This window comes from Aeromicrobium panaciterrae (assembly GCF_039537165.1).
Taxonomy (GTDB): domain Bacteria; phylum Actinomycetota; class Actinomycetes; order Propionibacteriales; family Nocardioidaceae; genus Aeromicrobium; species Aeromicrobium panaciterrae.
Window position 1 is genome coordinate 2,150,164 of the sequence record NZ_BAAAZZ010000002.1, and the last position, 56,239, is coordinate 2,206,402.

Annotated in this window: 59 protein-coding genes (1 of these 59 cut by a window edge); 32 read left to right on the plus strand and 27 right to left on the minus strand. The window is 61.6% G+C overall.

Translation table 11 applies throughout. The annotated features are described in order from the left end of the window. Both ABD683_RS11320 and ABD683_RS11325 read right to left on the minus strand, forming a co-directional pair. Positions 1–1,139 (minus strand): ABC transporter substrate-binding protein (locus ABD683_RS11320; protein ID WP_344770023.1); only part of this gene is annotated, 1,139 nt, incomplete at its 3' end. Between the two features lie 382 nt (positions 1,140–1,521). Next, positions 1,522–3,096 carry an MFS transporter gene (locus ABD683_RS11325; RefSeq protein WP_344770025.1) on the minus strand — a complete coding sequence of 525 codons (1,575 nt, stop codon included), beginning with the start codon at positions 3,094–3,096 and terminating at the stop codon, positions 1,522–1,524. Between the two features lie 132 nt (positions 3,097–3,228). On the opposite strand from ABD683_RS11325, the gene ABD683_RS11330 reads away from it, so the two are divergent. Genes ABD683_RS11330 through ABD683_RS11340 form a run of 3 tightly spaced genes read left to right on the plus strand, consistent with a single transcriptional unit; the run spans position 3,229 to position 6,050 of the window. Next, positions 3,229–3,795, plus strand: coding sequence for a hypothetical protein (locus ABD683_RS11330; protein WP_344770027.1), 567 nt, complete (start codon positions 3,229–3,231; stop codon positions 3,793–3,795). A gap of 1 nt (position 3,796) precedes the next feature. Then, positions 3,797–5,344, plus strand: coding sequence for a linalool dehydratase/isomerase domain-containing protein (locus tag ABD683_RS11335; RefSeq protein ID WP_344770028.1), 1,548 nt, complete (start codon positions 3,797–3,799; stop codon positions 5,342–5,344). Positions 5,345–5,372: 28 nt separating this feature from the next. Further along, positions 5,373–6,050, plus strand: a complete 678-nt coding sequence (locus ABD683_RS11340) for a DUF169 domain-containing protein (protein WP_344770030.1) — start codon at positions 5,373–5,375, stop codon at positions 6,048–6,050. Between the two features lie 19 nt (positions 6,051–6,069). Here the strand turns inward: ABD683_RS11340 and ABD683_RS11345 are convergent, their stop codons facing one another. Beyond that, a complete protein-coding gene (locus tag ABD683_RS11345) occupies positions 6,070–6,918 on the minus strand; it encodes an alpha/beta fold hydrolase (RefSeq protein WP_344770032.1) in 849 nt (282 codons plus the stop codon). Further along, a complete protein-coding gene (locus tag ABD683_RS11350; protein WP_344770034.1) occupies positions 6,915–7,907 on the minus strand; it encodes an NADP-dependent oxidoreductase in 993 nt (330 codons plus the stop codon). Before ABD683_RS11350 ends, ABD683_RS11345 begins: the two co-directional genes overlap by 4 nt. A gap of 60 nt (positions 7,908–7,967) precedes the next feature. Here ABD683_RS11350 and ABD683_RS11355 point away from each other — a divergent pair, with 60 nt between their 5' ends. Then, positions 7,968–8,849, plus strand: coding sequence for an SDR family oxidoreductase (locus ABD683_RS11355; protein ID WP_344770036.1), 882 nt, complete (start codon positions 7,968–7,970; stop codon positions 8,847–8,849). Here ABD683_RS11355 and ABD683_RS11360 read toward each other — a convergent pair. Continuing rightward, positions 8,833–9,543, minus strand: coding sequence for a TetR/AcrR family transcriptional regulator (locus ABD683_RS11360; protein ID WP_344771597.1), 711 nt, complete (start codon positions 9,541–9,543; stop codon positions 8,833–8,835). The genes ABD683_RS11355 and ABD683_RS11360 overlap by 17 nt on opposite strands. A gap of 83 nt (positions 9,544–9,626) precedes the next feature. Here ABD683_RS11360 and ABD683_RS11365 point away from each other — a divergent pair, with 83 nt between their 5' ends. The 6 genes from ABD683_RS11365 (at position 9,627) to ABD683_RS11390 (ending at position 14,532) form a co-directional block, all read left to right on the plus strand. Then, positions 9,627–10,610 carry an enoyl-CoA hydratase/isomerase family protein gene (locus ABD683_RS11365; protein ID WP_344770038.1) on the plus strand — a complete coding sequence of 328 codons (984 nt, stop codon included), beginning with the start codon at positions 9,627–9,629 and terminating at the stop codon, positions 10,608–10,610. Between the two features lie 3 nt (positions 10,611–10,613). Next, entirely contained in the window at positions 10,614–11,516 is a 903-nt protein-coding gene (locus ABD683_RS11370) for an alpha/beta hydrolase (protein ID WP_344770040.1), read from the plus strand. 3 nt (positions 11,517–11,519) lie between these two features. After that, positions 11,520–12,047: an AMP-binding protein gene (locus tag ABD683_RS11375; RefSeq protein WP_344770042.1), complete on the plus strand. Its 528-nt coding sequence runs from the start codon at positions 11,520–11,522 to the stop codon at positions 12,045–12,047. Further along, entirely contained in the window at positions 12,044–12,976 is a 933-nt protein-coding gene (locus ABD683_RS11380; RefSeq protein WP_344770044.1) for a class I adenylate-forming enzyme family protein, read from the plus strand. The genes ABD683_RS11375 and ABD683_RS11380 overlap by 4 nt, the downstream gene beginning before the upstream one ends. A gap of 15 nt (positions 12,977–12,991) precedes the next feature. Then, positions 12,992–13,510 carry a TetR/AcrR family transcriptional regulator gene (locus ABD683_RS11385; RefSeq protein WP_344770046.1) on the plus strand — a complete coding sequence of 173 codons (519 nt, stop codon included), beginning with the start codon at positions 12,992–12,994 and terminating at the stop codon, positions 13,508–13,510. Positions 13,511–13,806: 296 nt separating this feature from the next. Next, positions 13,807–14,532: a hypothetical protein gene (locus ABD683_RS11390; protein ID WP_344770048.1), complete on the plus strand. Its 726-nt coding sequence runs from the start codon at positions 13,807–13,809 to the stop codon at positions 14,530–14,532. A 68-nt stretch (positions 14,533–14,600) separates the two neighbouring features. On the opposite strand, the gene ABD683_RS11395 is transcribed toward ABD683_RS11390, so the two are convergent. After that, on the minus strand, positions 14,601–15,458 hold the full coding sequence (locus ABD683_RS11395; protein ID WP_344770050.1) for a hypothetical protein: 858 nt from the start codon (positions 15,456–15,458) through the stop codon (positions 14,601–14,603). A gap of 235 nt (positions 15,459–15,693) precedes the next feature. Between ABD683_RS11395 and ABD683_RS11400 the strand changes: the two genes are divergently transcribed. From ABD683_RS11400 to ABD683_RS11415, 4 genes are all read left to right on the plus strand, one after another. Further along, positions 15,694–16,062 carry a hypothetical protein gene (locus ABD683_RS11400; RefSeq protein WP_344770052.1) on the plus strand — a complete coding sequence of 123 codons (369 nt, stop codon included), beginning with the start codon at positions 15,694–15,696 and terminating at the stop codon, positions 16,060–16,062. Beyond that, a complete protein-coding gene (locus ABD683_RS11405) occupies positions 16,055–17,368 on the plus strand; it encodes a hypothetical protein (RefSeq protein ID WP_344770054.1) in 1,314 nt (437 codons plus the stop codon). Before ABD683_RS11400 ends, ABD683_RS11405 begins: the two co-directional genes overlap by 8 nt. Before the next feature lie 656 nt (positions 17,369–18,024). Continuing rightward, entirely contained in the window at positions 18,025–19,287 is a 1,263-nt protein-coding gene (locus tag ABD683_RS11410; protein WP_344770056.1) for an Eco57I restriction-modification methylase domain-containing protein, read from the plus strand. Next, positions 19,284–20,396, plus strand: coding sequence for a BsuBI/PstI family type II restriction endonuclease (locus ABD683_RS11415; protein ID WP_344770058.1), 1,113 nt, complete (start codon positions 19,284–19,286; stop codon positions 20,394–20,396). The genes ABD683_RS11410 and ABD683_RS11415 overlap by 4 nt, the downstream gene beginning before the upstream one ends. Here the strand turns inward: ABD683_RS11415 and ABD683_RS11420 are convergent. Together ABD683_RS11420 and ABD683_RS11425 are read right to left on the minus strand one after the other, a co-directional pair. After that, positions 20,393–21,532, minus strand: a complete 1,140-nt coding sequence (locus ABD683_RS11420) for a DUF262 domain-containing protein (protein WP_344770060.1) — start codon at positions 21,530–21,532, stop codon at positions 20,393–20,395. The genes ABD683_RS11415 and ABD683_RS11420 overlap by 4 nt on opposite strands. Then, positions 21,529–22,056 (minus strand): hypothetical protein, encoded by a 528-nt coding sequence (locus tag ABD683_RS11425; RefSeq protein ID WP_344770062.1) that lies wholly within the window; start codon positions 22,054–22,056, stop codon positions 21,529–21,531. The genes ABD683_RS11420 and ABD683_RS11425 overlap by 4 nt, the downstream gene beginning before the upstream one ends. Before the next feature lie 416 nt (positions 22,057–22,472). On the opposite strand from ABD683_RS11425, the gene ABD683_RS11430 reads away from it, so the two are divergent. The 4 genes from ABD683_RS11430 to ABD683_RS11445 are packed head-to-tail and all read left to right on the plus strand — an operon-like array spanning position 22,473 to position 24,293. After that, complete coding sequence (locus tag ABD683_RS11430) at positions 22,473–22,631, plus strand: hypothetical protein (RefSeq protein WP_344770064.1); 159 nt, start codon at positions 22,473–22,475, stop codon at positions 22,629–22,631. Then, the gene (locus ABD683_RS11435; protein ID WP_344770066.1) at positions 22,628–22,789 is read left to right on the plus strand and encodes a hypothetical protein; all 162 of its coding nucleotides are present in this window, start codon (positions 22,628–22,630) and stop codon (positions 22,787–22,789) included. The genes ABD683_RS11430 and ABD683_RS11435 overlap by 4 nt, the downstream gene beginning before the upstream one ends. Before the next feature lie 59 nt (positions 22,790–22,848). Then, entirely contained in the window at positions 22,849–23,682 is an 834-nt protein-coding gene (locus ABD683_RS11440; protein WP_344770068.1) for an MvdC/MvdD family ATP grasp protein, read from the plus strand. Then, entirely contained in the window at positions 23,682–24,293 is a 612-nt protein-coding gene (locus tag ABD683_RS11445) for a hypothetical protein (RefSeq protein ID WP_344770070.1), read from the plus strand. Before ABD683_RS11440 ends, ABD683_RS11445 begins: the two co-directional genes overlap by 1 nt. A gap of 70 nt (positions 24,294–24,363) precedes the next feature. On the opposite strand, the gene ABD683_RS11450 is transcribed toward ABD683_RS11445, so the two are convergent. Together ABD683_RS11450 and ABD683_RS11455 are read right to left on the minus strand one after the other, a co-directional pair. After that, positions 24,364–25,122 (minus strand): hypothetical protein, encoded by a 759-nt coding sequence (locus ABD683_RS11450; protein WP_344770072.1) that lies wholly within the window; start codon positions 25,120–25,122, stop codon positions 24,364–24,366. Then, positions 25,119–25,517, minus strand: coding sequence for a hypothetical protein (locus ABD683_RS11455; protein ID WP_344770074.1), 399 nt, complete (start codon positions 25,515–25,517; stop codon positions 25,119–25,121). Before ABD683_RS11455 ends, ABD683_RS11450 begins: the two co-directional genes overlap by 4 nt. Positions 25,518–25,616: 99 nt before the next feature. Between ABD683_RS11455 and ABD683_RS11460 the strand changes: the two genes are divergently transcribed. The 3 genes from ABD683_RS11460 (at position 25,617) to ABD683_RS11470 (ending at position 27,189) form a co-directional block, all read left to right on the plus strand. After that, the gene (locus ABD683_RS11460; RefSeq protein WP_344770076.1) at positions 25,617–25,859 is read left to right on the plus strand and encodes a DUF2188 domain-containing protein; all 243 of its coding nucleotides are present in this window, start codon (positions 25,617–25,619) and stop codon (positions 25,857–25,859) included. Positions 25,860–26,170: 311 nt separating this feature from the next. After that, positions 26,171–26,851 (plus strand): hypothetical protein, encoded by a 681-nt coding sequence (locus ABD683_RS11465; RefSeq protein ID WP_344770078.1) that lies wholly within the window; start codon positions 26,171–26,173, stop codon positions 26,849–26,851. Further along, positions 26,830–27,189 (plus strand): hypothetical protein, encoded by a 360-nt coding sequence (locus tag ABD683_RS11470; RefSeq protein ID WP_344770079.1) that lies wholly within the window; start codon positions 26,830–26,832, stop codon positions 27,187–27,189. The genes ABD683_RS11465 and ABD683_RS11470 overlap by 22 nt, the downstream gene beginning before the upstream one ends. Positions 27,190–27,769: 580 nt before the next feature. On the opposite strand, the gene ABD683_RS11475 is transcribed toward ABD683_RS11470, so the two are convergent. The 6 genes from ABD683_RS11475 to ABD683_RS11495 all read right to left on the minus strand — a co-directional run bounded on the left by ABD683_RS11475 (position 27,770) and on the right by ABD683_RS11495 (position 31,844). Next, positions 27,770–28,585: a hypothetical protein gene (locus ABD683_RS11475; RefSeq protein WP_344770081.1), complete on the minus strand. Its 816-nt coding sequence runs from the start codon at positions 28,583–28,585 to the stop codon at positions 27,770–27,772. Between the two features lie 459 nt (positions 28,586–29,044). Next, the gene (locus ABD683_RS11480) at positions 29,045–29,338 is read right to left on the minus strand and encodes a hypothetical protein (RefSeq protein WP_344770083.1); all 294 of its coding nucleotides are present in this window, start codon (positions 29,336–29,338) and stop codon (positions 29,045–29,047) included. A 61-nt stretch (positions 29,339–29,399) separates the two neighbouring features. Beyond that, entirely contained in the window at positions 29,400–29,678 is a 279-nt protein-coding gene (locus ABD683_RS18560) for a DUF3892 domain-containing protein (protein ID WP_425548500.1), read from the minus strand. A 111-nt stretch (positions 29,679–29,789) separates the two neighbouring features. Then, complete coding sequence (locus tag ABD683_RS11485) at positions 29,790–30,884, minus strand: CU044_5270 family protein (RefSeq protein ID WP_344770085.1); 1,095 nt, start codon at positions 30,882–30,884, stop codon at positions 29,790–29,792. Beyond that, positions 30,881–31,423 (minus strand): RNA polymerase sigma factor, encoded by a 543-nt coding sequence (locus ABD683_RS11490; protein ID WP_344770087.1) that lies wholly within the window; start codon positions 31,421–31,423, stop codon positions 30,881–30,883. The genes ABD683_RS11485 and ABD683_RS11490 overlap by 4 nt, the downstream gene beginning before the upstream one ends. Before the next feature lie 31 nt (positions 31,424–31,454). Continuing rightward, positions 31,455–31,844, minus strand: a complete 390-nt coding sequence (locus ABD683_RS11495; RefSeq protein WP_344770089.1) for a peptidase inhibitor family I36 protein — start codon at positions 31,842–31,844, stop codon at positions 31,455–31,457. Positions 31,845–32,024: 180 nt separating this feature from the next. Here ABD683_RS11495 and ABD683_RS11500 point away from each other — a divergent pair, with 180 nt between their 5' ends. The 4 genes from ABD683_RS11500 to ABD683_RS11515 all read left to right on the plus strand — a co-directional run bounded on the left by ABD683_RS11500 (position 32,025) and on the right by ABD683_RS11515 (position 36,220). Further along, complete coding sequence (locus tag ABD683_RS11500; RefSeq protein WP_344770091.1) at positions 32,025–32,567, plus strand: hypothetical protein; 543 nt, start codon at positions 32,025–32,027, stop codon at positions 32,565–32,567. Positions 32,568–32,864: 297 nt separating this feature from the next. Continuing rightward, the gene (locus ABD683_RS11505; protein ID WP_344770092.1) at positions 32,865–33,230 is read left to right on the plus strand and encodes a hypothetical protein; all 366 of its coding nucleotides are present in this window, start codon (positions 32,865–32,867) and stop codon (positions 33,228–33,230) included. A gap of 59 nt (positions 33,231–33,289) precedes the next feature. Next, on the plus strand, positions 33,290–33,973 hold the full coding sequence (locus ABD683_RS11510; protein WP_344770093.1) for an ABC transporter ATP-binding protein: 684 nt from the start codon (positions 33,290–33,292) through the stop codon (positions 33,971–33,973). Next, entirely contained in the window at positions 33,974–36,220 is a 2,247-nt protein-coding gene (locus ABD683_RS11515; protein WP_344770095.1) for a hypothetical protein, read from the plus strand. It abuts the gene before it with no gap. An 829-nt stretch (positions 36,221–37,049) separates the two neighbouring features. On the opposite strand, the gene ABD683_RS11520 is transcribed toward ABD683_RS11515, so the two are convergent. The 11 genes from ABD683_RS11520 to ABD683_RS11570 form a co-directional block, all read right to left on the minus strand. Beyond that, entirely contained in the window at positions 37,050–38,189 is a 1,140-nt protein-coding gene (locus ABD683_RS11520; protein ID WP_344770097.1) for a CaiB/BaiF CoA transferase family protein, read from the minus strand. Positions 38,190–38,242: 53 nt separating this feature from the next. Then, positions 38,243–38,986 (minus strand): beta-ketoacyl-ACP reductase, encoded by a 744-nt coding sequence (locus tag ABD683_RS11525; protein WP_344770099.1) that lies wholly within the window; start codon positions 38,984–38,986, stop codon positions 38,243–38,245. A gap of 66 nt (positions 38,987–39,052) precedes the next feature. After that, positions 39,053–40,198: an acyl-CoA dehydrogenase family protein gene (locus tag ABD683_RS11530; protein ID WP_344770101.1), complete on the minus strand. Its 1,146-nt coding sequence runs from the start codon at positions 40,196–40,198 to the stop codon at positions 39,053–39,055. A gap of 89 nt (positions 40,199–40,287) precedes the next feature. Further along, positions 40,288–41,130, minus strand: a complete 843-nt coding sequence (locus ABD683_RS11535) for an SDR family oxidoreductase (protein ID WP_344770103.1) — start codon at positions 41,128–41,130, stop codon at positions 40,288–40,290. Positions 41,131–41,171: 41 nt separating this feature from the next. Next, positions 41,172–41,843: a carboxymuconolactone decarboxylase family protein gene (locus ABD683_RS11540; protein ID WP_344770105.1), complete on the minus strand. Its 672-nt coding sequence runs from the start codon at positions 41,841–41,843 to the stop codon at positions 41,172–41,174. A gap of 97 nt (positions 41,844–41,940) precedes the next feature. After that, entirely contained in the window at positions 41,941–42,906 is a 966-nt protein-coding gene (locus ABD683_RS11545) for a D-2-hydroxyacid dehydrogenase (RefSeq protein ID WP_344770107.1), read from the minus strand. Beyond that, entirely contained in the window at positions 42,903–43,775 is an 873-nt protein-coding gene (locus ABD683_RS11550; RefSeq protein WP_344770108.1) for an ABC transporter ATP-binding protein, read from the minus strand. The genes ABD683_RS11545 and ABD683_RS11550 overlap by 4 nt, the downstream gene beginning before the upstream one ends. Positions 43,776–43,891: 116 nt before the next feature. Beyond that, the gene (locus ABD683_RS11555) at positions 43,892–44,971 is read right to left on the minus strand and encodes an ABC transporter ATP-binding protein (protein WP_344770109.1); all 1,080 of its coding nucleotides are present in this window, start codon (positions 44,969–44,971) and stop codon (positions 43,892–43,894) included. Beyond that, a complete protein-coding gene (locus ABD683_RS11560) occupies positions 44,971–45,525 on the minus strand; it encodes an ABC transporter permease (RefSeq protein ID WP_344770110.1) in 555 nt (184 codons plus the stop codon). The genes ABD683_RS11555 and ABD683_RS11560 overlap by 1 nt, the downstream gene beginning before the upstream one ends. Positions 45,526–45,845: 320 nt before the next feature. Then, positions 45,846–46,829 carry an ABC transporter permease gene (locus ABD683_RS11565; RefSeq protein WP_344770111.1) on the minus strand — a complete coding sequence of 328 codons (984 nt, stop codon included), beginning with the start codon at positions 46,827–46,829 and terminating at the stop codon, positions 45,846–45,848. An 8-nt stretch (positions 46,830–46,837) separates the two neighbouring features. Next, on the minus strand, positions 46,838–47,674 hold the full coding sequence (locus ABD683_RS11570; protein ID WP_344770112.1) for a FadR/GntR family transcriptional regulator: 837 nt from the start codon (positions 47,672–47,674) through the stop codon (positions 46,838–46,840). 263 nt (positions 47,675–47,937) lie between these two features. Here ABD683_RS11570 and ABD683_RS11575 point away from each other — a divergent pair, with 263 nt between their 5' ends. The 7 genes in view from ABD683_RS11575 to ABD683_RS11605 are tightly spaced (at most 44 nt apart) and all read left to right on the plus strand, a layout consistent with a single transcriptional unit that may run on beyond the window. Next, positions 47,938–49,278 carry an FAS1-like dehydratase domain-containing protein gene (locus ABD683_RS11575; RefSeq protein ID WP_344770113.1) on the plus strand — a complete coding sequence of 447 codons (1,341 nt, stop codon included), beginning with the start codon at positions 47,938–47,940 and terminating at the stop codon, positions 49,276–49,278. Then, positions 49,271–50,818 carry a class I adenylate-forming enzyme family protein gene (locus tag ABD683_RS11580; RefSeq protein ID WP_344770114.1) on the plus strand — a complete coding sequence of 516 codons (1,548 nt, stop codon included), beginning with the start codon at positions 49,271–49,273 and terminating at the stop codon, positions 50,816–50,818. The genes ABD683_RS11575 and ABD683_RS11580 overlap by 8 nt, the downstream gene beginning before the upstream one ends. Positions 50,819–50,862: 44 nt before the next feature. Further along, complete coding sequence (locus ABD683_RS11585; RefSeq protein ID WP_344770115.1) at positions 50,863–51,693, plus strand: enoyl-CoA hydratase/isomerase family protein; 831 nt, start codon at positions 50,863–50,865, stop codon at positions 51,691–51,693. Then, positions 51,686–52,546: an enoyl-CoA hydratase/isomerase family protein gene (locus ABD683_RS11590; RefSeq protein WP_344770116.1), complete on the plus strand. Its 861-nt coding sequence runs from the start codon at positions 51,686–51,688 to the stop codon at positions 52,544–52,546. The genes ABD683_RS11585 and ABD683_RS11590 overlap by 8 nt, the downstream gene beginning before the upstream one ends. Continuing rightward, positions 52,543–54,105, plus strand: a complete 1,563-nt coding sequence (locus ABD683_RS11595; protein WP_344770117.1) for an ABC transporter substrate-binding protein — start codon at positions 52,543–52,545, stop codon at positions 54,103–54,105. Before ABD683_RS11590 ends, ABD683_RS11595 begins: the two co-directional genes overlap by 4 nt. Before the next feature lie 43 nt (positions 54,106–54,148). Continuing rightward, positions 54,149–55,732 (plus strand): AMP-binding protein, encoded by a 1,584-nt coding sequence (locus tag ABD683_RS11600; RefSeq protein WP_344770118.1) that lies wholly within the window; start codon positions 54,149–54,151, stop codon positions 55,730–55,732. Beyond that, a protein-coding gene (locus ABD683_RS11605; protein ID WP_344770119.1) for an acyl-CoA dehydrogenase family protein crosses the window boundary here: on the plus strand, positions 55,725–56,239 show its 5' end (the start). The gene runs 679 nt beyond the window's last position; only the first 515 of its 1,194 coding nucleotides appear in the window; the start codon lies at positions 55,725–55,727; the stop codon falls past the right edge of the window. The genes ABD683_RS11600 and ABD683_RS11605 overlap by 8 nt, the downstream gene beginning before the upstream one ends.

The window sequence follows — 56,239 nt, forward strand, 5'->3', positions numbered from 1 at the left end:
TTGAAGTTGAAGATCTCCGTGGTGCAGTTGGGGCTAGTCGCGCCACCGCAGTCCAGAACCGGTCCCAAGAACGACTGGTAGCCCTTCACCGCTTTGAGCGCCGTGAGCACGGTCGGGCCAGTGAGTTCGGCCGGCTTAGCGGCCGACACAGTCCGGGTGAAGTCGACGATCGTGGAGAAGGCGGCATACGCGTTCCAGTCGCTCGGTCCCTTCTGGGCATCGACGTACTTCTGTGCGATGTCCAGGTTCTTCTTGACGTCAGCCGGCGCCGAGTCCTTCGCCTGCGGGAGCCAGATCGAGGAGTAGGTCTGAGCCCCGACGGCCTTGGCGCCGACACGCTCGAGGAACTCGCTGCACGACGCCATGAACGGCACACCCTTGAAGCCCACTTTGAGCAGGGACTCGAACAAGTTGGTGCACATGGCCTCGTTGAGTGTGACCAGGAGACCGGCGACGTCGGCGTCGGTCGACTTGATGGTCGACGCCAGGACGTTGAAGTTGGGGTTCGTGGCCTGGAAGTAGACACCCTTGACGGTCAGGCCGATCTGCTTACCGAGCGGTACCAGCATCTTATCGATCGTCTCGTGCCCAGAGGGATCATCGAGGTTGGCAAGGGTGATGGAGGAGTAGCCCTGAGCCTTCATCGACTCCATCGCACCCAGCAGGAAGGCCGCCGCTGGCGGTCCGAAGTAAACCCTGCCGTCTGGCTCTGCGCCGAGGGCCGGGTTGAAGGCCAGCGGTCCGATGATCGGGATCTTGGCGGACTGCAGGATCGGCAAAGTCGCCCCGGCTGCCGGGTTGTACGCGTCGATCACGGCCACGACGCCAGACTTCGCCAGCTGATTGGCGCAATTGATGTTGGTCTCGGGGGACAGGGCGTCGACATCGCAGCTGATGATCTCGATCGGGTGCCCGTCGACGCCGCCGAGGTCGGCGTTCACGAACTCCACTCCGGCGTTCACGCCCTGCGTGGCGCCCGGAGCGCTCGCGCCACCGTTAACGGGGTTCAGCAGCCCGATCTTGATCGGTGCGCCCGTCGCACGGTTCTTCCCGCCGCTGGATGCGTTGTTGTCGTCGGAGCCACCGCCGCACGCGGCGGCCATGAGCAGCGACGCGAGGGCGAAGGCTACGGTGAGCACACGGCGCCGTGATCGGCGCTGACGAACAGCCGCCGTAGAGGCAATGCTGCCCCGGGTGTCAGGGGCTGCCGTGTGGTGGTCGGGGTTACCGGGTGGACGATTCATTGACGAACCTCATCTGGTCGGTGCTCGGTGGCGAGCAGACGGTGCGGGTCGGCAGCAGCACGCCGCTCGACCTCGATGAGTGTGGCACCGGTCACACCGGCCGCTCCATATGCCGGGCTCCAGTGATTTCGTCCTAGATGTGTGGCCGCACACTAGTCAACACATCAGTTACGTTGCGGTGCTGTCTCGTCGGCATCGGAACAGCAACATCGCAGCGTTGCTTGAGGCTCGATGACACAACCCCGCTGCTGTCGCAACAAGTCGCGTCGTCGTCCTATCAGGCCGCGGAAACGGCCGAATCAGCGGGCGATCGCGTCTGGACGCCCTTGAGCCACACAGTCGCGGCCGCACCAGCGATCACCAGGATGGCACCGCTCAGAGCGAAATCCGCCCGGATTCCCGGGCCATCGACGATCAGACCGCCGACTGCCGAGCCCGCGGCGAGTGAAAGCTGAAGCACCGAGACAAACATGGCTTGCCCTCCATCGCGAGCCCGCGGCGCAGTCGCCAGAATCCAGACCTGCAGACTCAGCGGGAGCACACCCCAAGCGATACCCCACGCAGCCATCAACAGGACCGTGACGGCGTCAGGTCGACTCGGTAGCGCGAGAGCCATCAGGGCACCGCCAACGAGCAACATTACGACAGATACGACCAGCCGAAGCCGACGGTCGAGGATCCAACCTCCGACGAAGTTGCTGGCGACGCCGACCAGCCCGAATCCGAGCAACACAGTCGGGACAGCCTGGTCGGAGATACCGCTCTGATTTAGGTATGGCGTGATGTACGAGTATGTGGCGAAGTGCGCAGTGAAGACCGCACACGTGATGGCGACACAACGACGTGATTGTGGGTTGGAGAAGACCTGACCCAGATCAGCGATCGTCACGGGTGACAGTGTCGGCATCGAAGGGAGCGTGACGAACTCGGCCAGAAGAGCGATCAGTGCGAAGGCAGCGGTCAGCACGAAAGCCCAGCGCCAGTTCGCGAACGAGACGATCCAGTTGCCGACCGGCAGACTCGCCACCGTCGCCATGGCGATCCCGCCGACGACTAATGACGTGGCTCGGGTTGAGAACTCGGGCAGCACCATGCGGCCCGCCGTCGGGGGACCCATGGTCCAGAAACCGCCCACGGCAGCTCCCAGCACCGCGCGACCGATGAGGGCAACCTCGAACGACGGAGACAGCGCAACCCATACATTCGAGAGCAGGACCGCCGTGCACAGCAACAGCAGCAGTCGCCGCCGATCCATCCGACCCGCCAGCACCGTCACAACCGGCGCGCCGACGCAGGCGGCGAGTCCGGGGAGCGCGATCAATAGGCCGGCGGTCCCCTCGGACACGTCGAGGTCCTCGCTCAGCACGTCCAGCATCCCCAAAGGTACGAATTCGGACAGTACAAGAGCGAAGCTTGCTGCAGTGACCGCTATAACGGCTGCCCAGTGCGACCGATCGGCGCCCGCACTGGCGTCGATGGCACGCCGCTGTCGACTCCCGGCGCCGGTCGGCTTGCCGGTGAGGTCGCTCACAGAGCGTGATCGGGAGGATTGAACCCGATGCGTCGATCGCTGTTGAGGTCGCTCGTGACCGCGTCGTCGTCCTGCACCAGGCAGGTATGTACTTCGATCTGGTTCACTGAGATCTCTCTGTGGACGTCGGTGCTGGCCGACGCCGGTTTCGGAGATGGGTGATCGTGCGCGCGTGGAGCGCCCAGGATTTACCCATGTCGATGGCTCATTCTCGTTCAACTGCCATACAGAAGCGGTGGCACGCGTAACGCTATTCACCCGCGCCCCCCAGCCGTAGATCTCAGGCCACCGAGATTCACGGTTGCAACTGTGCCGCGGCACAAACGGCAGTCAAGCTCTCCGCCAGAGGGGCGTGTCCCTTGACAGCGACAATAACAAGGTTATGCTGATGCGAGTTGGTGAATGGTAGAAGCGGCTGGACGTCTGCTTCGCCACCTGTCGGAGGTGTGTTCAATGGCGGACCTCGGATTGCGCCTTCTGCTGTGGCTGCTTGGCACGTGCATCGCGGTGGGATCGAGGTTCATGCCGTCGCTTCGTTCGCAGATCACCAAGACTATGACCCTCGAGGTCAGCGCTGGCGAAAATGTGGCCCGGCACTGGAAATTCGACGCTCCTCGTCGACGAGCGGTCACCAAGAGTGGGCGAGCTGTGGACGCCGATTGTTCGCTGCATTTCGAATCGAGCCAGTTCGCACTGCGCGCCTTGGTATCGCGACACACTGTGGACCGAGTCGTCGAGGGTATGCAGCGAGGAACCGTCAAGATTCAAGGCAGCACCTTCGTCGTGTTGTGGTTCCACGGGCTGACTCGCAAATTCGTCAAACTCGGCAGGCCGAGCGGTCCGCGGCACCGTTTGCCGGATGCGTACCTTGCCCACGATCCTGCCGCATCGGGTCGCGAGACCATCATTCGCGAGCCAGCTGTTTCGCGCCTTGACCCGGCTTGGACCGCAGGGTGGCGTGCTCGATCGACGCTGTATCAAGTTCGCGCCGCCACTGACGAACCGATGCCGGAGCCGTGAGATGACGACGCCATTGTCCATGGAGACCACCACTGCAGCGCGTGGGCTCAACGATCGATCTCTCGGCTGGCTCCGATTCATGTGGGACAAGGCGACCACCCCGGACGACTGGTCCGATCAGGGCGAGCCGCATCGCTGGTGGGACCGCTACAGCGAGCCGCCGATGTGCGCGTTCCCGCGGTTCGATCTGGCTGAGATGGGATATGTCCTCCCGATGATGCTCGAGGCCACGCCCGCATGGCGTGAGGGTTATGAGCGCATTCTCGATGAGCTCATCAATAGGTACGTGGCCTTCTGGGGAGGCATTGACTGGAACACGTTGATCGGCCCAGACCCCAATGTCGACCGCTATCCGCCTGAGTGGCTCGGGGTTGTTCCCGAGCAACTGCGCGGCAGGTACGCGCTCCCAGGTTGGACCGGCAATGGCATCGAGCCCTGGGGTCTACAACCAGACCCCGTCGGATGCGATGGCAACCTCTTCTATCGCGGGTGGCTCAACCTCCTTCTCAGCATGCGTCGCTACATATCAGGCGAGTCGTCGGAGTCGTCTTCGTTTGAAGTGTCGGGTTACCAGAACCGCCAGTTCACCTGGACGCACGAGCGCATCGCTCATTTCATATCCGACCAACTGACGGCCCGACCGCAGGGTGCGCACTGCGAGAACACCAAGATCTGGCCGTTCTGCATGAGCGCCGCGGGCCTTGGGCTTCAGCTGTATGACTCGGTGCTTGGGTCTGACGTGAACAACTCGTTCGTTGACTGGATTGGGTTCGCCAAGAAGCACTACATGGGCCGCGATAAAGGAGGGCGCATCGATTGGGTGGCGTTCTACTACGACCCGATCGAGGACGTGACGATGACGTTTCCCGGCGCCGTCAACGGGTATAGCGCGCTGGTCTTGCTTCACTACCTATACCCACAGGACCCCGAACTCGGTACGGAGCTGTACGAGTCCGCGATGCGTCAGCTGGGATGGAGCAACCCCGACGTTCCCGTCGTGCAGTTGGCCGACGATCCGCAACTTCTCTCGACCGCAATGTGGATGGCGCGAGAAGTGGGGGACATGTCGACCTGGAGCCGCCTCCGCGAGATATCTGAATCTCAGTTCGAGCCCCGGTTCTTTGGGGCAGACCAATCCCGCTTCGCCTATTGGCTCGGACTTGACGAGGAATTCCCCAGAGGTCAGATCAACGCAACGATGATGATGATCGAGTGCGCCGAGCCGGGAGCCTGGTCACGGGTCTTCACCCAGCCAAGGCTCTCGGTTCACAACGAGCCGACGATCCGCGACTTGGACTATCCCAATGTCGGTGTGAGACGCACCCACCACGACGTTGCGCGGCGTGTGCTCGAAATTGACACTTTTGCGGCGACGCCTTCACTACGCGGGACACCCACAGCCTTCAAAGTCGATCGACTCCCTGCAGGCGCCATCGTTGCGGTCGTGGTTGATGGCCGCGATCACGACTCCTGGCAACGCGTCGATGACAGCTCGATTGTGGTCGACGTCCTGATCGACGATCTCCACATCGAAGTGACCTACAAGTGAATCCATCATCGAGTTAAGGACAACGAACATGAACCTCTCCGAAATCTCCGCCCGCCTGACAGACCTTCTCGACCTGACCGAAGCACCTGTCGCCATCACATTCGACGCAACGGAACGCGCGGTCGACTCACGTCCGTCGCCGCAACCTGCCGGCTGCTGCTTCTGGGAGCCTGCGCAACAGACTCGAATCACCACGCAAGCTGTTGACCATGCACATTGCAGCGTCGGGAGCTACACCCATGGGTTCATTCCGCTGGCGACCGCTGCTAGCGGCGAGGACACGGCAGCTCTTGTCTCGAGTGGCTGGGTAGGCGAGGCCGACTTGCTGGCGGCTCCGGCCGTCCCGTTCGTGCCGACGTCGATCACATACGAGCCATTGACCGAGTCGATCAGCCCCGACGTCGTTTTGGTCAGACTCTCGTCGACATCCTTGATGACGCTCATGGGCGCTGTCCCAGGGCTCGCCCTTACTGGCAAGCCACAGTGCGCAATTGTTCCTCTAGCGCAGGCTGGCACGATTTCGGTTAGCCCGGGTTGCGCTGTCAGTCGGACGCGGACCAACCTGCCCGCCGATGCGATGACCTGTGCTATCCCCGCCAGCGATCTGCAGGAGGTGCTTGATCGGCTCAAGGCGTCGACCACTGCCGATCGGGTCGTGAGCGAATTTGCGGCCGACGACTTGGCCCGGAATTTCGCGCACGCGTAGGCGAAGCGCGGGGTGGTGATCAGTCCAGAAAGTCCAGCACGGCCGGAATGAAGCGATCGCGATGCTGGAAAACTCCGCCGTGGCCAGCATCGGGGTAAATCACCAGGCTCGCGTTGGGCAGTCGATGGGCCAGCTCGAACGAAGCACGAGTCGCGAGCATCCGGTCGTCCTCACCGTTGGCGACCAAGGCTTGATGGGCGATCTGCTCGAGTCTCATCGGCTCCTGCGATCCCCAGCGCCTGATGGCGAGAAGCTGGCGCACCGCGCTGCGTACGGACGTCGGCTTGACCCGGTCGGCCGTTCGAAGTTGAAGCCGCCGCATGTAGTCCGCCGCTGCCACTTTCCCGGCGTTGGTTCGGGTGAAGAAGAGCAGCGGTTTGGGGTTTTTGAGCGTGAGCAGTCCGCGTATGGAATCACCCGCCATACGGCGGTTGGACTGCCCGACGCCGTCGCCGCCCGCTGGTCCGGTACCGGCCAAAATGACCTTTCGGACGAGGTTGGGCTCGCGCTCAACGATGACCTGCGCGACAAAGCCGCCGAGTGAGAATCCAAGAATGTCGGCTTGTTGGATGTGCAGACCACGGATGAACGAGATTGCGTCCGAAGCCATGGCCTCAACTGTGGTGGGTACCCGACCAGGAGCGCCTCCGACACCGCGATTGTCGAACAGGATGACGCGGCGCTCCGCAGCAATCCCGTCTATGAAGTCGGGGTCCCAGTCGTCGATTGTCGCGGTGAAATGGTGAAGGAGTACTAGTGGAATCCCGGCTCGCGGACCGAGGTCGCGGTAGGTGAACTGGGTCCCACTGGCTCGCATCTTCAGAGTCGGTGCAGTCCTGGCGGTGACTGTATCCGTGACGTCGGTCATTGCGTGACCACGACTTTGCCCTTGGCCCTGCCCTGCTCGACGTAGGTCAATGCTTCGGCGGTCTCGTCGAAATCGAAGGTTCGGTCGACTACTGGCCGAAGAGCGCCGACTTCATACAGTGCGGCGAGTTCGGTCAACTGCTTGCCGCTGGCTCTCATGAAGAAGAACGAGTAGCGCACTCCAAGGCCTTTGGCCTTGCGACGGATCTTGCGACTCAGCAGTCCCATGACCGGCGCCAAGAACGGCTGGCCGAGCTGTTTTGCGAACGACGGGTCTGGCGGGCCTACGACGCTGATCGCCAGACCCCCACGCTTGAGCACGGTTAGGGACTTCCTGAGGTTGGCCCCGCCGAGCGAGTCGAGCACGACGTCATATCCAGCGATGACGTCCGAGAAGTCCTTGCTGGTGAAGTCAATGACCTCGTCTGCACCCAGATCGTGGGCTCGATCCATTTCGGTCGTGTGCGCCGTCGTCGCGACGTAGGCGCCGAGGTGCTTTGCAAGCTGGACCACGGTCGAGCCGAGGCCGCCTGCACCAGCGTGGACCAGGATCTTTTGTCCCGGTTGCAGCTGGGCAAGTTCGACCAAGGTCTGCCAAGCGGCCAGAGCTACTAGCGGTACGGCCGCGGCCTCTTCAAATGACAGGGTGTTTGGCTTGAGTGCGACGTCGTCTTCGTGGATCGCGATGAATTCAGCGAAGGTTCCGATGCGAAGGTCGCGGGGGCGAGAGTAGATCTCGTCGCCGATCTTGAAGTTTTGGACTCCTGCGCCCACCTCGGTGATGACGCCAGAAACGTCATGGCCGAGTACGAAGGGCCGCTTGTATTTGAGGAGCTGCTTGAATTCTCCGTTGCGCACCATCTTGTCCAAAGGGTTAATGCTTGCCGCCCGGATTGCCACCAGTACGTCGCGAGGACCGATAGTGGGAGTCGGAACTTCGGCTGCCTGCAGCGTGTCTTCGCCGTACTTGCTCACGATGAACGCTTTCATGTCTTCCTACTTTCATTGATTGTGTTGCAAACTCTACTATAACCAAGTTATTGTCGCCGAATGGTGAATCAGAACTTGGCCGGAAAGCGACTTGTCATCACGGGCGCGGCACGCGGCATTGGCGAGCAAGTAGCTCGTCAGGCGGCCGCACGCGGGGCGTCAGTCGGTCTCATTGGACTGGAGCCCGAACGCCTTGCGGCGCTGGCCAGAGACCTGGGCCCGATGGCGACCTGGCAGGAAGCCGACGTACGCGACGGCGCCTCACTCCGAGCGGCGATCGACGGTTGTGCGGCGACCCTTGGGGGTATCGATGTGATCGTCGCCAACGCAGGAATCGTGTCGTATGGAACCGTGCGCCACGCGGATGAAGCGGTCTTCGAGCGCGTCATCGACATCAATCTGAATGGCACCTTTCGTACTCTCAAGTACGCGACGCCACATCTTGAACGAAGCAAGGGGCATGCGGTCGTTATCGCGTCGGCACTGTCATTCCTTGCACTGCCGGCGATGTCCTCATATTCCTCAAGCAAGGCTGGCGTCGAGATGCTCGCACTTGCCTATCGCCAAGAAGTCGCGCATCTGGGCATCACCGTTGGCTTGGTACACCCATCCTGGATAGAGACAGACCTGGTCAAGGGTGCCGAGTTGGATCTGCCGTCGTTTCCAGACATGCGCAAAGATCTCCCTTACCCGGGCAACGTCACGACTCGAGTCGGCGAGGCGGCCGATGCGATCGTGAGTGGGCTCATCCGTCGACGCTCCAGGGTCTACGTGCCGAAAGCCGTGGGCGCTGCAGGTTGGGGCAAGGCTCTTCTGAGCTCTCCTGCGGCATGGCCTTGGTCACGGCGCTTCGCCGCGAAGTGGGTGCCCACGCTCGAGCGTGAAATTGCCGAACTGGGCCGCAACGATCAAGTGACGCCCAGTATCAACGCGCAAGACTAAGGTTTAGCGCCTTCTCGTGGGATGCCAAAGAGGATGCGCGGTCGTCTCCGAGCCCGACGCAGAATGTCACACCCATTTGGAGGAAGACTTCTTTCACGGGGTCGTCGAACTCAGTGAAGTGGTTGGCCAGCTCCAACGTGATGTATCCATGGACGAAGCTCCACAATGCTGCGGCCACCGCCACCGGATCGATGTCAGCAACTCGGCCCGAGGCTGCGAGCCGTTCGCATGCGCCGGTGAGGTGCGCGTACGCCGACTGAAACGCTGGGGAGTGGCCGCTCAGGACTTCAGGCTTGCCGCGAGTTGGCCTGTAGGTAGCTCGGTTGGACAGTCCGAACATGGCGTCGTAAAGGTGGGGGTTGGCTCGCGCCATGGCACGAGCCGCGAGAGCCATGCCAAAGAGGTCGGCGATCGGATCGTTGGTGTTCTCTGCTTCTTCGAAGCCCCGCCGCATCTCGTCGAAGCCGTAGTCGACCGTGGCGCGGAGGAGCTCGGGAATGCCTCCGAAATGGCTGTAGACAACCATCGTCGACATGCCTGCCTCCGCGGCGACCGTCCGGGCCTTGATGGCAGAGGGGCCCTCGGACGCCAGCAAGCTGATGGTCGCTTCTATCAAGCGCTCTGGAATGCCGCTCGGCATCGGTTCCTCCGCCATGGATCTCATATTTGCATCGGTCGTGGCCGGGTCATGCATCGCCACCTGAAAATGCTTGCTCTTTGAGGATAACCTCGTTATTCTGGCGACGTTAGCACATTCCACCCACCAAGGATTCAGTCATGGCAACAGAAGTCAGAGGCAATCTCGACGTCGAGAACCACGGGTCCGTGCTGGTCGCGCGTATCGACGGAGGCCCGCTCGGCTTGTTCGGCAACCAGATCGCTGAGCAGCTGGATGCGTTGGTTGATCGGGCCGACGCTGACCCAGATATCCATGCCGTCGTATTCACCGGCACTCATCCGGACCGGTTTGTCAGCCACGCGGAAGTTCGTTGGCTACAAGAAGGTGGCGCCAAGGTGCCATCGGTTGGTCGCAAAGGCGCGTCGGCACTCTCGCGTACCGCCAAGGGCGTCAACCGCACGGGAGGAATGAAGCCGCTGCTCGGAAAAACGCCACTGTGGCCAGCTGTGCAACTGGAACGACTTCACCGGACATTCCTGAAAATGAATCGCAGCGGAGTCATCTTCATCGCGGCGCTCAACGGATCCGCGCTGGGTCTGGGTGCCGAGTTCAGTTGGGCCAATGACATGCGAGTCATGGCTGACCGTGATGACATATTTATCGGCCAACCCGAAGTCTTGCTGGGAATCATGCCTGGTGGCGGTGGAACCCAGCGATTGACCCGACTCGTCGGCACACATCGTTCGCTCGTTGCCATTCTCGAAGGCAAGCCGTTTACGCCAGCCGAGGCGTTGGCAAACGGCGCAGTCGACGACGTAGTTGCCCCTGATCAGGTGCTGTCGCGCGCGATTGAACTCGGCGAACATTTTGGCTCGCGAGCGAAGGAGTCACGGGCATCGATTAAGCGCGCGGTCTACTTCGGTGGCTCGATGTCGCTGACCGACGGGCTCCATGTCGAAAGTACAGAGTTCCTCACCACCGCGCTGTCCAAGATTGGCCAAGAATTGATGCTCGACTACATGGCCAACACCGAGGAAGCTGGCGAATTGCCGTTCTACCTCCCGGGTGGCTACGAGGAAATCTTGGAGTCCGGCACGACTCGCGGGGTGGGCAGCGCCAACTCTGTTGGAGCGGGGGGGTAGGAAATGAGCAACCTTCACACGTTCACCCGCCACGACGTCTCGTTCTCGTCGGGGGAGGACACATGCGCTGCATGGCTGTACCTGCCCGATGGCGTCGAAGCCCCACCGATTGTCATCTTGGGTCACGGGCTCGGAGCAACTCGAGAGATGCGTCTCGGCGCTTTCGCCGAGCGGTTTGCCGCGGCGGGAATCGCATCTCTCGCCTTCACGTACCGCCACTTCGGCGACTCAAGCGGTGAGCCACGCCAGTTGCTCTCCATCAAGCGACAGCTCGCGGACTGGGATGCGGCGATCGCTCATGTGAAATCCCGCTCGGACGTGGACACCTCCAAGATCGCCGTTTGGGGCAGTTCCTTCGGGGGTGGGCACGCCATAACCGTTGCGGCCCGCCATCCTGAGCTTGCGGCCGCTGTTTCACAGTGCCCGTTCACGGACGGCATCGCCGCTGCACGGGTGCTCGGTCCTCGACGGTCGATGGGAATGCTGCCGATTGTGGCGCGAGACCTGTTCGCCGGCGTTCGCCGAGCCGAACCCGTGCGAATTGCTCTGGCCGGCGATCCTGGTGACAAGGCGCTCATGACTGCCCCGGACGCCAAGTCAGGGTATTTCGCCCTGGTGCCGAAGGGCGGCACTTTGATCAACGAGGTGGCTGCTCGCGTGGTGCCGACCATCACGGCCTACCGGCCTGGACGCTACGCCAAGAAGGTCGCCATGCCGATCCTCTTTTGCGTCTGTGACCATGACTCGGTCGCTCCTCCAAAACAGACGCTCGAGTACGCGCGAACGGCGCCGAAGGGTGAAATCAAGACCTACGACTTTGGACACTTCGACATCTACCTCGGTGAGGCGTTCGAAACGGCAGTCGCTCATCAGCTGGAGTTTCTGATCCGTCATCTGAAGGGCTGAGTCATGACCTTTTCGACCCTCCCGGATCGGCGGGCCGCGACTCACCCCGATGACCCGGCCCTGGCGGACAGCAGGCGAACCCTCACGAATGGGGACTTCTTCGTCCACGTCCAGATGGCCGCAAGTCAGCTCAGCGATCTGGGGATCAACGCGGGTGATGTCGTGGCGCTGAAACTCACCAACCGCGTCGAGTTCGTGATCTTGCTGTTTGCGGCATGGCGTATCGGTGCAACCATCACACCAGTCAACCCAGCCTTGACCGACCTCGAAGTTGCGCGACAGCTAGACGATTCGCGAGCACGCCTGATGGTGGTCGAGGACGGCATACCTGCAATTGGCACGGTCCCACGACTAGAAGTGGGCAGGCTCGGGCAAGGCGACTCGGTCCCCGATGGTGCCCCGCACGCCGACGCTGAAGCGCTTGCACTACTCATTTACACATCAGGCACGACGGGCACACCCAAGGGCGTCATGCTCGACCACGCCAATCTCGACGCAATGACGGAGATGGGTAGCAGGCACTCGAGGTGACGTCAGACGACCGGTGCCTCCTGATCCTGCCCCTGTTCCATGTCAACGGCATCGTGCTCAGCATCCTCACCTCATTGCGAGCCGACGCCAGCGTCGTGATCGCAGAGCGTTTCAACCCCGAGACGTTCTTCGGCACGCTTGAGGAACACCGTCCGACCTTCTTCAGCGCGGTCCCTACGATCTACTCGATGCTCGCTGCCCTCCCCGACGCGGTACGACCAGACACCTCTTCGGTCCGCTACGCCGTATGCGGCGCAGCTCCCGCTTCGGAGGAATTGCTCACCAGGTTTGAAGCCAGGTACGGATTCCCGCTGATCGAGGGCTACGGGTTGTCGGAGGCGACCTGCGGCTCCACGATCAATCCACTCGCCGGACCTCGCAAAGCTGGCACGGTTGGGTCGCCGTTTCCGGGGCAGGAACTTCAGATCCGCGGCGCTGACGGCCGCTGCGTGGCTGATGGCGAAACAGGAGAAGTTGTCGTGCGCGGACCCAACGTCATGCGGGGTTACCTCGGCCGTCCCGAGGAGACAGCTGACGTGCTCATTGACGGCTGGCTCCACACCGGCGACGTCGGATATCTCGATGCCGATGGCTACCTCACGTTGGTCGGACGCTCCAAGGAAATGATCATCCGGGGCGGCGAGAACATCTACCCCAAGGAGATCGAAGATGTCTTGGCCGCTGATTCGACAGTCCTTGAGGCAGCAGTGATCGGCATTCCCGACGAGACCTGGGGCGAAGTTGTTGTCGCCTTCGTCCAGCCACGACCCGGAATGTCGGTCGACATTGCCGCTCTAAATGGGCGGTGCAAGGAATCGTTGAGCGGCTACAAGAGGCCCACGGCGATTCACGTGCTCGAGGCTCTGCCGAAGAACGCAGTCGGAAAGCTAGACAAGAAGTCACTGCATTCTGTGCTAGTTGGCTCCTAGTTCTGGCGCGCTGGGATGTCCCACTCAAGGAAGTCGGCGGCAGAGAGGCGCGCGAGCGTCGTAGCGGCGGCGCTAGAGCAGCTTGGTGACGCCGGCTGGGATGCCATTTCGGTTGCCGATATCGCTCGGCGGGCGGATGTCTCTGCGGCGTACGTACACACTTTGTTCGGCTCGAAATCCGGACTGCTCAATTCGGTCATCGCTCAGCACACGGACGACATGGTGGCGTTGCTCCGTTCGTCAGTTGTTGCCGGCCCGCCTGATATGAGTTCTAGACAAGCCATAGGCGAAGTCGTCTCGCGTCTGTTGCACCAGGACGCGGGTGCCCTCCGCAGACAGGTGCACATCTGGGGAGTCGCCTACGACTCTGCCGCTCGATTGTCTGTACAGGCCAGCTTCAGGGGGATGTGGGAAGAGATCGATCGCCTGATCGACTCCGGACCAGACCAAGTAGGAGAGCTGTTCGCGCGCATGACGCTGACGACGGTCTTGGCTTCTTTGGACCTGATGGATTTGGCAGAGCAGCAGTCCTAGGTCAATTTCGATCCTCACGACGCGCACCCCCGGCGCACCCCCGCGGTGAGAATCGATGCAATCTGCGGCACCAGTGGAACTGGAATCGCAGGGAAAAATGCTCTAGTCAGTCACTCGCGATGAAAGGGTCGCCGACACTAACAGGCCTGCAGTCCGAGACCTCAACAAAGGGGTGCTCCTAGGCGACTATCTGGGGAGTCTCGAGCCGACGACCCGTAGGACGACGCAGTTGTGGTCCGCGCTCGTGAACGGCATCGAACTTGTCCCAACTTCTTTGAATTGTGTGTCCACTCACGGTGCGTTTCCTGACCTTTGGTGTGCAACGCATCAAAGGAGGAAAGGCCATGGTGGACACAGATCTTGTATTGGCTCGTTTACGGTTGGCAACAGATCAGGCCGAGGCGCTGCAGGCCGGTTTAGGTCGACGCCAGGGCGATCTGCTCGACCTCGAGAAGGCGGTGCACCTGATGGCAGACAGCCGATCGAGCGGCCGAGTTGTCACTGACCAGGCCGAGGACATTCGTCGCGCGATCGGCATTCATACGACCGATCAGCTGGCGGATGTACAGGCGGCTCTCATTCAGGCGGATTTGGCGATCGCACGCGCAGCGATCGATGGATGCATGGCTCCGGAAACTGCGCGCACTCTCTCGCACGCTGTCGACGTCGCCGATGAGGAGACTCGCCGCACCGGGATGGCTCTGCATGATGTCGGCCAAGCGTTGGCGCGTATCTCCGGCTCGTTACCGGGCAATCCGTACCTGCCCGATTTCGCGCAAGAAGGCATCGACCAGGCAGCAGTCCGTCTGGAGAACGCACGCCGCTCAGTGTTCCGGGTGGTAGAGGATTTGCCAACGATCACCAGCGGGGTTGAAGGCATCGAGCAAGTTGAGTCGGAGGCTGTTGAACTCGAGGCAGCAGGCCAATCCAGAGTGGCACCAGGATCGCCTGCCGGGTCACAGATGGATCCGCGTCAGCCTGGTCCTATGACCCACCAGCAGGGCGACTCTTGGGCTCGTTGACCCGGCGCCTCTACCCATGGCATGCAGGGTGGCCAACTGGGTGCACGCCATGGAGGTTTTTGACGATTTCAGGATCCGACGAGCCGCAGTCGAGGTGTCTCGATCGTGGGAGGGTCGAGAAGCTGCAGGCGTTCGATCACCGCCATTGTCTGCGGGCACCGGCGTAGGAATGAAACCATGCCGAACGCAAGCCCCAAAGATTTGAGCTCTCGATCGCCGGTGCCCGCGACCTGCCTCTCCCATGAAGCCGACCACCGAGGCATCAGGTAAGTGAGCACCAAGAGAATTGCAACCGCACCACCGGTCATGGCGCCGCGGATAGGCGGCCCGCTTGTCGCGCTCTGCCAGATCGCGACGCCAGCAACGACGAATCGGATCCTCCAAGCGAACCTCAACAACGGTCCCAGTGGTCGAACGAGCCACGACAGCATGCTCCACGGAGTAGACCAGAACGCGATCGCCGGGTTCTGACGGTTCAAGCCGGAACGGGCGACCAGGCAAGCATGAGCGACAACGGCAGTCGCCTCGGCTGGTGGCATCCGCCTGGTGACGATCGCGTGGACCAGCTCAGGTGAAAGCACGATCGTTCGCCGACCTTGTGCAATCGCAGCCGACGACAACCCATGCTGCCTCGACACCAGAAGCGTCACCAGCGGAGGGCCCAGCTCGAGGTGGCAGAGCTCTGTCAGAACCGGCGAAAGAGCGGTCTGCTCGACTCCGTCGAGCTTTCTTGCAGCGAAGAGCAACCGCACGGCAGTCGGCTCCCCAACTCCGACAAGCAGCGTACCGAGGATGAGAAGGCCCGCGCAGAACAGGGTGTTGCCAGCCCACACTGGGAGGGCCGGACCGACCACGAACGTTACGAGTGCTGTACTCGCGACCAATGCCGGACTGACACACGCCGCTTTCAGCAGCCATTTGCTCACGACGAATCACCTTCCTGTTTTGGATCGTTCTCGAGTACGTATGTCGTCTCGAAGCTCATCTCGTGACCTTTGTTGATCAGAGTCTGATCCGACCTGCCGACAAAAGGTAGGGAAGGGGATTTTGTCCACATGTCCATGACCGCTGCAGCGTTGTCCACAGAAATGCCAGATGTTCTAGGCGCGAAGGTGCAGGTCAGCCGAAGGTGAGTGCTGCACCTATCAAGAGGAGATTCCCATGACGAACATCGGCTCAGCGATCAGTCCCGAACTGGAGGACGCGATCATGAGAGCGGGTGACCTGCTCGCGTCGCTGTACGAGCAGACACGCCTCATGGACATGTCGGGCATGGACATACGGCATGCACACGACTTGAGCGACGCCTCGTCGATGGCGTTGTGGGGGACGGCCGAGGCGGCGCACTTCGTGGCCCTTGAACATCGCGGCACGGATCCCGCTTTTGACCTCGAGACTCCGCCTCTCACGTTGGCCACGAAGGCCTACGAGTTGATGAATGAACAGATTGTCGGCCTTGAGGACCTCGGTGTGTTGAGGTTGCTGGATTGGGTCGGGACGATCTGCGCTGTGCTGAGGCGTCATGAGTAGCGTCGTCGAGCAACTAGGCGAGGCACATTTGACCGCACGCCGCGCCAAGTACGGTCATCCGCGTGATGCTCGGGCCCTGGTCAGGACCTGGCCGATCACAGCAACCGCGGCCCACCGTCTCATGACAGCAATGCCGGCATCCGACGCGTTGCACGACACCGTGGTCGAGCGCATCGCCTTGGACGCACGCTCCATCTCGGTGTCAGCCGATCCCTTGGTGTGGCCAGGTGCTGGACGAAGCGACCCGGTTCTCGCAGACCTGGCAACCAGATTCGACAAAGCAGCGGGATCACGGAAACTCACCACGATGACACCTGAGGACGCCACCCAGGCCAGATTGCTCGTCCTGCAAACACTCTGGTTGATGTCGCGAATGGTTGGCGAATCGGCCCGGGACGTGAACTACGACCTACGCTTCAGTCCCCAAACCTCCTGGGAGTCCCACCACGCCTGGGGCGAGGTCTCGTCTGCGACAGCGAAGCGCTTCAACGCTGTTGAACAACTCGCTGCCGGTGGACTCCACCTGCCGATCGGCGCGCCGAACACACCGGCCGGCGCACTGAGACAAGCGGTCGCCACGTGGGATGTCGAGGCACACCGAGCCCTACTCGGAGACCGCTCTACCGGGGTCCTTCACGTAGTTGCTCACCAGCAAGCTCAATCAGTGCACGCCTTCAAACAGTTCGTTGACGGGGCAGCGAAACTGGGAGTGATCGACTTCGTGACCCACCAACGTCTCGCCCCGGTCCTGACGGACTCCGCTGAGGCATGGACAGCCCTTCAAGGGGTGGCCGCAGAGTTCTGGCAGGCCCGGACACCGGTGCCTCAGTCACTATTTGTCGCAGCGGTCGACCTGCGCACCCAGTTCGAGCAATTCGCACATGTCCCTGATCCAGGAGATGCCCGCGGGATCCTCGGCACCATCAGCGACCACCTGGCGTCGTCAGTCACGGTTGCCGCGACAGCGCGCGACCTGTTGCGTGACGAAGCGATCTCCGGTCCCGCCAGAGCGATCGCGAGAGTCGTCAGCGAGCACTTTCCGCTCCAAACGGAGACGGTCGTGCCCGCTGAGGCGATCCGAAAGGGGCGCATCGTGACCCTTCCGTCACAGGCACGCCACCTCCTTGAGGATCCGGCAGACCGCTGTCTTTCCAGCGCCGATGAGGCCTTCAGCCGCACAGCCGGACTGGATGCTCTCCGACGCACTTCACCCGCTGATTCGCGACCGGCTACGCCAACGACTCGAACCCAGGGGCCGCCACCACGTTCCGCAGCCGGCGAACACCCGCCGTCGGTCCGACGGTAGTGGCGGTCGCCTCACCGACGCGGCTCGGCCTCTGCGTACTACGAACAGACGCCAAGCTGCACGGCCGGGACGTAGTCTGAGGCCATTCCTGAGTGTGCACTTCACCGAAGAACTGGTTCATAGACTTCGAACAACTTGTCTGTCTACGTACGTGATTTGCGACGGTTCATGTCGGATCGCTACGGCATGATGAAGTGGTGACTCTCCTACACTCAGTGCGAGATCTCGGGCCTCGTGGCAGCCGCCGGGAACTGGCCTCAGATGATCCGGCCGGAGCAATCTCTGAGGCGACACGGCTTGTCCTCTCGGCGGTCCCGGCATGGTGGACCGCGAGAGCTAGAGAAGTAGGACTCGCTGGTGCCTGGCTCGATGTCGAGTTCGCCGTTGATGCGGCGATCCCAAGGTCTATTTTGGAGTCGAGCGACGACGCGCCAGACTTAGATGCACTCTCCTCGGAGCAGCTTGGACAGAGGTACGTGCAGAGCCTTGATGCTGGCGTGCGCGCTCGCCATGGTCGTCACTACACGCCAACAGGCCTCGCTCAGCACCTTTGGAAGCTGACGCGCAAGGACGTGGGTCTGCCGCCGCAAGGCAGCCGCCTTACGTTCCTCGTGCGAGATCGAGCTTGCGGTGCTGGGGCGCTGCTAGTTCCGCCGATGCGTGAACACGTGCAGGCATCAGTTCGAACGCATGCTGCTCTGGCGCTTGCCGCGTTGCCTGAGACGATCGCGGGAATTGAGCTCGACCCGAACGCCGCATGGCTCGCTAACGTCATCTTGGCCTCCGAAGCGCTGCCGCTACTCGCGGCCGTGTCGGATCGACAGAAGAAGCCGATACCTGCCCTTGTGACTTGTGGGGATGGGCTTGTTACTGGCGAACGCGCCGCACGAGTCGAATTGCAGAACCCCCCGTACGGACGAGTGCGCCTCTCAGTCGAAGATCGTGAGCGCTGGGCTCATGTGTTGTATGGCCACGCAAATCTGTACAGCCTTTTCATGGCAGCCGCCGTTGAGGATCTGGACCAGTACGGCGTGCTCGCCGCTCTAGTGCCGACAAGCTTTACCTCAGGACGCTATTTCGAGAACTTGCGTAGCTATCTCGCAACGAATGCTCGACCTCTCAACGTCGCATTCGTGGTCGAGCGCGATGCGTTCGAGTCTGTGCTGCAAGAGACATGCTTGGTCACATTTGGTCGACGCAAGAAACAGTTCACAGGCGTAATGGCGGTCAACGGACACGCACAGTCTGTGGCGAGAGTAAAAGTGCCGACTACAAAACTGCCTTGGCTGCTTCCTCGGCGCGCCGACGATGCTGTCGTAGCTGCCGCAGCCGCGACGCTGCCCCTGCGGCTGGTTGACCTGGGCTATGCCTGCTCGACTGGTCCTCTCGTTTGGAATCGTAGAGCCGCTGACCTCAAGGCCCGACCACACAGAGATAGCGTCAAGGTTGTCTGGGCGGGCGATATCGAGGATGGGAAACTGCACCAGGATAAGTCGCGCAATGCCATGCGATATCTGAAATTACGACCTAACGAAGCGGATGCCTTCATGGTCCGGACTGCGCCCGCCGTTTTGGTACAGAGGACGACGGCACCGGAACAAACTCGTCGCCTTGTGACAGCTCGGCTCGACGACACAACGTTGACGGCTTGGGGCGGGCGTGTGGTGGTTGAGAATCACGTCAATGTCTTGCATCCGGTTGTTGAGAACCCGCTACTTGATTTGGACACTCTGGCGGCTGTGCTTGCGACCGAGACGGTCGACCGTGTGGTGCGTTCATTGTCTGGTTCAGTTGCAGTATCCGCGTACGAGATTGGCGCGGTTCCATTCCCGCCGGCCGACGTGCTTGCTGAATGGAAGAGCCTGCGGGGCGTTGATCTCGAACGGGCAGTCGCCGATGCCTACGGGCCGAATCGATGAGACCGCTCCTAGCTCGTGACGAAATTTCCAAGCGTCTGTCGGTTCTCTTTCCGCGCGACGCCTTCGACCCGGTGCTTTCCAGCCCCCTTGCGGCTGCTGCGATCGCGGCCATGCTGTATACGGATGCGATCCGGACGGACGATGCTGACTCGGCTGACAACACGGGTTGGCTTAGGCCGACCACCGTGCTGTGGCTTTCTGACGAGGTCTATGCGCGCGAAGATGAAGCGAGTCGTGTCAGCTGGCGAGCTGCGGCGCTTGGCGGCAAGGGGCGCAGCGCGGTTGAAGACCTCCATGAATCCTGGGGGATTGCGAGAGACGCTAGGTGGTATCGCGACAACTCACGTGAAACTGTGCGTGACGAGACATTTCCTGCATGGCAGTCATTCGGCGCAGTTGCCCGCCGCGTCAACATCCCGTCAACGAGCAGCAAGCCTGCTTGGGCTTTGCTCGATTCCTTTGCTGATCTGTTCGACCCTGATCTGACCGAGGATCTGTTTGATGATGCGGTTACGGCCTGGCGAGACGGTCACATGTCTCCTGGTGAGCGGTTGCGAATTGCGACCGAAGCGGGTCGCGGCCAGCAGGAGCATCAGATTGAGGTACGCCTGCCCGGTGGTGGTACGCGCTCGCTCGAGCCGGGTGAAGCATCGCAGATCCTTCGGGGCGTTCTCGAAGAATGGGCGCCAGCTCGATTGGCGGACCCAGTTGTGCTGACTATCTCCGAGCCCGGTGACAAGGTCTATCTGCAGGATGCGGCTCGTCTTAAGTCACTCGGTGTGACGATCGATCCGCAAACGCTGCTTCCGGACGCGGTCATTGCTGACATCGGGTCGCAACCGGTGACCTTCTGGATCGTTGAAGTCTCTGCTTCCGACGGAGTCGTTAGCGAAGATCGCTTGCAACGATTGCAGGCTTGGGCAGCGGATAACAGAATCCCCGTCGAGGATTGCGAATACCTGACGGCATTTCGTTCTCGAATCAGTTCTTCGGCTCGACGTCGGTTGAAAGACCTGGCGGCCGGTACGTACGCCTGGTTCCTTGCCGAGCCAGGTCGCGAGCTGTCATGGCGCGAGATTGAAGCATCGCCGACAGACTCAGGCTCCTAGCCAATCGCGGTAGTAAGCACTCCGAGCAGTATTTGCTCGCGCACGCGTCGTCGGGCCAGGTCAGTAGCAGCGCGTTCCACCGCGTCTGCGTACCGAACAACGTGCTCGGGCAACTCAGCCACGGCCTCTTCAGCCGGAGCATCCTCATCGATCTCGACATCAAGATCGTCGTCCTCGACGCTCGGATCTGTTTCGTTTTGACCGAGTGTTGTCGTGTTCGACTGGCGGACGGCGTCGTCGACCTGCACACCGAATTCGAGGAGTGCTTTGAACACGCGCGCTGCGGGCTCCGGTTCTAGCGGGAGCTGGCCCTCGATTCGCGAGAGAGCGCAAAAGAGTGTGTAGAAGTCACTCCGTTTGCGCCAACGGGTCTTCTTCAGCGCGGGTAGCACTTGGCGGAGCTGCGTCAAGACTGTGTCGAATGTTGTCTCTAAAGACGCCCGTTCAGGAAAGTCCTCTTCGTACGTTTGATACCACTTGTCGAGAGAAAGCTTCTTGTTCTGGGGTCCGTTTAGTGAGGCGACCGCAAGTTCGCTCACAGTCTCGACGTCGCGCATCCGACGGATGTCGTCGGCGGAGAAGATCCCGAATTCAGCCCAGATTGGAAGGTCCGCAACCTGCTCCATCAACTTGAGGAACTCTCCGTCGTACGTGGCGTGACGCAACTCCTGCTCATTCAGGGAAACCACACCCTGGTTCAGCCGCTTGAACATGTCCTTGATGACGACTTCGTCGACGTCTTTAAGTGTGCGGATGACGAACTTGTATGAGCGGACGGTCTTTTGGGCGTCGCTATCCAGGTCCTCGAACGCCTTGTAGTGATAGCCCTGCGGGACGCTATCTGACTCGACGAGTTCAAATTCTCCGTCCAGGTACTCAAGGACTGCGCGTATTCGTTGTTGGCCATCGACAAGTCGGTGACGCTCGTCGCCATCACCAGAGATCACCTCGTGGACGTACAGCTCTGGCACTGGGTAACCGAGCAGAATGGTTCCGATGAGGTCACTCTTCTGTTTGTGCGACCAGACGGGCCGTCTTTGGAACGAAGGCGCAATATCAAGCTGGTCGAGATCTCGGGCGTTTTTGAACCAGTTCACCGACTGGTGAGTGGTCTCGAGATAGTTCTGGCCCATCATGAACTCCAGTTCTCGGGAAACTTCGTGTGAGAGTATTCCTGGTAGCCGCGAAGAGCTTCTATGTCTCGATACAAACGGAAATTCACGACTCTCGAACCGATGCTTGCGGGTAGTTCATTGCCAAGTCGGGCCGCGGCTTTTTGCCATGACGCTCCGAACGGCAGAAGTGGCAAGACATGGTCGGTCGCGATGCATCCGCGGTAGACGTATTTTGGTGCGAAATCGCGGATGTGCGCTCGTTGTGCTGACGTGCATTTCAGGGTCCCGATACTGGTGGTCCTCAGGAACCACCACGCCGCGTCGAAGTGGGTTGAGGAGACAACCGCGAGGTCGACGTCCGAGCTCGCTCGGAAGTCCCGGCCATTCTTGATGCTGAATCCGCGTGCGCCACTTCCAACGATTAGCAGGTTCCGTGGATCGACCTCGAGCAGCCTGGCTGCCTCACGGCGCCAAGTTAGGTAGGCCGGTTGGTCAGAACCGAAGATGAAGGGGACCGCTTCGAACAGGTTGGTGTCAACGAACATAGACGCATCGGATGTTGCGTTAGCCACGAGCCCTCCGGTCATACAGTCAGCATTGCGGACTTCATGCTATTCGGGGCTAGTTGTTCGCGACGCGAAACTCAATCTCGCCCTTGGCTGGTCTGTGTCAGAGAGGCAGCGAACAGGAATCTTGGACGTGGCGCGGCCCCGCTCGTCTTCGGGGAAGAGGGTGCGGGGCCGCAGTGCCAGAATGGTATGACGATGACGGGCGGCGGTCTAGCGCCCGGCAGCAACTTGCGCTGGGAGCGCTACTTCACCACGCCAGTTGAGCCCAGACGTCTGGCTGGGGGAGCAGGCGATCCGGCGGACCGGTCGAATTCAGATCCTCATTTGTTTCGAACGTCGAGCCGGCATGCGCGACACTGAGAATCTCACCCGCGACCAGCAAGGAGTCACTTGTGCAAGAGCCGTCCCTCTACGACGCAGCCGAACCCGACGACGTCACCGTCGAGCCGAAGCCCGACCCCGGCACCGCCCACACTGCAGCGGTCGAGACGATCGACAACGACCGAGCCGACGGGCTCAACTTCTCGGCTGGCGTCGTGCGCCAGCAATGACCACCGAAATCGGCGCACCTTCGTTGTACAACGCCAACGCCCAACCCGTCAGTGAGCCCGGACCTCGACCCGCTCCGGGGACGATCGAGACGAATGCCGTCGAGACGATCGACAACGACCGCGCCACACTTCTCATCGATGCTGGCGTGATCCGATAAATACGCCACTCATCGTCGGTGACTCCACCGATCCCCACGTGCGGGCCGTTGCGGACGCCATGGCTGCCGAACCAGTCATCATTGACGCGGCCACGTTCCTCCGCAGCCCGATCACCATCACCGCCGAGAGCGTCGAGATTGAAGGCAAGACGATCGCACCGGGTCGAGGTTGGCTGCGGCGGCTCGCCCCGGAAGGATGGACGCAGCGGATCAGTGCTGCCGGTACGGAGGGGGTCAGTCGCTCTGCTGCCGTCTCCGCACTCGCCTCAATTGCGCGCGACGATCGGTTCACCTGGCTCACCGAACTCGATGCTCTCGGCGGTGCGGAGAACAAGCCATACCAGTACCGCCGAGCCGCCGCGGCGGGCGTGCCGGTACCCGAGTGGATCGTCACAACCGACACCGGCGCTGTCCCTCAAGAGGGTGATTGGGTGGCCAAGCCCTTGGGCCCTGGAGCCTTTGTGGACGAGCAAGGCAACGGTCGAGTCGTCCCTACCAAACTCGTCGACACCACTGACAGAACAGTGATCGCGCAAGTCCCGTTCATTCTCCAGCGCCTTGTCGACAGTCGCACCCACGCTCGAGTCGTCACCATAGGATCGACCGTTCGATCAGCCAAGCTCCCGGCGGCAAGCCTCCCGCTCGATTGGCGCACGTCGTCGGCCGGCCACTATGGCTTCATCGCCGACTCCGCACCCGACCACGTTCACGAGCTCGCCCAAGCCGCGGCGGCCAGCACGAACGTGAATTACTCGTCGCAAGACTGGATCGAAGACTCCGAGGGCCAGTGGTGGTTCATCGACCTCAACCCCGCAGGGCAGTGGCTCTTCCTGCCAGAAGACGTCGCAAGCCCCATCACCCACGCCATCGCACGCCACTTGGACGGGTTCTGATGAGCAAGTTCAAGCAGTGGTCCAGCAACGCGACAAAGTCGGTGCTGGGCGTCGAGGCACACCTCTTCCTCGCCTATGCCTTCATCACCTTTCGCCCAGGCGCCACGCCGCCCCTGCTGCCGGCAGGTAACACTCCCCAACCCAAGCCCGTACCGGCCGACTGGACCGATGACGAAAGGAGCATCTTCATCGAAGAGAGCCGACTAGACGTCGCAGCTCAGCAAGCCGACAAGCGGGACATCCGAGCGCGGGCGCAAATCACACTCACTACCGCGATCGTCCTTGGCGGCACCTGGGTTAACTCGCTGTCTGCCAGGAACGACCTGTGCGGACGGGGAATGGTTCTCTACGGACTCGCAGGCCTTGCCCTGGCCTCCTCGGTGCTGGCATCGGGAGGAATCATCTCGGCGAGGTCGCCGATCGGCACCGTCAGCGTCATCGCGCTCACGCACTACGAGAAGGGCGAGATTCATCAGAAAGTCGCTGAAGGGTACGCCACCACCCGGCTCGTGGGTGCACGAACCATCGCAACGCTCGTGACTGTCCTGCGGGACTGTGTCCTTGCCCTCGTACTCGGCGCGATTCTCCTGGCAGTTGCCCACCTGACCTAGCAGACTCCAGTAGGAGGTCTTAGGCAAGCACGTCGGAGGCCGGCGACGGCAGGGAGAACGTTCGCGGCAGTTAGTGCCCGGCGACCCAATCTGTGGGGATCTCTAGGTCCCATATCTTCGCCACGCTCTCCAGCGCCTCACGATGAGCAGGAATATCGGGGGAGAGGGGGACCTCGTGCACGCAGTAGACGGAGACATGACTGTAGATGGCCCAGCAGTCTTCGGTGTCGTTGTGGCGGCTCCGGTAGTGAATCACATCCGGCTTGTGGGGCCAGTCGTACAGAGCCAAGGCGCACGCCTGAGTGAGATCCCGACCAGTCTTGCTCGCTAACCGCACCGCGGCGTTGTCTAGGTGAACTTCGTGACCACGCTCCTCGAGCAAGGCATCCCGTGCCGGCTTAGCATCGAGAACCGCTCGCACTCCGTTCTCGCGGTCAAGCTTCGCCTGTACAGCGGGATCATCGATCGACACGACAGTAGGACTGCCGGCCGTCATGGTCGCCACTCGCCGTTCGAGCAGGTACGCCTCGAGCGGGTTGTTACCTGCCGCCGAGGGTGGATCGACAAACCCGGGATCGTCATCGACTTCAACCGAAGCCTCTCGGGCGTGGGCGGCCTCATCGTCCCGCATCCAGTCCAAGAGCTCCAGCAGGCAACCGCGCACTGTCGATGCCGTGTATCGCATGAGGAAGCGGTCTTGAGTACGGCGGCGGGGGTCATCGAAACGGTAGGGGCCAGGATCATCGCTCTCGGCAGGCAATTCCATCGGAGCGGGGTGGACCCGTACAACGCCATCGCGTGGCCATGGCGCGAAATTGGCCGCGTTCATGCGGTCAGCAACGCCTCGACTGCCTCGATGATCCGCGGCTCAGAGTCACGCGGTGCTGAGTCCGCCAAGAGGGTCATTGGGGAATGACCGCCCAGCACTGGGTTGCTTCCACGGAGAAATGCAGCCGCAACTGACGGCCCGAAGGTTTGATCGATCGCGGTGGTGACGCGAAAGAGAACCTGGATACGGTGCCGCGCGTCCTCCGAACGAATTGGACCGCCGGTGGCCCAACTTGTGAGCGTACGTGTGTCTTTCAGTCCGAGGCAGGCGGCGGCCAAGCGGCTACCCAAGAGTCGCTGGACGAATGCCGCCTGATCGGCCAGGGGGACCGTGATCGATTCCTTGTGCGCGCGCTCCAGGATTTCCTGTATGCGCTCGATGTTCGTAGCTGGCATTTGTGCCTCCACCCAGACCGGAATAGTCCAGCATTATAGGTCTCATTAAGTCCCGCATTTGAGTCTACACTGGAGTAGTAGGACGAACTGAGGAGAGTCATGGGCAACAACAATCGCCACGTAGTCCCGAATCCCAAGGGTGGATGGGACGTCAAGAAGCCAGGCAGCGGCAGGGCAAGTCATCACACCAACACTCAGAAGGAAGCAGTCGACCGCGCCCGCGAAATTGTTAAGAACAAGGGTGGGGGAGAGGTTCGCATCCATCGACCCGACGGCACGATTCGGGACTCGGACACCATTCCGCCAGGCAACGATCCCAACCCACCACGCGACAAGAAGTAGCTCAATCAGTGCCCATCCTAGGCGACTCCGTGCTCCCTGCGATGGGGCGCGAAGGCTTCAGGTGACCGATCAGCCGGCGACGTCCGTAGACGCCGGTATCTCTCAGCGGACGCCCTGCTACGCAGCAGATCCGGGAGTTAGACGCGACGGATTGATACTGTTCAGGATGTCCGGTGCGCAGGCTCCTAATGTCCGGCGAATCCATTTGCAGAGCGCTTGTGCCGCAGCATCGCTGCGGTCTGAGGTCGATCGGTGTACACCTTCCTAGTCCTACGAAGTTCGACGGACAGCACTGCTCGAGAAGGAGCGCTATGGATGTGACGACGATTTACGCGCTGCCAGTGCCCGTATGGGTCACCTGCGAGACTCTGGGCGGGACGTATCCGACCGGCTACGGGAAGGTTCGTTTCGACATCGTAATGCCGCAAGACGCCCCGCCTACAGGTGCTGCCCCGATCGTCAGCGGTGTGGAAATCCCCGATCCGCGCGATGGCGAGCTGAGCCAGTGGACGTGCAAGTACGGAGCATTCATCCCGGAGTCGCTCAAGCCGGCGACAACACTGCAGCGCGTCGTCGTCACCAACGTCGAGGCGCCCGACGATGTCACCAGATCATGGAACACCGCTGACCTGCAGCTCGCGGAGGTCATCAACGACTGGTTCGATCGTGTTCGCACCTGGGCGGAGATCCTCACTGGACAGGATCTGGACCCCAGCCACCGCGTATACGACGCGGAGATCTCCGGCACGGGACTCACCTTCATCGTTCCGCCGCACGAAGGTAGCCTGGGAATGACCCTCACCGCGCCGAGCATCAGGCCGGTGCGCCCTGAAGAGTGGCAACGAATCTTGGAGCTAGTGCGCGACGACACCGAGCCGCCGCTCGAGGAACTGCTCAGCCGGGACGCCCGGCCGCACACAGGCGAGGCTTCAACCGCCGCGCGACCATCGACGCCGCGACAGCCATTGAGGTGGTGCTGTCCCGCCTGCTGACAGCCGCGTCGGATCAGCTCCCGGAGAGGCAGCGGGCACGGCTGAACGAGCGCCCGACGCTGGGAATGTTCGTGAGTATCGCGCAAGCCTCTGGTATCGAGTTCGATGTGCCCTTCGAGCGGCTGCGCTACCTCACCAAGAGTCGCAATGACGCTGTTCACCGCGGCCAGGCAGCCAGCTCATGGAATACCGCGGATCTGGTTCAGACCGCCATCGACTTCATCGGCGCCCACGGCACGTACAAAAGGACCGGCGAGCAAGAGCCGGATGGGTCGGAATGGGTGTTGGCACAATCCGACGACGACCTCACGGAAGCGCAAGAACCTGAGTTCCAGTAGCAACCCGTCAACTGTTAGTTGGCGTAACGAGTATTTTCGGACAGTTTCGAGTGGTACCTGGGATGTCGACTCGAACGAAAGCAAATGTACGACTGGGGTCGTCTGCGTCCGACTGGCGTCGAGAGTCTTGGGGGAATCCCGGGGTAAGTTCCGCCCGCTGCGGTATCGCTGCAGGTCAGAGGGTTGGTGAGTGCAGGCTGTAAATCAGACGGCTCAGCCTACGCAGGTTCGAACCCTGCACCTGCCACGGGAACAGAAAGTGCCCCTGACCTGCGGAAACGCAGGTCAGGGGCACTTCTCGCATGCCGGCTGGGGTACCTGAACTCGCGGGTTTCAGACATTTTGGCCATAACGCTCTGACCTGCGGCGATGCGGTATTTGTGGTGTGTCAAGCGATGGCGCGGGGGGAATGCTGGGGGAAGTTTGGGGTCTCATTTGGGATCGCGTCCCCGTTGCCTGCAATTGCAGGGCGATTCGCGGGCAGTGGGTGCCGGTGAGAGCTGAGAACCAGTCAGACGGCGTCGTCGGACTCTGCGGTTCCCGATCGGATCTCACAAACTCCTGGGTTGATTTGCAGCCGTTAGGTAGTGCGCCGTTTGACCTGAGAGTCAGTGGTTGGCTTGTATCGCTCGCGGGCGAACCGCTTGAAGTCCTCGACCACGTTGGTGTTCTTTCCGTACGCGTCTTCGACAATCCGCATGATCGTGTCGTATCCGCGGCGGAGTGATTCCTCCTCGCGGAGCCGGTCCTTCGATGTCTTGAGGACCTTGCCGTCTTTGGTCTTGGTTGACCGCTGGTCCTGAACGTGAGAGAGCACCGAAGTGTCGTAGAAGCGCCCGCCATTGAGCGTCAGATCATGTCGTGTCCACTCGCGTGGGACGAGCAAGAGCGGCACGCCGTCGACGGTTGGCAGTTTGACCTGGCGAACTGTCCAGGCGATTGCCTTTGGTTCCCAGACCTGCCTCGAAAAGACTTTGACGCCTGTCTTTCCGGTGAGTCCTGGGAATTGCGTCAGCATCTCGTTCGTGAAGTCGACAAGAGGCTGGAATATGACACGGGTTGTCAAGTCTGACGTTATGTCATTGCCGACACCTTCGACGAACAAAGGGATGTCCTCGATCTGTTTCAGGACGCCGATGCGGACCAGTGCTTCTGCGTCTCCGGTAAGGACATCCCAGATCTCCTGGCCGACGCCTTCAGCGCCTCCGTGTCCGTTGAAACCCTTTGCAGACATGCCGAGGCGAGTTTCGCGTGGCTCCTCGAATCGCTGCAAGAGCTGGAGCCCCAGGAGTTGCTTGTGCCCGTTGCTTGATACAGCGCATTGCGTCACCTCGTCGAAAAAGGTCTGGGTGCAATGGTTCGCAGCGGCTACGAACTTTGCAGGTCCAAGACCCATGCGTATTGCGAACGCGTCGACAAAAAGTGCACTGTCGAGGTGACGTTCACGTCCAAGAACGGCAAGTTGGAGCCCTTTGGCAGGTTGTAGTAGTCGCTTACGAGCGTCACGCGTGCTCCTTAACGGTTGATTGATTACGCACTGCTCGTCCACGATCCTTGTGGGCGAACTCGCGACGGATTTCCTGCCTAGCCGGTGTGGCAGGGGCGTGCGCAGTGGAAGCAGCCATTGACCTGGTTGTAGTAGTCCCCTGCAGCCTGGACAGCGGTATGGCACGACGAGTGCTCCCCGAGGGCCAGACGGTTTTCCGGGCTCGGGTAGGTGGGACAGTCGGCCGAAAGGTCATGAACTTCGTGGTCCCCGTTGGGCTGTACGTCCTTATTCACGCAGAAGCTGGGCATGAGATCTCCATTTCGATTGTTGTTTTTCTGTGCGGTCGTACGGCCGGGATCTCCCGACCTACAGAAGTGTTTGTCCTTCTTCTCCGGGCTTTCCGCCCGTTTCGGTTGTGCTCCCTGCCTTGGCGCCAACCAAATAGCCGGCGACTGTGCCGAGGAGCGTGAATGCTGCCGACTTGTCACCCGTGTCGGGAATCGAGGCAAGTGCGAGCGCCGTGCCGAGCGTTGCGATCACGATGAGTCCGAAAGCTCGAGTGAAGTTGGCCGAGATCGGGTTGCCCTTCACGAGCCGGATGCCCTGAAGTACGAAGAGAGCGGCGATTGCGATCGTGCCGAACGTCAGAATGTTTCGCATTTGGATCCTCCTTGTTGGAGATGACGTGCACCGAGCGGAGCCCTAGCGGGCCGGATTTGCATCAAAAGTGGGGGAGCGCCAGAAGGTTGTTGGTCCATTGCCCGTCTGGACGTGTGCGCAGAAAGGGCTGGCCCGATATCGGGTGCAGGACGACAACTGGGACACGGTTGCTTCCTGTCCCAACGAAGGCCAGACCCTTCTGGTTGTCGATCCAATCCACCATCGTCGGCTTGTCGTCGTCTCCGACCCCCCCGGAGGCGTCAACCCATACATAGCGAACGACGTGTTTGTGGTCAGTCCCGCCGGACAGGCGGATGTGCGTGATGGTTCGAGTAGTCACTTGGAAAGCTCCTGAGAGGCATCCCCCACTGACTCATCACAGAAGCGGCGCGAAATTCACACTCGGTGGCGAACTATTCTGCGTCGGCAGGGGGCACACACCTGGCGAGGGCTACTCAGTGGTGTAGCTGGAGTCCAGGAATGCGGTGAAGCTTGTGATCGCTGGTGGCTTCACATCAGAGTTTGGGTCGGGTTTGATCAGGATGTTCTCGCTCCCGAGGAGCTGCCCGGTTGTGGGGCTGACGATCAGAACGAATCGAGTCTGTGGCTCATCCTCGGGGATGAGTGAGAAACCAATCCCGCTCCGCCCGGCTCGGTCATCGACCGCGCCGAGCAGTCGTATCCCAGGCTGTTCGGCCATCATGGCCCAAATGGCTGAAGTGAGTTTCGGTGTGACGACATATTGCGAGTAGAGGGCGTTGACCTGGCGAAACAGGCAGTTCGTCCTAACCGTGTCTACGTTCTCTGCCCTGCAACCGGATCCTTTCAGGATCCCGATGGCTAGGCCGTCAGTGTCCAGCGGGAGTTTGGCAGCAAAGTTGGGATCGCTGGTGCCCGCAGGCAGGGTTTCGTCGGCACTCTTAGGGTCGTCGTCCCATTTGCCCTGCTTTGGGAGGCCCCGACCATCCGGTGAGAGGGGTTTGCCGGTTCGCTCAACGGTTCGGAATGAGCCATCGGCACGAAGGTACGTCTCAACTATTCGTGGGATGAGAACTGTCGAGACACTGTCTCTGGTGGCTTCGATACTGGCGGACCAGGTGTCGGTAACTACTTTTTGCGCGGTGCCGGTCCCGGTCGGAGGGGGACTCGTTGCTGCGACGCGCGACAGACGTGTGAGCTCGTCACTCGCTGACATTCCTGGTGCGGTCGCTATGTCGGCAGCAGCCGCAAACTCGAATCCCAGTACCGGAGGGGTCGATGCCTCAGCGGTGGAGTCAGGCCATAGGGGCACGATGCCGAGTACGAGTACTGTTGTTGCAGCGACCGCGCCAACTGCAAGGAGTGCGAGTCGAGTTCGACGTCGACGGTGAATCGGAACTGGGTCGGCCGCCTCTGAAGCCTTGGCTTTCGCCAGGATCGCATCGGCACCTTCGAGCTGGATGCCGACTGACTCTGGGGAAATCAGGTCTGTGAACCCCGCTTCACGCGCGGCGTCGCGCAGTGCCTCGATCTCGTCTGTTGGCTTGAGGTTGTCGTGATTGCTCATGACTCTCCTCGACTTGTTGGCGCATCGGCGGGTGTGCCAACGCTTGCATCCAGCAACGTTGCGATCCTTTGGCGAACCCTGCTCGCGCGTGTTGTCACCGCGGTGACGGTCACGTCAAGCAAACCTGCGACATCTGCGTCGCTCAGACCGCGAACGAATACCAAGTTAACAAGCTCTCGTTCCTTTGGCTTGAGCTGATGCCAGACCCAACGAGCCTGCGCAGAGTCGACCACCGACTCTGCGCTGTCTGGCGAAGCGAGCTTCAAGAGTTCAAGGCCACGGTCATCGACAAACCTGTTGTCGTGATGTTTGCGCTTGACCCTTTGGAGTTCTTGGAGCACTTGAAACTTGCCGATTCCGATGATCCATCGTGTCCAGTCGGAGGGATCCTCGGGGCAATTGTCTCGCTTGCGCCAGACAGCCATGAACGTCTCACTCACGACATCCTTCGCCTGTTCCGGGGACAAGACGCGGGCAGCGTAGGAGAAAACGAGCGTGCTGAGGCGGACATAGAGTTCTTTGAACTCGTCGTCGCCCACAGGCAGAGCCTAGGTCATTTTGTTGCCGAACTCAGCACAACGTTGTTGTCGACAGATAGACGGAATTTGCTGTAATTCTCCAACCGGACAGCGAACTGTATTGCTCTCCTGCGTTGTAGCAGTCGCTGAGTCCGCCGCCACCTGACAACTCGTAGAGAGTTGATCGCTTGGTCCGGTTGTTGTACAGCGAATGAATCGTGCTCGGACCGATGCTCTTGTACGAACTTGTCGTGTTGGTTTTCCAAATGGTGCCGGTAAAGTTCGTGCCGCTCCAGACACAGAAGTATCCGCTCGGACACTGGCCGATTGTTTGAATCGTCACTTCATCACCCTCTGCAGGCCAGGGGAGAGCAACGGCCAACGCAGCGGCAACGGCGAATGCTAAGCGGCGCGGACGCCGATGTTTCTGGGGGTTTGTCATGCCGGTTCATCGCGACAACCCGTCGAAATTCACACCTCAACCACCGCGTTTCGTGGCGTCAAACTTTTCTAGCCGTGGGGCGAAGAAGGTTCTTGAAATTCAGTGAAAATGAGCGGACTTGTGGGATGAGGTATCGGACGGTTCTCGGGGGATTCACGGTCTTGTGCCAGCATTTGGCAGATGAATCCCAATCTCGTGAAATCACTGGCCGCACTCAGCATGGTGTCGGCATTCGTGGCCGGATGCGGTTCGGACTCCCCGGGCAAACCCGAGACGCCTGCGAGTGCCTCGACGCCGGCGTCGAGCGCCCAAGCCGAGCACAATGTGATCCGGTTCGCAGACGACGAGGACGACGGCGGAGTTGTGCTCGAGGACGAAGGCGACGCTGCGAAGCTCGTCGGCGTACCCGACGATTTCAAAGCGTTCATTGTTGCGGCGCTACTGAAACAACAAGCCGAGGAGGATCCGACGATGACGGATTGCCATCCAAAGGATCAGTACATCGTCGACGTGATTGACACTGCTGGATACGCAGCTGGCGGTATTGAGTTCGCAGCGTGCACGGGCGCTCAACTGTATTGGGCCAAGGTAGACGGCCAGTGGCGGGAAGTGCTTGGAGGGCAGGTCTACCCGACATGCGAGGCCTTCAGGCAATACGGCTTCCCTGTTTCCGTCGTCGACAAGTGCACTCGGGGCGACAAAGTTGCGACCTACGCCCCGTGAGCCCATTGCCGGACTATCAAACGTGCATGCGCCTCAGCTTCACTTAGTGCCTCAAAGTGGGGATCCACAGGACCCTCGCGGGTTGATGGTGGCACTCCTACGGCTGCGCAAGATGCGGCCTCGCCCGGGGCGCTTCCACTTCGAATTCGGTGATGTCTTTGCGCTCATGCGCGGGCGGGTTGTCGGCCTATGAAAAGAAGTTGGTCTTGGTTTGTGATTTTGGCGGTTCAAACGTGATGGGCAAATAAGGAAGGGCCACTCGGCCCTTGAAAGCAACTATTGAGATTGGATCGCTTCATGCAAACTTCAACGAGAGTCGCCGCAGTCATCGGCGCATTCGTCGCTGCCATGTCCGTGGCCGGACCCAGCATCGCGCAGCAGGACATTCCTTGGACTTGGAATTCGGGGGACCACGACGGACGAGCGAAATTCGTCGCCGAAGGAGAGGTGTATCACGGCATTGAGTACTCGCACAGCGCGTACGTCAACTGGTCTGCCACCGGAAGCGGGAGCGGACGCTGGTACATCCCCGGCACCGGCTCGGGAGCGGAGCACACGCTTAACCTGGACTTTCCCGAGGGCAAGAGCGTGACCTTGAAGGTGTGCGAAGAGAAGAGCGGTCTTCCGGACGACTGCAGCGGCACCAAGACCGGTGTGTCCTGAGTGTTCGATCTGAGACTGACTCTCAACTCTGCCATCTTGACGAGATGACTGGAGCGGACATGACGTCGGCGGTCCTCGTTGGGCAACTTTCAGTGCTTCGAGGGCCGTCGACAGTTTTGAGCGGCCTTAACCTCGACATCGCCGCGGGAGAGGTCGTTGCCGTCCGGGGCGCTAGTGGAAGTGGCAAGTCGAGCTTGCTCGCCGCGCTGGCGGGGCTTGTGCCGTCCGACGAAGGAACCATCGTTGTGGCCGGCCATCAGATGAATGACAGGTCGGATCGGGCGAGGTCGAAGATCCGGCTCCAGTCCATGGGTCTCGTCTTTCAGCGCGACGAACTCCTTCCTGAACTAACGATTGGTGAGAACGTCGGCCTTCCCTCCCGAATTCTTCGTCGCTCGCCACAAGAGACGGCCGCGCGGGTGGGGGCATTGCTGGAGGCCCTGAAGATAGCTGAGTTGCACGATCGGCTTCCGTCTCAGATCTCCGGTGGTCAGCTCCAGCGAGCCGCGATTGCCCGTGCGATGGTCAACAACCCACAGGTGGTCCTCGCAGATGAGCCCACAGCGTCACTGGACTCCGGTGCCGCGCGTTCTGCCATCCAGCTCTTGGTCGAGACAGTCCGTGAACGCAACGCGGCAGCGGTGGTGGTCACGCACGATCCGGAAATCGCCCGGAGGTGCGACCGACTCGTGGAGCTGCACGGGGGAGCGTTGACATCGGTTGAGCGGCAGGTCGGGCGCTAGATGCGCGTCATCGTAGGCCTCGCCGTCCATCTGGCAAAACGGGACGGCGTCAGGGGGCTCCTTCTGATCGTCTTGGGGCTTGGGACAACCTGCGTCACCATGCTGGCGCTAGCCACCGCGTCGATTCCACACGTCGCTGCCGATCAGGCGTCCCGCATCGATGCGATTGCGCCCAAGGTGGATGTCAATTCTCCGGCGACCAGCAACCGGCATCTGCGCATGGTCGATCCGGTCGTCGCTTCTCAGCGTCGCTGGGACGGACACAAGGTGGTTCAGCAGTACTACGCACGAGGATCGTCGGACCTCGTCGCTCCCGGAATACCCCGGATGCCGGCCGCCAACGAGTTCTTCGCATCTCCGGCACTTGTTGATCTCATCAGGTCGGACGAGACGGTCTCAGCGTTGTTCGAGGGACGTACCATGACTGGTCGAATCGCTGAGTCCGGATTGTCGGAGCCTGACGAACTCCGGGCCATCGAAGGCATCTCTCCTGACGTGCCCCTGCTACTCAATGTCGACGGTTTCGGATCCGCTTCGACTGGCCGTCCGAGTCTGCAGTCCGACAACTCGCGTCTCAATCACGTGGTCGGTGCGTTCGGCACAATCCTCGCCTGGCTCCCGGCAATCGCATTCCTGGTGATCGTCATGCGGCTCTTCTCCCAACGGCACGTCGGGCGAGCGCGGTCACTTCGTCTGCTCGGTGTCTCGATGCCTGGCACATTGGCCGTTCACGCCACTGAGCTCGTTCTCATCTGCGTCCCTTTCTCATTGGTGGGCTGCCTGGCATACGGGTTCGCAGCTCGTCACGTCGATCGCATCCCTGGCACCAGCATCAGTTTCTTCAACTCCGAGGCGCCTGCCAGCTTGGCGACATGCGTTGTGTGGATGACAGTCCTCGTCAGTGTCATCGCGTTGACGAGCGCCATGGCGCTGCGCGGGACGTTGAACGCAGGCCAGTTGGCCTCGAACACCCCCAGGGGCGTCCGCTCGTCCCTGATCGGCATGGTCTCCTTGGCGGTCGGATCCATCATGTTGGTGATGATGCCGATTGCGATTGCCGTCGGAGGCGATGCCCTGGTGGGGCTGCTGTGGCTTGCATGCGGCTTGGTGGCGGTAGGTGTGGCCCTGGCGGGTCCCAGATTCGCGACCGGTCTCTTGCGAAGGTTCGGGGAACGCGTGTCATCATCTACCGCGTTCGTCGGGACGCGACTGATTGGCGGCAACTCGACATCTCTGCGGTTGGGAAGTGCGCTCGGGGTGGTCATCATCCTGATGCTCGGCGGCCTGTCGTTCATATCCATCTTGAACGGAGGCAACAGTCAGGATTGGGACGCGAGAGTAGCCCGTCGCGACGTGGTTCCGGTCGTTGTCAGCGACCTCCTCGGCGAGCTTCAGCTTCATGAGGTTCGAGATGTCGTCGGCACATCCGGATCGGCACAGGTAGTGGCCCTGCGTCAAAACGGTCGGCCGTTGAAGACCGTTTTCGCTGATTGCAGCGACCTGCGAAAACTCAGCGGTGTCGATCTCACCGGGTGTGATGGAAAACCTCAATGGCTCGACGTCATCGGAGTGGACTCCCAGGACGACAATTTGCCGCGTTCGTCGGGAGAAGTACCTCTGTCGAACGGGCGGTCAATACGTGTTCCCTTGGCCGATGACATAGCGACGGCCGAGAGGTTGCCAGCAGAGTTTGACGGTGCACTTGTTCTTCCAGCGCAGCTCGCACCGACCCGTTCGACAGGGGCCGGATCGTCGTTCTACTCATTGGTGCCGAGCGCGACCGTCTCAACCACGATGGCGAGTCTGAGCGCTGCTGGACCGGTCGCGCAGTTCGACCTCGGAGACCTGGACCGCCACAATCCGAACAATCAGCAGTTCCCAGAGCAGGTCCGCTGGCTCACAGTCGGCTCGAGTGTCGGGCTCGCATTCGGCCTGCTAGCTCTCACTGCAACCGCGATAGGTGCGTCACGTGAACGGCGCAGTCGGATGCGTACCCTACGTCTGATCGGTGCCGGGCACGCCCACCTGCTCCCGGTTCATTTCTGGGCGACTGCCTCGCCGATCATCGTATTGGGGTGGCTCGCGACCGGGGCGGGGTGGTTGGTCACTCTCGCCATTCGAAATGTTGACGACAGAGCGACGGTGAGCTTCGGAGTCATCGGGCTCACCGCAGTCGTCGTGACATCTGCCGGCATTCTCGTCGCGATTCTCACGTATCCCGATGCCGTCAGCGAGGCTGAATGTTGATGACCGAGCGGCGTCAACGTTCGCCTGCCGAGAATTCCTCGAAGTGTTTGAATGTGCGGCTGGTGTCGACCATGCCCTACGGGCGTCGAGAGTCTTGGGGGAATCCAGGGGTAAGTCCTGCCCGATGCGGTATCGCTGCAGGTCAGAGGAGTGGTGGGCGCAGGCTGTAAATCAGACGGCTCAGCCTACGTAGGTTCGAACCCTACACCTGCCACGGGAACGAAAAGTGCCCCTGACCTGCATCGATGCAGGTCAGGGGCACTTCTCATTGGGGTCTGTACTCGCGGGATTCAGACATTTCGGCGAAAACGCTCTGACCTGCGGCGATGCAGCGAACGAGGTGTGTCAAGCGATTGCGCGGGGGGAATGCTGGGGGAAGTTTGGTGCTTCTTTTGTGGGATCTCGCCGGGGTGCCTGCAATTGCAGGGCGATTCTCGGGCAGGGGGTGTCGGTGAGAGCTGAGAACCAGTCAGACGCTCTTGAGCCTGAACGGTCAGCGACACGTCTCGGGAGAACCTTCGTCCGGCTCTGCGGCGTTGCCGAAGGGCTCGACCCCAGCGAACGCTAAGGACGGGACCTCGACCTCGCTCACATGTAGCGGGAGCATACTGTTTCGTCTCGCTTCTAGGAGTCCAACCCCTTTCTGGCCAGCTACTTCGATAGGCACTTGGACGTCCCCATGGATGCTGAAACGAGATGCGCAGACTCGGCTCACAGGTCTGCAGCCTTGCACGCAGCAAGCCTGGCTCCAGCGGTCTACTAGGCGCGCCGTCGCGGAGGTGGACAGCACTGTCAGAAAGCCGACCATGAGGATCCGGTGGCACCAGAATCAAATCCGGGGCGCGATCCCCAGTTCAGCGAGGATGGCGTCCGTATGTTGACCCAACGATGGGATCTCGCCAACTGGCAGATCCCAGGTCGACCGTGAGAGAGGTGGAGCAAGCATTCGTAGCTTGCCGACCGGAGACTCACTCTCAACCCAGCGTCCTCGCTCGGTGAGTTCAGGATGGTCGACAGCGTCGAGCACAGTCCGGTAGATCGCGTTCCCGATGCCGGCTGCTTCGGCTAGCTCACAGATCTCGGCTGCATCCAGAGTTCTCGTCCAAGCCCCGATCTCCTCGTCGATGCGATCGCGCCACCTGCAGCGTTGATCGTTTGTTGCCAGTGCAGGGTCATCAGCTAAGTCTGGACGATGCAGCAACGTGTGGGTCAGACGCTGCCACTCGGTGTCGTTTGTCGTGCCGATCACGACGGTCTGACCGTCGCGAGTGGGATAGTCCCCGTACGGTGCCACCACTGGGGATCCCATCCCGTTCGGCGGCCGTTCGGCGCCGGTCAAGGAGGCATGGAGTAGTGCTGAGCCCAAGAAGTCAGCTGCGACATCGAACATCGAGACCTCGATCGCTGCACCGCGTCCATCGCTGTGACGTTGGTGAATCGCTGAAAGGATCTGAACCGCGGCAGTAAGACCCGCACCCAAGTCGGCCATTGGGGGTCCGGGCTTGGCGGGCTGGCCCTCCCATCCGGTCGCCGCACATGATCCGGATTCAGTTTGGATCAGCAGGTCGTAAGCGCGACGGTTCGCGTTGGGTCCATCTTGGCCGTATCCAGCGAGGTCGACCGCGATCAGTGACGGAAACCGCTCGACGAGATTTGCTGCATTGAGACCAACCCTGGCCGCCGAGCCGGGCGCGAGGTTCTGAACAACGACGTCGGCGCTTGCCAACAGTCGATCGATGGCGGGCTGCGACGAGACGTCCTTGATATCGAGCGATAGCGATTGTTTCCCGCGATTCACCCAGGCGAAGTAGGAGGACATTCCGTTGGCGACATCGTCGAAATCGCGGGTGAAATCGCCAGTGCCCGGACGTTCCACCTTGACGACTCTCGCGCCTAGGTCACCCAGGATTCGCGTGCAGTACGGCGCAGCGACCGCCTGCTCGAACGACACCACCGTGATGTCCTGCAACGGTGCAGGCTTCCTGCCCGAGCGGGGGGCGGTCTCCGGCGGATGGCCCGCGTTCATACCAACCACCGGCCGCCATCGACATACAGCACTTGGCCAGTGATGAAGCTGGACCGCTCGCTGGCGAAGAAGAGCACTGCGTTGGCGATGTCCTCAGGCTGACCCACGCGACGCATTGGCATCCGTTCGGCGTATTCGGCAAGTCGTTCCTCGAGCGGCACACCGACGCGTTCGGCGACGGCGCGGGTCATTTCGGTGTCGATGTAGCCCGGGGCGACACAGTTCGCGGTGATTCCCATAGGGCCGAGCTCCAAGGCGATGGTCTTGGTGAATCCCTGCAGGCCCATCTTGGCTGCCGAGTAGTTCGCCTGACCCCGGTTGCCCAACGCGGCTGTGGACGAAAGGTTGATGATTCGTCCATACTTCTGCTCGACCATCGAACGTTGCGCAGCGCGCGTCATGGTGAAGGCGCCGCGGAGGTGGACCCGGATGACATCGTCCCAGTCGTCGTCGGCCATCTTGAACAGCAGGTTGTCGCGCGTGATGCCCGCGTTGTTGACCAGAACGTGTACAGCGCCGAACGATTCGACCACCTGAGCGACGGCGGCCTTCGACTGCTCTGTGTCGCCCACATCGGCGGCGATTCCGATCGCCTGGCCGCCGGCTGCTCGAATCTCCTCGACGACTGGTTCGGTCTTGTCCTTGTCGAGATCAAGTACCGCAACCCGGGCGCCGCCGGCGGCCAGGTCTCGCGCGATCTGCGCACCCAGCCCACGCGCTGCTCCTGTGACGACTGCCACTCGGTTCTCGTACGTCATTCTTCCTCTTTCGGTTAGTCAGTTTGAACGTGCGCGGCGGTCGTCGCGTCACAGGTTGAGGGACTTGGCGATGATCGTGCGCATGACTTCGCTCGTCCCGCCGTAGATCCGTGTGACTCGCGCGTCGGCATAGAGTCGCGCGATCGGGTACTCGAGCATGTAGCCGTAGCCACCGAAGAGCTGTAGGCAACGATCGACAACTCGACCCTGAGTCTCGGTGGCGAACAACTTGATCTTCGCCGCGTCGACCGGCGAGAGCCGTTGCATGTCGAGCTCCTCGATGCCGTGGTCGACCATCAACTGTGAGGCGTCGAGCTCGGTCGTCATGCTTGCCAACTCGAAGCGGGTGTTCTGAAACTCAGCTACCGGCGTGCCGAACACCTTGCGTTCGCGTACATACGCTTTCGTCAGCTCGACGGCCGCTTTCGCATTCGCGACGGCCGTGACCGCTATGCCGAGACGCTCCTTGGGAAGGTTGCTCCCCAAGTACTGGAAGGCTCGCCCCTCTTCGCCCAGCAGGTTGAGCACCGGTATACGGACATCCTCGAAGAAGAGTTCGGCGGTGTCCTGCACGTGCATTCCAAGTTTTCTCATCGGGCCACTGCGGGTGAACCCAGCCATGTCGGACTCGACGACGAGGAGCGACAGACCTTGGCGCCGGTCCTCTTCGTCTGAGGTGCGGGCCACCACGATGGTCAGATCCGCGAGGAGGCCCCCGGTGATGAAGGTCTTGGACCCATTCAGGATGAAGTGGTCACCGTCTCGTCGAGCGCGGGCACGGATGCCGGCCAGGTCCGAGCCGGCGCCGGGCTCGGTCATTGCGATTGCAGTGAGCAAATGACCAGAGGTGAACTGGGGGAACCATCGATCCCTTTGTTCAGCGGTCGCATACTTCAGGAAGTAGGGCAGAACGACATCGAGATGGCATCGCAGTGGGCCAGTAGCCACCGTGGCGGAGGCCACCTCCTCGCTGACGATGGCCCCGAAGCGATAACTGGATTCTCCTGAACCGCCGTGTTCTGGAGGCACTGTCAGTCCCATGACACCGAGTTCTCCCAAGCGTTCGAAGAACGATCTGGGTACGAGCCCCTGCTCTTCCCAACTGGCGTAGACGGGTACGACCTCGTCGTTGAGGAACGTGCGGATCATGGATCGGAAGTCTTCGTGCTCTTGATTGAAAAGTGATCGACGCATCGCCGAAATCTCGCTTTCGCAGAATCGTCAGTGGATTCGTTGCAGAACCATGGCCCCGCCATCGGACAGAGCGGATGTGGACGGCGGCGTCATGCTGGGTCCACGTACAAGTCGAGCACCGGATCGTCGCCCCCGCCGTACTTGCTCAGGTCTATCTCGCCCGTCGCGGCCAACACCTCGGCGTCGATCAAGGTCCTGCCGGACAGCTCGCCCGGCAGTGCCGTGAACAACTGCACGGCCGCATCGGCCATGATCTGCGGATCGCGGGACCGGGCCAGTGCCTCTTCGCCACCGAGCAGATTCTGGATCACCGCTGTCGCGATTCGGGTCTGCGGCCAGAGGCAGTACGCGTCGATGCCACGGTCCTTGAGCTCGGCCGCCCATCCGAGCGTCAGGAGCGTCATGGCGTACTTCGTCATGGTGTAGGCCGGATGCCTGCCCATCCAGTGATCGGCGAGGTTGAGGGGCGGGGACAATGTGAGAATCCGGCCGTGAGGTGAGGCGGTGAGCGCCGGCAGACAGGCTTGGGTCAGGGCAAACGTGCCTCGCACGTTGATGTCCTGCATCAAGTCGAACTGCTTCATCGAGATCTCAGACGTGTCCGCCTTCGAAATTGCGCTCGCATTGTTCACCACGATGTCGATCTGGCCGAACGTCTCGATCGCCGTCGCCGCCGCCCGTTGCACATCCTCGTCTCGGCGAACGTCTCCGACAACGGCAACGGCCTCCCCGCCAGCTTCGCGGACCTGCTGCACTGCGGTGTGCACAGTGCCCGGGAGCCGGTGATCGGGTTGATCGGTCTTCGCCAGGATGACCGCATTGGCTCCACGGGCAGCAGCAGCGCACAGGATCGAGAGTCCTATTCCTCGGCTACCGCCTGACATGACGATCACCTGGCCGTCCAGGCGTCTTGAGTTCTGGTGTTCAGTCATGACTTCCTCTGCGCTCACTGGGCCGCACCTCGTCGCGTCATCTAGTCGACGATCCCTAGGGAATAGCGATCTCGATCGAGTCGGGACGCTGCCACGAGGCTCGGATATCCGCGGGTGAACGAATGTGTTCCGATCAACGAGCCGCAGAAGATCGCCTGTGCCACGTCTTCGACCTCTATGCCCAGCTCGCGGCACCAAGCCGTCGCTCGGCCGACCGCTGCGTCGTCAGAGATCGCAGGCGAAGCCAGCACTGCCACTGTGATCAGGGCCCGCCATTCGTCCGAGAGGGTTTTCTCTCGATCAGGAGCTGACACGTATGCGATCAGGCTGGGGAGCACTTCCGGCAGCAGTCGCTCCCCGGCCGTGCCCAGATCGGGCCAGATCCTCAGGAGGTCAAGATCCTGGTGATCCGTCGTCGCGGCATCGGCCGCCGTGACTCCATAGGTGGAGGCAACAATGGCAAGCGATGTGCTGAGGGACCGGTAGGTCAGGCCGGCAGAGATCTCCATCGCCTCGACCACCTCGACCACCGTCGCACCCCGGTCAATGGCCGCAACGATGTGAACCTCGGCTCCATCGGGGTACAGGTGCGCAACCTGGAGGTCGACGGCAACGTAGATGAGCTCCTGCAGACGTGGTGAGATCTTCAGGGTGCGCCGCGCTTCGGTCATGCGCACCATACGCTCGTAGCGGTCCGGGTCGATGTCAGCCACGCACTCGACCCAGCGCCTCGAGAACCGCCTGGGCTGTGAGCTCGGGGATGATGTGGACAAGGCTGGCCTCCTGATCGAACGGGCGAGTGAGCGGATGTCAATAGCCACGGGTGACGTCCACCCGATTCAGCGGTGATTCGCCGCATTCGATGCGCGCGATGTTAATGACGAACATGTCCAGGACCGATCGACGGTAGTCCTCGGAGTACCAGGACATGTGCGGGGTGAGCAGCGATCGAGGCGAGTCCCACAGGGGGTCGTCGGTTGGCAGCGGTTCGACTTCGAAGACATCCAGGGCTGCGCCGCCGAGACGACCGGATCGAAGGGCTTCACCCACCGCTGACTGGTCGATCACGCCGCCTCGAGAGACGTTGACGAGCAACGCCCCCGGTTTGAGCTTGGCCAGGCGGTCGCCAGTGACCAAATTCCTTGTCTCCTTGGTCAGTGGAACAGCGATGACGATCACGTCGGCCGCGGCCAACGCCTCATCGAGCTGCTCGACTCCGAAGGTCTGATCGAATGACGTACTTGTGCGACCTGACCGGCGCACGCCGGTTACTGTCATGCCGATAGCCCGCAGATGAGCCGCTGTCAATTGACCGACCGGGCCGGCACCGACGACCACCGCCTGCGCATCAGCGAGTCGAATCGGACGCGTGTGCCGCCACTTCCGTGCTGCTTGGTTCTCCCACGCCTCGGGAAATCGCTTGGCCAGGGCCAATACTTGGGCGAGTGCGTATTCGGCCATCGCCGGCGCAGAGAGCCCATGAGAGTTCGCCACCTCAATGTTGGCTGGCAGAGGCTGGGTTGGTGCGAGCCCGTCGACTCCTGACCCGGCGAGCTGGATGAGGCGAAGATGCTTGGCGGCGGACCAGTCACAGTCGGGAAATCGAACGCCGAGAATGACCTTGGCGTCGGGCAGGCCGGCGATGAACTGGTCGTCGTTCTCCCAGACCACGACTCGGCGGCCACCCAACGCATCGTGGGAGCCTTCGAGCGCTTCGGCGACGTACGCTCCGAATCCGTGCACTACTTCTATACGCTCGGTGGTGATCATCGTCATGTCCCGGCGTAGTGGCATGCAACGAACTGGTCGCCCTCCAGCTGTCGCAGCACGGGCTCTTCGTCAGCGCACCGTTGCGTCGCCAACGGGCACCGAGTCCGGAATCGACAACCTGTTGGTGGATCGATCGGGGAAGGCATCTCTACCGCAGGGTTGGTGGAATCTGCGTTGGGTTCGTCGCCGAGACGCGGGACTGAGTCCAAGAGCAGCTTGGTATAGGGATGCTGAGGGTGGCTGAAGAGCTGCTCCGCTGAGGCGACCTCGCAAACCTTGCCGAGATACATCACCAAAATCCGGTCGCTGACGACTCGGACGACGGCCAGATCGTGACTGATGAACACCAGCGATAGGCCGAGTCGCGACTTCAGGTCGTTCAACAGGTTGAGAATTTGTGCCTGCACGGAAACATCGAGTGCCGCAACTGGCTCGTCACAGATGATCACCTGGGGCTCCAACATGAGCGCACGCGCGATGGATACGCGTTGGCACTGGCCGCCTGACAACTGTGAGGCGAGACGATGGCCCACGACGTCTGGGTCCAGGCCCACGGACCGAAGCATCGATCGTGCAGCCTCGCGGCGATCCTTGCGCTCGCCGCGCTTGGCCACGTTCAGCGGCTCGGCCACCACGTCGATCACTTTGCGCCAGGGGTTGAGGGACGCCAGCGGGTCTTGGAACACCATTTGCAGTCGCGCCCGCAACTCGCGAAGGGCTGCTTCCCTCAGCGTTGTGAGGTCAGCGCCCTCGAACTCGACCACGCCAGCGGTGGGTCGGATCAGCTGTACGACTGCCTTCGCCACGGTGGACTTTCCCGATCCGGACTCACCGACGACCGCCAGAGTCTCTCCAGGCAGCAAGTCGAAGCTCACACCTGAGACGGCGTGGACCTTGCCTCCTCCGGCGAGAGGAAACTCGACCTCCAGGCCTTCTGTGCGGAGCAAGGCAGGTGAATGTCGAAGGTGTGCAGTACCAGTGCCGGCCACGGTCAGGCTCCCTTCGCCACGGAGTATTCACTTACGGGCAGGCCCGCGGCTGTCTTCCCTCGTGCGAGGTTCACCTTGAGCGCTTCTGACGATTCGACCGATCCGAGGGGCAGGTGGCAGCGATATCTGCGGCCATCCGGACGCTCGGTGAGCCCCGGCTGGTCGGAAATGCAAATCTCACTTGCGAACTGGCACCGGGACGCGAATCGGCACCCTGTCTGAAAGCGCTCGGTGGGCAACGGCTCACCGGGGATCGTGAACAGATCGGACTTGACCGGTTTGTCGATGCTTGGAGTTGATCGCAGCAGAGCCGCGGTGTACGGCATCAGAGGTTGATTGAGGACGGTCGCCGTCTTGCCGTATTCGACTATCTGGCCGCTGTACATGACCATCAGGTCATCGGTCCTGCTCGACACCACCGCGAGATCGTGACTGACCAAGATCATGGCCATTCCACGCTGAGACTGGTGGGTCTTGAGCAGGCCGAGCACCTGTGCCTGGACCGTAACATCGAGAGCCGTAGTCGGCTCATCTGCCAAGAGCAGCTCGGGGTCACATGCGATTGCGATCGCGATGACGACTCGCTGCCGCATCCCGCCTGACAGCTCGTACGGATATTGGCGCATCCGTCGCGTCGGCTCTGGAATTCCGACGCTGCGAAGAAGCTCCAAGGTTCGGGTGTCTGCTTCGTTGCGGGAGATCTTGAAGTGTTGGCGGAGTGCTTCGGAGACTTGGAAACCGATGCGGTGGTTCGGGTGAAGTGTTGTCATCGGATCCTGGAAGACCATGGCCATGCACGAGCCCCACGTCGCCCGAAGCCGTGGGCCAGACATCGTGAGCAGGTCTTCACCATCCAAAACGATCCGGCCGCGATGGCGAACATCGCTTGCTCTTAGCAGGCGCATGATTGACCGGATGAGCACCGATTTGCCAGAGCCTGACTCACCGACCACACCGAGCGTCCGCCCACGGTCGACTGAGAAGCTGGCGTTCCGTACGGCGGGAAGCGCGTTGCCGCCCGAAATGAACTCGGTTGTGAGGTCGTCCACCACCAACAGCGGGGCGAGGTTTGAGTTCGACATCAGGCGGTCGCCTCCTTGCTTTGCCACCAACGGCCGATGACGCCGATCGACAGGACCGTCCCGAACAGGACCATGGCGGGCACAAGTACTAGGTAGGGCGCAGAGCTCAGCGAGGACTGGCCGTCGGAGATCATTCCTCCCCATGTGGGAGTCGGCGGCGGCACACCCAGGCCCAGGTAGCTCACCGCGGCTTCAGCGACCATCAGACTTGCGAGAACCACCACCGCGTAGGCGACGACCGGACGCATGACGGCCGGCAGCAGCTCGCGAGTGAGGAGTCTGAGTGGGCGTGTGCCGATCATCCGGGCCGCATCGACATATGGCTGGTGTCGAACGACTCGTGCGGTTCCACGCGCGAGCCGCGCAAAGGTCGGTAGGGCGTACAGCGCCAGCCCGAGAACCAGCTGCGGTACGCCAGCTCCCATCGTCGCGGCCAAGGCCAGCAGGAGCACGACCCCGGGAACGGCTAAGAGGCTGTCCAGCAATGCGCCCACAAAGAAGTCGACCGGCTTCCAGATCGCGGCGAACATTCCGGCCGCTACCCCAACGACCATTCCAAACACGGTCGCCAGGACGCCGACGATCAGTGAGATTTGTGCGCCATGAGCCAAGCGAGCGGTGACACTTCGTCCGAGTCGGTCAGTACCGAGGACTTCTGGCCAAGACGTGAATGGGGCGGAATGGCCGACCGCAACATTCGCCGTGGGGTCTGCGATCGGAAGGAAGTCCGCCAGGAGGGCGGCCGCAGCGACGACGCCTAACCACGCAACGGCGAGCCAAAGGCCGAGGCGCCGACGGCGCACAACCCGAGGGCTGTCAGTGCTCTCGGTGGGGACCACCAGGATGGGTGGATCGTCGGTTCGGGCAGTCAGAGTCATGATGCGTTCGTCCCTGGATAGAGTTTGGGAATCAGCAAGTCGACGACGAGATTTGCGACGACGTACAGCACAGCGATGAAGGCCACCAGTCCCTGGATCAGGATCAGATCCTTATCGCGTACTGCCGAGACGAGTTGCGTACCGAGTCCCGGGAGGTTGAAGACAACCTCAATGACGATCGCTCCTCCGAACAGGCGTCCGAGTGCGAGACCGAGCAGGGTCACCAGAGATATCGAGGACGGTCGCAGGACATGTCGGAAGAGCAGTCGGGTCGTGCTGATGCCCTTGGCGCGAGCCAAGGCGATGTAGTCGTGCGTGAGAGACGAAACAGCGTCGGCTCGTAGGATCGGCGTCAGGATGGCTATCTCCACGAGTGCCAATGACAACGCGGGAAGGAAGGCGGACGTCAGGTTCGCACCGAGTCCTTCCTCGATGTATGACCAGTTGCTCGTGGGGAACCATCCGGTTCCGATGGCGAGTGCCAGGACCAGGACCAGGCCGATCACAAAGCTCGGGACCGCGATGAGAGCCGATGTCATCGCGTTGATCAATCGATCGACCCACGATCCTCTGCGGTAAGCGGCATAAAGCCCTGCCGGCACCGCGACGATGACAGTCATGAGCATCGACAAGATGGTGAGCTCGGCAGTGATCGGCAGGCGTTCACCGATCACCTCAATGACGGGACGCTGAAGGAAGTCCGATTCACCGAGGTCACCGCGGACAGCTGAGGAGGTCCAATCCCACCAGTTCTGGATCATCGGATCGTCGAAACCGTACTTGTCGCGGACAGCCTGGAGGACCTCAGGGGGTGCGGAGTCGCCCGCGATGGTCACGGCGGGATCGCCGGGCGACAACGCAATCAGAGCAGTGGTACCAAAAGTCACGATGAAGAGGACCAGCAGCAGGCGAAGCAGTCGTAGGGACCACGTGCGTGTGGTTCGGTACGTGCCGGCTCGAGATTGCGTGAGTGTCGCCATGGCGCCGCCTACCCTTCGAGCTTCTCCGGCACTTGGTCCGGAGTCTCGAGCTCAACCTTTGCGCCCCCTGAACGTGGTTCAGGGCGTAGCGGGAGCGCGTCGTGGATGGCGTTGACATGGGCCCGGGTCCGATGGACTGCCAACGCGAGGTCACCTGCGATGATCGCCTCGACGATGGCGCGATGGGCGCGTTGGGACTCGGCGATGCGATCCTTGGGGAAGAGCACATCTGCGGGGACTGTTGCGGCGCTGATGTGCCACTCGGTCAGGCTGACGAGCACGTCGACGAAGAGCTTCAGAGCCGGATTGCCGGACAGCTCAGCGAGAACGCCGTGGAGCTCGTGGGTGTGGTGCCCCGGGCGGTCGTTTGATTCCTCACGCTCGAGAGTTTCACGTAGCCGGCGAATCCCTGCTTCGTTGAGGTTCTGCACGGTGCGCTCGACGGACTGCAACTCCAAACTGAGGCGAGCCTCGTAGAGGTCGCCGAGGGAGACACCTTGGAAGTCGAGATAGAGCGTGGCGGCCCGCGTCAGTGCTGTGACGTCAGGGGCCGTCACTATCAGTCCGCCGCTTGAGCCCGCTCGCATGGTGGCGACGCGATGGTGCTCCAGGAGGCGAACAGCTTCACGGAAGACAGCTCGACTGACACCGTAGCGATCCAGAAGGTCGCGTTCGGTGCCGATCACCTGACCGATCGGCCAGCCAGCTCGCATGATCTCCCGCTCGATCTCGGATGCAAGCCTTTCCGCCCGCTTTCGGGCAGGAGCAGCCTTGGCACCGTCCCGCGTGGGAAACGTCTCCTGTTGGCGACCGTCGAACGATCTCTCGTGCTTGACCTCGGTCATACGGGCCGCGGAGAGTCGTAAAGGCATGCCTTGCGAACATCCAGGGTACTCATAGCCCCATATCCTTCGGCCTGTCCTGCGGTTGTGTCAAGCAGCGGGTGTCGTACCCTCGCCCCGGTTTGGCGTCTATGGATCAATTTTCCCTGAATTTGCAGAGGATTTCAATAGACATAGAATCTCAGGGGTTGACCGGGCGAAACTTTGGAGTCCAGGATACTAGTGTCCTATTTGTCGTAGATCACAGTTTTAGAGGGAGTACGCAGTTGTCCGACTCAGAGTTTGGACGCATCACCGATGAAAAGGTGAGCCGGCTGCGTGAACGGATCGGCATCAACCTCCATTCGGAGAATTTCGAGGAGCCGGACGTGGATCCGGCCATCTGGAGCGCGCGGCCTACTGGGTTCAATCACGAAGTCACCGCTGACGGGATCCGCCATTTCGTCCATGGCTATGGCGACGACAATCCGCTCTATTGCGATGAGAGCTACGCACTCGGCAGCAACTGGGATGGTCTGGTCGCACCTCCAACCTTCGTGTGGAGCATGTACCTGAGCCCTCAGCACGACGAGACGACATTCGGCGGCGCCGACGAACCTCCGCGCCGACTTGTCCCCGCGCTGGGCGAACGGATCAAGGGAGATCCTCTCCGTGGGACTGGAATGCTGCAATCTCACGTGGGCTATGAGTTCTATCGTCCGCTGCGAATCGGTGATCGGCTGTTCGCCAAGCGGACCCTTCTGGGTGTCTCGGAGAAGGAAAGCTCGTGGGGCGGTCGCACAGTCCATGTCACGTTCGGTGTGGTGACATGGAACCAGCGGCGCGAACTCGTGCACTTCCAACGTGGCACCTGGATCCGCGCCGAGCGCCGCCCGCTCGAAGCGGGACGAGGCGAGAGTGATCGCGTTGTCCAACCCGCGGCCGATCCCTACACGGAAGAGCAGCTGGCCGAGATCGACGCCGCCTACGCGTCAGAGCGCCGCCGGGGCGCCGAGCCGCGGTTCTGGGAAGACGTCGAGATCGGTGAGGAACTGCCTCTGCGGGTCAAGGGGCCCCTGCGGGTCACCGACGTGATCTTGTGGCATGCCGGGTTCGGCCAGGCATTCCACACGTATGCGTTCCGCCTGAGCTACGAGCGCAGGATGCTCAGCCCTGGCCTGTACTCGCCCAATGAGTACAACGTGCCGGACATCGTCCAGCGGATGCACTGGGATGCCGAGTGGGCCAGAAAGGTCGGCGCAGCCGAGCGATACGACTATGGGGCATTGCGTGAGACCTGGTTGGCCCAGCTGGCAACGGACTGGGCCGGAGATGACTCGTGGATCCTGTCATTGGACGCCGAGCACCGGCGATTCAACTACGTCGGCGACACCACGTGGTTGAAGGGTGAGGTTGCTCAGAAGTCGATGCGGGGCGATCAAGCAGTGGTCGAGCTCGACATGTACTGCGAGAACCAACGCGGCGAACGATCGTCGACGGGCACTGCGGTCGTTGCTCTTCCGACACGTCAAGGGGGCACGAGCTTGACTCTTACACGGCCTCTGGACACTGATCCGATCGACCACCTCCGCCGACAGCTCGACCGCATGGACGTCGCGGATGCCTGATAGCGAAGACGCGGCCGTGACGGCCGGTGAGGCGTATCGATCTCGTCTGCGGGGTTTGCTCGATGCCACGTCGGACGTGCAGGCACTCTGGTCGGATGGTCGATGGACCACGTGGGGCGATGTTGCGCACTGTGCGGCATCAGCGGCACAACAGCTTGTTGCACTCGGCATCGGCCCAGGAGACCCCGTTCTGCTCGTACTCCGCAACAGGCCGTCAGCAGTCGCCGCCCTGTTGTCGTGCCTCATGCGCCGGATTCCGCCGGTTTTGATGTCGTACCAGCAGCCTCAAGGTCAGCTGGTTGCAACTGCCGGCGCCTTGGATGTAACTGCCGTGATCCTTGATCGCGAGGACTACAAGGGAGACCTTCCGCAGATGTTGGAGAGAATGGCCCTCCCGGTGGTTCTAGTGTCATCTGGTTCTGAAGTTGCTGTCGTTGTTCCGCCAGTCCCGGATGACGGTATACGGATCACTGAAGGTCGGTCTGTGGACTCTTCCCAGGTTGCGATGTTCGTTCCTACAAGTGGAACGACCGGCACTCCAAAACACGTGTCGCTCCCGTGGGACCGTCTTCCACTGGGACGTGAGAGCGCGACCCGTCCTGCCGCGGGGCCGGAGGAGAGGCCCCCGGTCATCCAGGCAATGACCATGGCGAGCATCACTGGGGTGCGAAGCGTGCTGGGAGCGGTTGGAGGTGGCCGGTCGCTCTTGCTGCTCGATCGAGTTGATGTCGATCAATGGACGAAGCTGGTCGAGCACTATGGGATCCGTGTCGGTGGACTGCCACCCGCTGCCATGCGCAGCATGCTGGACACAAAGATTCCCCCAGATCGGCTGCGGTCGATGCGAGCGTGGATCACTGGCTCAGCCCCGCTCGACCCCTCGCTCCAAGCAGAGTTCGAGGAATATTTCGGCGTCCCAGTCCTGGTGGCCTACGGATCTACCGAGACCGGCGGAGCGGTCGCGTCGTGGACGTTGGAGCTCCATCGCGATTGGCGGGACAGCAAGCTTGGGTCGGTAGGACGCGCCAACCCCGGGGTCACTCTGGAGATCCGCGACGAGTCCACGGACCGTCCCGTTTCGTCCGGCGAGCCGGGCATCCTGATGGCTCGACCCGCCGGATCCTCGACCTGGGTGCGTACGAGTGATCGTGCCCTCTTGGATGCGGACGACTTCCTGTTCGTGCTGGGTCGTGCCGACGACGTCGTCATTCGCGGAGGATTCAAGGTCTCGCTTGGAGATGTCGAGGCCCTGTTCCGACAGCATCCTGCGGTCCGAGACGTCGGGGCGGTTGGGCTTGACGACGAGCGACTTGGCCAAGTTCCGGCTGTCGGGGTGGTTCTCCGTACGGGTGCGGCGGTGACGCCGGATCAGCTGCGCGAGTGGGCGATCGAACGCGTTGTCCGCTATCAGGTGCCCAAGATCGCGGTACTCGCGGAATTGCCCATGGGTGCGACCCACAAGGTCAACCGCTCAGCACTTCGGAAGATCCTGGCTGATGCGATGCAGGACCAGGAGAAACACGTAGGGAGCTCGACATGACAATGCCGCATCGACACGACAAATCCGCTGGTGACGATCGTGACGTGGAGACCGTCCTGACTCGCACGGCTGACGGAGTGATGACAGCGACGCTGAATCGCCCGCACGTCCTCAATGCCTTCAACGGCGCGGCAACCGACCGATTGACGCGTGTTGTCGCCGGGGCCGAGGAAGATGACGACATTTCCGTCCTGGTCATCACCGGTGCGGGTCGCGCGTTCTCATCGGGCTACGACCTCGCGGCGCCGCCCGACCGCGACCGAGAGTTTGGAAGTGCGGCCCTGATCAAGAGGTTGGCAGCCTTCCGCAAGCCGCTGATTCTCGCGGTGAACGGAATCGCCGTCGGCCTGGGAGCCTCGATGACGTCCCTGGCCGATATCACTGTTGTCGCTCACAGCGCTCGACTGAGGTACCCATTCGTGGGGATGGGCTTACCCCCCGAGGCGGGAAGCACGTACCAGCTTCCCCGTCAGATCGGTCGCCAGCGAGCTTTCTGGTACCTCACGTCAGGCGTGTGGGTGGACTCGGCGGAATGCGTCGAAGCCGGCCTCGCACTGGAGCGAGTTCCCGATCGCCAGCTCGTCGCGAGGGCGACTGAGATGGCGATTGCGCTCGCCAGGCAATCCCCGGACGCGCTGATCGAGACGAAGCAGTTGATGAACGGACCTCATCGCGACCCGTTGATCGCGAGCATCCGAGCGGAGAACGCAGCAGTGATGCGACTGCAGGACGCGCCGATGTACCGCGAGTCGGTGGCCGCCTTCCGCGCAAATCGCGCAGCGGACCTCAGTCCGGAGAATCTTGCAACCTACGAAACCACCACTGAGTCCCCTCGTGCCGATGAATTGTCGGCCGGATCGGAGAGCCATGACTGAGCGACTTCGGGCAAGCGGGTCGAGCCCACTCTTGGTGTCGCGGGAGGGCCACGTCGGCACGATCACACTAAATCGTCCCGATCGTCTAAACGCTCTGAACCGTGAGTTGTTCGAGGGCCTCGCCGACGCCTGGAGGAGCTTGGACGCAGATCCGAAGATCCGCGTCATCATCGTGACCGGAGAAGGAAAGGGATTCTGTGCCGGCGCTGACATGGTCGCGCCGTCGGTGACGAACCGCGATCAGCAAACTGCCGAGCGAGCGCATGTTCCCCTTCCGCTGTTCACCGCCCGTCAGATGGGAGTCTTCAAACCGGTCATCACGGCAGTCAACGGTGTGTGCGCGAGCGCGGGTCTCCACTTCGTAGTGGACTCCGACATCGTGATCGCGAGCGAGAATGCCACGTTTGTCGACACCCACGTCAACGTTGGTCAGATCTCAGCTCTCGAGCCGATCGGGCTTGCTCGCAAGATGCCATTGGAATCGGTGCTGCGCATGGTGGCTCTTGGGCGCGCCGAGCGCATGACGGCTGCCCGTGCCCTGCAGTTGGGAATGATCAGCGAAGTCGTTCCAGCTGACGAGCTCGGGGCCCGGGCCCGCGAGCTGGCTGAGCATGTGGCGGAGGCGTCACCGACAACCCTTCAACGCTCGCTTCGCGCCATTTGGGAGAGCCTCAATCTCGGGATTGACGAGGCGCTGGATCGCGGCTGGCACGCCGTCCAGGACCACTACGGACACCCCGACAATGTCGAAGGACCGCTGGCCTTCGCCGAGAAGCGCTCACCCAACTGGGTGGATCCGCTTGCCACCGATGCTTCCCCCGACCAATCCCCCAAGGAAGGCAGCAAACTATGAAGTTCAACCGACTACCGAATAGACGAGCCCTCGTTTCGCTCGGACTCGCGATGGCGCTGTTCGTCCCGCTATCCGCATGTTCGTCAGGTGACGGAGAAGACACAGGATCAACCAGCAACATTGAGTACTTCAGCGCTGCTGCAGCAGACGTGGCGAAGCTGGATCCTGCGCTCGGGTCCACCAGCGGAATGGTGGGAACGGGAGCACTGTGGATCGGCGTCTTCGACACACTCGTCAACATCGCGCCGGATGGCGCGGTCGAACCACGACTGGCGAGCAAGGTTGAAGGGAGCGACGATTTTGTGACGTGGACGGTGACGCTTCGCTCAGGACTGACCTTCTCCGACGGGACGCCGTTCGACGCCGAGGCTGTTGTTCAGCACTGGACGCGACTTGCGGACCCGAAGACTGGTTCGAAGGACCAGGGGCAGGCAGGAGCGTTGAAGAGCATCACGGCGGTGGACGCGGCGACCATCGAGGTCACGCTGGACGAACCCGATGCACACTGGCCCGACGTGCTGGCGTCAACCGCGCTTGCGCTGGTCCCGTCTCCGACAGCAGTCGAGAAGTACGGCGACAAGTTCGGCACGTCCCCGGAGACCACAGTGGGAGCGGGCCCGTTCACGGTCACGGCCTGGAGGCGCGACGACCGAGTGACCCTCGCTCGCAGCAAGACGTACTGGAACTCCAAGGAGGTCGGCCCGAAACAGGTGGTATTCCGGTATGTCACCGACCCGTCGTTGCGGGCAAAGACCTTTTCGGCAGGTGAGGGTGACATTATGGCCCTGACGGCGCCCGGAGACGAGCTGGTCGAAGCCCGAAAGAACTACACCGAGTTCGACGCCAGCCTGATCGGTGCGTTGGCTGTCGCCGTCAACACGCGTGAAGGACACCCCACCAGCAGCACAGAGCTCCGACAGGCATTGGCTGCAGCAGTCGACATCGACGCCGCCCTGAAGCGGTCGGCGCCGGGGGCCGAGGCGATCACGAGCCTCTACCCGAAGAGCTCGCCGTACAACGAGGAAGCCGACGGGCTGTTCGGTGATCCGGCGAAGGCGCAGGACCTAGTCGATCAGTACTTGGCAGGAACCGGAAAGTCGTCGGTGTCCATCGTCTTCGTGACCAACCAGCAGTACTCGGGCGTCGCGCAAGCGCTCAAGCAGGACTGGGACAAGATCAAGGGTCTCGATGTCAAGATCGAGGTCGAACAGTCGCTCCTGGATCGCTTGGGTTCCCGCGACTTCGATCTCATCTTCTCTGCCTTCGGCGGCGGAACTCCCAGGGCGCTGGTTGATCGCTTGCGCTCCACCGAGAAGGCAACCAATGTCACGGGAATTTCTGATCCAGCCCTCGACGATGCGCTGCTCCGTTACTCGCGTTCGCTTGACCCTGAGGCGATGGGCGAAGCGCTCAGTGACGTCCAGGCCTCCGTCTGGGAAAAGGTCCCCTACATGCCGGCGCTCGCACAGATTGGCAGCAACTTCGCGAGGAACAAGGACATGGACGTCCCGATTCTCACCGATAGTGCGGTTGACTTCTCGGGTATCGAAGTCAAGTAGTGCGGACCGGGTGCGATGAAGCTGAGTGGAAGAAGTGGTACGAGTGACTCAGTCCGCTGAGAACATCGTGTTCCGATACGTGCTCGAGCGACATGCACGGCAGGCCCCCGAGCGCACGTTCGCGACCTTTCCTGCAGAGGGAAGGACGTGGACCTGGGCAGAGGCCGATGCTGCTGCGAATCGCATGGCGAATGCCTTGGCCGAGCTCGGGGTCGGTCGGGGAAGCCGCGTAGCAGTGCTGAGTGAGAACAGCTCGGCCATGGTGCAGGTGATCCTTGGGACGACGAAGCTCGGGGCGATCTATGTACCGCTGCACACCAGCTGGAGGGGTGAGCAGCTGGAGCACGGTCTGGGGATCGTCCATCCCCACGTCATCGTCTGTCAGGTGCAGTACCTCGAGAGCATGGCCGCCGTGGGGGCAAGCGCCCCCACGGTGGTCATCGACTGCGATACTGCCGGTCCAGACCTCGACGACCTGGTCGCGCGGGCGGACTCGTCATCGCCCGAGCCTCCACCGGATCCATACCTCGACGTGTGGGACCCGTATGCCGTGATCTTCACCTCGGGAACGACGGGCCGTTCCAAGGGCGTGCTGTGCCCCTATGGGCAGCTCTTCGCTCAGGTCGAGCATCCGATGCTGCCCGTCGTAACGGCAGACGACACGTTCTTGGGGGACATGCCGCTGTTCCATGTCGGTGGGTTGTTGGCGATGATGGCCGTCCTGCAGCTCGGGGCGACGTGGGTCGTGACGCCACGGATCCGGATTGGCACCTACTGGGAGATCGTGCGAAACCACGGAGTGACTCACGCGACACTGCTGCCGCAGGTCGCGACCTTCCTGCAAAAACAACCCGAGCGGCCGGACGATGCTGTCAACCCGCTGCGGATTATCATGACTGGGTCGTTCTCGCGTGGGCTTGACCAGTGGTGCAAGCGTTTCGGCGTGAAGAACAGGTACCGCTTCTACAACTCGACGGAGTTGTGTGCGCCGTTGATGACGGGTCTGGATCCTGAGGAGAGTGCCTCCACGGGCCACGTCCGGCCCGGCGTTGCCGTCGACGTGATCGACAGCGAGGGCAAGTCCGTCGAGCGAGGAACAGTGGGCGAGCTGATCGTTCGTTCCTCACGACCATGGGAGATGTTCCTCGGATATCTCGGTGACTACACCGCGACGTCTGCCGCATGGACTGATGGGTGGTTCAGGTCCGGCGATCTTTTCGTTCAGACCGGAGAGAACACCTATCAACACGTCGATCGGCTGGCAGACGCGATCAGGCGTCGCGGCGAGAACATCTCCGCATTCGAGCTCGAGGAAGTGATTCTTCGTCATCCTGCCGTCTACTCGTGCGCAGTGGTGGGGGTGCCCGATGACGAGGTCCTGGGCGATCACGACATCAAGGCCTGTGTGCAGCCTCGCAAGGGTGAGACCTTGGACCCAGCCGAGCTCGTCGCGTTTCTGGATGAGCGACTTCCACCGTTCGCAGTCCCGCGATACGTCGACATCCTGGAGGAGCTGCCGCGCACCGCAACGACCAAGATCCGCAAGTCCGAGCTGCGTTCAGCAGGCGTGACGGACTCGACCTGGGACCGGAACAGTGCTGGCAACGGGGTGATCGGTCGTGATTGACGAACCAGGACTCGACGAGTTCCGTGATCAGTTCCGCAGCTGGCTGACCGGCAACGTTCCGCCGGATTGGAAGGACCAGCTGAATCGTGACCTGCGGGCCCTGTACGCCTGGTGGGCCAACGCTTTGCGAGAAGCGGGCTATGGACCACCGAGCTGGGACGTCGCCCATGGTGGTCCTGGGCTGAGCCTGGCGCAGCAGTTGGTCGTCTTCGAGGAGATCGCCCTGGGTGACTGTCCCGATTATCCCGGCCTGTTCGCCTGCGCCTACAACCACGTCTATTCAACGCTGACGGCACACGGGTCTGCGGAGCAGATCGCGACCCACCTGCCGCCGATCCTGGCGCACGAGGTGGTGTGGGCCCAAGCCTTCTCGGAGCCGGAGGCCGGATCGGATCTTGCGTCCTTGCGGACCACGGCCACCCGGGACAAAGATGAGTACGTCGTCAATGGGCAGAAGATCTGGTCCACACGTGCGCCACACGCAGACTGGGCGATACTTCTGGCGCG

Bases quoted from the DNA above. Each gene is read 5' to 3' on its own strand.
- ABD683_RS11530 (WP_344770101.1), bottom strand. From the start codon at position 40,198: ATGCGTCGATCACTTTTCAATCAAGAGCACGAAGACTTCCGATCCATG.
- ABD683_RS11560 (WP_344770110.1), bottom strand. From the start codon at position 45,525: ATGGTCGTTGGGGTAGCGGCCGGAATGTTCGCCGCGATCTGGAAGCCG.
- ABD683_RS11460 (WP_344770076.1), top strand. From the start codon at position 25,617: ATGGGCAACAACAATCGCCACGTAGTCCCGAATCCCAAGGGTGGATGG.
- ABD683_RS11590 (WP_344770116.1), top strand. From the start codon at position 51,686: ATGACTGAGCGACTTCGGGCAAGCGGGTCGAGCCCACTCTTGGTGTCG.
- ABD683_RS11475 (WP_344770081.1), bottom strand. From the start codon at position 28,585: ATGGGTCTTGGACCTGCAAAGTTCGTAGCCGCTGCGAACCATTGCACC.
- ABD683_RS11400 (WP_344770052.1), top strand. From the start codon at position 15,694: ATGACGAACATCGGCTCAGCGATCAGTCCCGAACTGGAGGACGCGATC.
- ABD683_RS11580 (WP_344770114.1), top strand. From the start codon at position 49,271: ATGCCTGATAGCGAAGACGCGGCCGTGACGGCCGGTGAGGCGTATCGA.
- ABD683_RS11595 (WP_344770117.1), top strand. From the start codon at position 52,543: ATGAAGTTCAACCGACTACCGAATAGACGAGCCCTCGTTTCGCTCGGA.
- ABD683_RS11545 (WP_344770107.1), bottom strand. From the start codon at position 42,906: ATGACGATGATCACCACCGAGCGTATAGAAGTAGTGCACGGATTCGGA.
- ABD683_RS11500 (WP_344770091.1), top strand. From the start codon at position 32,025: ATGAATCCCAATCTCGTGAAATCACTGGCCGCACTCAGCATGGTGTCG.
- ABD683_RS11355 (WP_344770036.1), top strand. From the start codon at position 7,968: ATGGTGAATCAGAACTTGGCCGGAAAGCGACTTGTCATCACGGGCGCG.
- ABD683_RS11375 (WP_344770042.1), top strand. From the start codon at position 11,520: ATGACCTTTTCGACCCTCCCGGATCGGCGGGCCGCGACTCACCCCGAT.
- ABD683_RS11565 (WP_344770111.1), bottom strand. From the start codon at position 46,829: ATGGCGACACTCACGCAATCTCGAGCCGGCACGTACCGAACCACACGC.
- ABD683_RS11415 (WP_344770058.1), top strand. From the start codon at position 19,284: ATGAGACCGCTCCTAGCTCGTGACGAAATTTCCAAGCGTCTGTCGGTT.
- ABD683_RS11555 (WP_344770109.1), bottom strand. From the start codon at position 44,971: ATGTCGAACTCAAACCTCGCCCCGCTGTTGGTGGTGGACGACCTCACA.
- ABD683_RS11365 (WP_344770038.1), top strand. From the start codon at position 9,627: ATGGCAACAGAAGTCAGAGGCAATCTCGACGTCGAGAACCACGGGTCC.
- ABD683_RS11440 (WP_344770068.1), top strand. From the start codon at position 22,849: ATGGCTGCCGAACCAGTCATCATTGACGCGGCCACGTTCCTCCGCAGC.
- ABD683_RS11435 (WP_344770066.1), top strand. From the start codon at position 22,628: ATGACCACCGAAATCGGCGCACCTTCGTTGTACAACGCCAACGCCCAA.
- ABD683_RS11455 (WP_344770074.1), bottom strand. From the start codon at position 25,517: ATGCCAGCTACGAACATCGAGCGCATACAGGAAATCCTGGAGCGCGCG.
- ABD683_RS11480 (WP_344770083.1), bottom strand. From the start codon at position 29,338: ATGCGAAACATTCTGACGTTCGGCACGATCGCAATCGCCGCTCTCTTC.
- ABD683_RS11330 (WP_344770027.1), top strand. From the start codon at position 3,229: ATGGCGGACCTCGGATTGCGCCTTCTGCTGTGGCTGCTTGGCACGTGC.
- ABD683_RS11510 (WP_344770093.1), top strand. From the start codon at position 33,290: ATGACGTCGGCGGTCCTCGTTGGGCAACTTTCAGTGCTTCGAGGGCCG.
- ABD683_RS11445 (WP_344770070.1), top strand. From the start codon at position 23,682: ATGAGCAAGTTCAAGCAGTGGTCCAGCAACGCGACAAAGTCGGTGCTG.
- ABD683_RS11485 (WP_344770085.1), bottom strand. From the start codon at position 30,884: ATGAGCAATCACGACAACCTCAAGCCAACAGACGAGATCGAGGCACTG.
- ABD683_RS11350 (WP_344770034.1), bottom strand. From the start codon at position 7,907: ATGAAAGCGTTCATCGTGAGCAAGTACGGCGAAGACACGCTGCAGGCA.
- ABD683_RS11425 (WP_344770062.1), bottom strand. From the start codon at position 22,056: ATGTTCGTTGACACCAACCTGTTCGAAGCGGTCCCCTTCATCTTCGGT.
- ABD683_RS11450 (WP_344770072.1), bottom strand. From the start codon at position 25,122: ATGAACGCGGCCAATTTCGCGCCATGGCCACGCGATGGCGTTGTACGG.
- ABD683_RS11370 (WP_344770040.1), top strand. From the start codon at position 10,614: ATGAGCAACCTTCACACGTTCACCCGCCACGACGTCTCGTTCTCGTCG.
- ABD683_RS11335 (WP_344770028.1), top strand. From the start codon at position 3,797: ATGACGACGCCATTGTCCATGGAGACCACCACTGCAGCGCGTGGGCTC.
- ABD683_RS11515 (WP_344770095.1), top strand. From the start codon at position 33,974: ATGCGCGTCATCGTAGGCCTCGCCGTCCATCTGGCAAAACGGGACGGC.
- ABD683_RS11360 (WP_344771597.1), bottom strand. From the start codon at position 9,543: ATGCATGACCCGGCCACGACCGATGCAAATATGAGATCCATGGCGGAG.
- ABD683_RS11340 (WP_344770030.1), top strand. From the start codon at position 5,373: ATGAACCTCTCCGAAATCTCCGCCCGCCTGACAGACCTTCTCGACCTG.
- ABD683_RS11505 (WP_344770092.1), top strand. From the start codon at position 32,865: ATGCAAACTTCAACGAGAGTCGCCGCAGTCATCGGCGCATTCGTCGCT.
- ABD683_RS11495 (WP_344770089.1), bottom strand. From the start codon at position 31,844: ATGACAAACCCCCAGAAACATCGGCGTCCGCGCCGCTTAGCATTCGCC.
- ABD683_RS11420 (WP_344770060.1), bottom strand. From the start codon at position 21,532: ATGATGGGCCAGAACTATCTCGAGACCACTCACCAGTCGGTGAACTGG.
- ABD683_RS11535 (WP_344770103.1), bottom strand. From the start codon at position 41,130: ATGACTGAACACCAGAACTCAAGACGCCTGGACGGCCAGGTGATCGTC.
- ABD683_RS11465 (WP_344770078.1), top strand. From the start codon at position 26,171: ATGGATGTGACGACGATTTACGCGCTGCCAGTGCCCGTATGGGTCACC.
- ABD683_RS11570 (WP_344770112.1), bottom strand. From the start codon at position 47,674: ATGACCGAGGTCAAGCACGAGAGATCGTTCGACGGTCGCCAACAGGAG.
- ABD683_RS11405 (WP_344770054.1), top strand. From the start codon at position 16,055: ATGAGTAGCGTCGTCGAGCAACTAGGCGAGGCACATTTGACCGCACGC.
- ABD683_RS11345 (WP_344770032.1), bottom strand. From the start codon at position 6,918: ATGACCGACGTCACGGATACAGTCACCGCCAGGACTGCACCGACTCTG.
- ABD683_RS11385 (WP_344770046.1), top strand. From the start codon at position 12,992: ATGTCCCACTCAAGGAAGTCGGCGGCAGAGAGGCGCGCGAGCGTCGTA.
- ABD683_RS11410 (WP_344770056.1), top strand. From the start codon at position 18,025: ATGCGTGAACACGTGCAGGCATCAGTTCGAACGCATGCTGCTCTGGCG.